The following is a 57,671-nucleotide window of genomic DNA, read 5'->3' on the forward strand; positions in this document are numbered from 1 at the left end:
AGCGCTGCTGCCGGCGGGGGCGCCGCTGACCGCCGCCCCCGCCGCGGCCGCGGCCCGAACGGCACACCGCACCACACCCGCCGCCCCGGCCACACCGGTCCTCGACGGCAGGCGCCTCCAGCAGGCGAAGCAGCGCCTAGACGCCGGCGACCCCGCACTGCGGCACGCCGTACGGCAGTTGCGGACCAAGGCCGACGGGTGGCTGGACCAGGGCCCGTGGACGGTGGTCGACAAACCCGGGCCGGCGCCGGGCGGTGACCCGCACGATTATCTGAGCCAGGCGCCGTACTGGTGGCCCTCGCAGCCCAGGACCCCCGAGAACCCGCGTGGTTGCCCGTACGTCCAACGGGACGGCGAGCGCAATCCCGAGGTGGACACCGGCACCGACCACGCCGACCGCGGCAAGGTCTTCGACTCGGTCAGTACGCTCAGCCTCGCCTGGTACTACACCGGCCGGGCGGCCTACGCCGAGCACGCCGCGAGGATTCTGCGCACCTGGTTCACCGACCCGGACACCCGGATGAACCCGAATCTGGACCATGCGCAGTTCATCCCCTGTAAGTACGACGGCCGGGCCATCGGCATCATCGACTTCTCGCAGCAGTTCACCGGGGTGCTGGACGCCACCGCGATCCTCGACACCGGTGCGCCCGGCTGGACCGGCGCCGACCGGACCGCGATGCGCGGCTGGTACCGGGACTTCCTGGGCTGGCTGGTGCACAGCGAATTCGGCAAGGAGGAGGCCGCGGCGGACAACAACCACGGTTCCTTCCACGACATGCAGGTCGCGGCGCTCGCGGTGGCCACCGGCGACCGGGCGCTGGCCCGTACGACGGCAGGCGCGGCGCGCACCGGGCGGATCGACGCACAGATCACCGCCGACGGACGGCAGCCCAATGAGCTCGCCCGCACCCGCAGCTGGCACTACTCGACCTTCAACCTGGTCGCCCTCACCCGGCTCGCCGACATCGGCAGGCACGTCGGCGTCGACCTCTGGGCCTACCGCGGCCCCAAGGGCGCGAGCCTGACCGGGGCGGTCGACCATCTGCTCCCGGCCGCGACCGGCGGCCGCTGGCCGTATCCGGAGCTGGACTTCCATGCGTACGCCGCGAGCGACCTCGTCCATGCGGCGGCGGACGCCGGGGACCGCAAGGCCCGCGCGGCGCTGGCCCACCTGGAGGCCCCGCCGGGCGGTGATCTGTGGGGGCTGCGCCCGGCGGCGGAACAGCTGGACTCGATCGCGGGGTGAGCGGGCGGGCGCGGCGGCGCCCGCCACCCGTTCGGCCGCGTGCTGTCGCCCCCGCCCCGGGGGCGCGCCTAGCGTGCCGACTGGGGACCGCGCTCTGCGGGGCGCGCGGCCACGGGAGGTGAGCGATGAGCCCGACAGACCCGCCAAAAACGTCGCCCGGGGAGCCGGCGGCCCCGCGCCGGCCCAGGTGGGGCGTACTGGCCCTGGTGGGACTCATCGGATTCGGCATGGTCCGCCAGGGCCTGTCCGGCGAGGCGGACGGACCGCCGCAGCCGGGGGCCGCCACCTCGGTCTTCCCCGGCGACCGCCCGCCCGACGGCCCCGCACCGCCGCCGCTGCCCCGCTCCGCCCCCGCCCGGGTGGCGATCCCGTCGATCGAGGTGTCCGCCCCGGTGATGCCGCTGGGCCTGGACAAGGACGGCTGGATCGAGGCCCCGCCGGCCGGGGACGCCGATCTGGCGGGCTGGTACGCGGACGCGCCGTCGCCCGGCGAGAGCGGCACCGCCGTCCTGGTCGGCCATGTCGACTCGGCCGGCGGGCCCGCGGTCTTCTACGGACTGGGCGCCCTGGAGAAGGGCAAGACGATCCGGGTGACCCGCCAGGACGGGCGGACCGCGGTCTTCGAGGTCTACGGGATCCATGTCTTCGACAAGCGGAAGTTCCCCGCCCGGAAGATCTACGGCAGCACCGGCCACCCCGAGCTGCGCGTCCTGACCTGCGGCGGCGACTACTCCGCGGGCTCCGGCTACGCGGGCAATGTGGTGGTCTTCGCCAGGATGACGGGCACAACCTAGGGACAGGCCCTCAGGAGATATCCCACCGGGTGAGCGGGTATCTCACGATTCGGAACGGCTCCCGCCGCACCGCCCGCCGCGTCTCCGTCCCACTCATCGGGCGGGATCGAAGCCCCGGATTCCGGTGTGATGTGCTGGCCCCATGAGCATCTCGGTCACCACCTGGTATCTGGAGCAGACCTCCCGCGACGAGCTGTCCCCCGTCCAGGAACCGCCGGCCGAGCAGGGTGTCCGGATCGTCCGGTCCGAGGTACCGTCGCCCGAGTTCAGTCGCTTCCTCTATACGGCGGTCGGCGGGGATGTCACCTGGACCGACCGGCTGACCTGGTCGTACGCGCAGTGGGCGGAGTACCTCGGGCGGCCGGGGGTGGAGACCTGGGTGGCGTACGAGCGCGGCACGCCCGCCGGGTTCATCGAGCTGGAGGCGGCTCCGGACGGATCCGTGGAGATCGTCTACTTCGGGCTCGTCCCGGGCTTCCGGGGGCGCCGGATCGGCGGGCATCTGCTCGCGTACGGGATCGAGCGCGCCTGGGACCTGGCCGAGCGCCGGCCGGGACAGGCGCAGACCAAGCGGGTGTGGCTGCACACCTGCACCAAGGACGGCCCGCATGCGATGGCCAACTACCAGCGGCGCGGCTTCCGGCTCTACGACACCACGGTGACCGAGGAGCCCGAGGTACCGGCTCCGGGACCCTGGCCCGGCGCGGGTCCGCTGACGCCCCACACACTCGCCGGAAAGTGACCCACGACACATCATCTCGTCATACGAGACGATGGTGTCCGAATCCTGGATAACGGTGGACTGGCCGGAGAACGGCGTGCCAGGCTTCCGCCATGTCTCGAGCTGGAATTGCCTTGGTGAGTCGGCGGCACGTCGACCTCGGCCGCATGTCCAGCGCCATTTGTCGGGCGGGCTGAGGCTGTATTGACCAGGGGCCTTCGGCCCCGGGCAGCGCCCAGCACCACCGAACTTCCCGCCGTCCCCATCGTCGTGGACGCGCTGAGACCCCACGACCCGCAGACCTCCTCCGACGCGTCGCCACGCGCCGTCTTTCGGTGTGTCCGCGCAGGTCATCGTGGGTGCCCGGCGCCCAGGTCCGCATCCCTTGAGCCCCGCCCAGAAGGACGTACACCCATGGCCGCCACCCCGGAAAGCCCCGCAGCCGCCACGACCCGCCGCAAGGCCGGACGCCACCGCGGCGAGGGCCAGTGGGCCGTTGGTCACTTCACGCCGCTCAACGGCAATGAGCAGTTCAAGAAGGACGACGACGGTCTCAATGTGCGGACACGCATTGAGACGATCTACTCCAAGGCCGGTTTCGACTCGATCGACCCCAACGACCTTCGCGGGCGGATGCGTTGGTGGGGCCTGTACACCCAGCGCAAGCCCGGGATCGACGGCGGCAAGACCGCGATCCTGGAGCCGGAGGAGCTGGACGACAAGTACTTCATGCTGCGGGTCCGCATCGACGGCGGGCGGCTGACCACCGAGCAGCTGCGCGTCATCGGCGAGATCTCACAGGAGTTCGCGCGCGGCACCGCGGACCTCACCGACCGGCAGAACGTCCAGTACCACTGGATCCGGATCGAGGACGTACCGGAGATCTGGCAGCGGCTGGAGGCCGTGGGCCTGTCCACCACCGAGGCGTGCGGTGACACCCCCCGTGTCATCCTCGGCTCGCCGGTCGCCGGGATCGCCGAGGACGAGATCATCGACGGCACCCCGGTCATCGAGGAGATCCAGCGCCGGATCATCGGCAACCCCGCGTTCTCCAACCTGCCGCGCAAGTTCAAGTCCGCGGTCTCCGGCTCGCCGCTGCTGGACGTCGCGCACGAGATCAACGACATCTCGTTCGTCGGCGTCGAGCACCCCGAGCACGGTCCGGGCTTCGATGTGTGGGTCGGCGGCGGACTGTCGACCAACCCCAAGCTCGGTGTCCGGCTGGGCGCATGGGTCTCGCGCGAGGAGGCCGCCGATGTCTACGAAGGCGTCATCTCGATCTTCCGCGACTACGGCTACCGCCGGCTGCGCACCCGCGCCCGGCTGAAGTTCCTGGTCGCCGACTGGGGCACGGAGAAGTTCCGCCAGGTGCTGGAGGACGAGTACCTCAAGCGGAAGCTGACCGACGGGCCCGCTCCGGCGCAGCCCGGGCAGCAGTGGCGCGACCACGTCGGTGTGCACAGGCAGAAGGACGGCCGCTACTACGTGGGCTTCGCCCCGCGCGTCGGCCGGGTGGACGGCACCACCCTCACCAAGATCGCCGAACTCGCCGCGCAGCACGGCTCGGGCCGGCTGCGGACCACCGCCGAGCAGAAGATGATCGTGCTGGACATCGACGAGTCGCAGGTCGACTCGCTGGTCTCCGGTCTGGAGTCGCTCGACCTGCGGGTCAAGCCGTCCCCGTTCCGGCGCGGCACGATGGCCTGCACCGGCATCGAGTTCTGCAAGCTGGCGATCGTCGAGACCAAGGGCCGTGGCGCCTCGCTGATCGACGAACTGGAGCGCCGGCTCCCCGAGTTCGACGAGCCGATCACCATCAACATCAACGGCTGCCCCAACGCCTGCGCCCGTATCCAGGTCGCGGACATCGGCCTCAAGGGCCAGCTGGTCCTGGACGACGACGGCAACCAGGTCGAGGGCTACCAGGTGCACCTGGGCGGTGCGCTCGGGCTGGAGGCCGGTTTCGGCCGCAAGGTCCGCGGCCTGAAGGTCACCGCCGACGAACTGCCCGACTACGTCGAGCGGGTGGTGCGCAACTTCCAGGAGCAGCGCACCGAGGGTGAGCGGTTCGCCCAGTGGGCGGCCCGTGCGGAAGAGGGTGCGCTGAAGTGAGCGAACGCGCCGCGCCCTTCTACTGCCCGTACTGCGGGGACGAGGACCTGCGCCCTTCGGAAGAAGAAGGCCACGGTGCTTGGGAATGCCGGTCGTGCAGCCGCGCGTTCCGGCTGAAGTTCCTGGGCCTGCTGGCCCCGGGACGGACCGGACATTCCCCCGCCGCTTCCCCCGGAGGTGAGTCGTGACCACCCCTACCACCGCTGCCGACCTTCAGCAGCTCGCCGAACAGGCGGGCCGTGACCTGGAGGACGCGCCGGCCCTGGAGATCCTCAAGTGGGCCGCCGAGACGTTCGGTCCGCGCTTCTGCGTCACCTCGTCCATGGAGGACGCGGTCGTCGCGCACCTGGCGTCGCGGGCGTTCCCCGGCGTGGACGTGGTCTTCCTGGACACCGGCTACCACTTCCCGGAAACGATCGGGACGCGGGACGCGGTGGCCGAGGTGATGGACGTCAATGTCATCACCCTGACTCCTCGTCAGACAGTGGCCGAGCAGGACGCCGAGTACGGACCGAAGCTGCACGACCGCAACCCCGACCTGTGCTGCGCACTGCGCAAGGTCAAGCCCCTCGAAGAGGGTCTGACCGGCTACGACGCATGGGCCACGGGCCTGCGCCGGGACGAGTCGCCCACCCGGGCGAACACCCCGGTCGTCGGCTGGGACCCCAAGCGCCAAAAGGTCAAGGTCTCGCCGATCGCCCGCTGGACGCAGGCCGACGTGGACGCGTATGTGACCGAGCACGGTGTGCTCACCAACCCGCTGCTGATGGACGGCTATGCCTCCGTCGGCTGCGCGCCCTGCACCCGCCGGGTGCTGGCGGGCGAGGACATACGGGCCGGCCGCTGGGCCGGCAGCAACAAGACCGAGTGCGGGCTGCACGGATGACCGAGCATCAGGAGAGAGCAATGACGGGCGCCACGATCTGGCTGACCGGTCTGCCGAGCGCGGGCAAGACGACCATCGCGCACGAGTTGGCCGGCCGGCTGCGCGGCGAGGGCCACGCCGTCGAGGTGCTCGACGGCGACGAGATCCGCGAGTTCCTCTCCGCGGGCCTCGGTTTCACCCGCGAGGACCGGCACACCAACGTCCAGCGCATCGGCTTCGTGGCCGAGCTGCTGGCGAGCAACGGCGTCAAGGCGCTGGTGCCGGTGATCGCGCCGTACGAGGACAGCCGCGAGGCGGTACGGGGGCGCCACCAGAGCGAGGGCACCGCGTACTTGGAGGTGCATGTGGCCACCCCGGTCGAGGTGTGCTCCGAGCGTGATGTGAAGGGCCTGTACGCCAAGCAGGCGGCCGGCGAGATCTCCGGTCTGACCGGCGTGGACGACCCCTACGAGCAGCCCGAATCGCCCGATCTGCGCATCGAGTCGCACACCCAGACCGTGCAGGAGTCCGCAGCCGCGCTGCACGCGCTGCTCGTCGAAAGGGGACTGGCGTGACCACCGCGACCGTTCTGACCGAGACCGGCGGCGAGCCGGGGGGCGACAGCCTCTATGCGCTGTCGCACCTGGACGCCCTGGAGTCCGAGGCGGTGCACATCTTCCGCGAGGTGGCGGGCGAGTTCGAGCGGCCGGTGATCCTGTTCTCCGGCGGCAAGGACTCCATCGTCATGCTCCACCTGGCGCTGAAGGCGTTCGCGCCGGCCGCGGTGCCGTTCTCGCTGCTGCACGTCGACACCGGGCACAACTTCCCCGAGGTCCTCGACTACCGCGACCGCACCGTCGAGCGGCACGGCCTGCGGCTGCACATCGCCTCCGTCCAGGAGTTCATCGACCGCGGTGAGCTGCGCGAGCGGCCCGACGGCACCCGTAATCCGCTGCAGACCGTGCCGCTGCTGGACGCCATCGAGAAGAGCCGCTTCGACGCGGTCTTCGGCGGCGGCCGGCGCGACGAGGAGAAGGCGCGCGCCAAGGAACGGGTCTTCTCGCTGCGCGACGAGTTCGGCGGCTGGGACCCGCGCCGCCAGCGCCCCGAGCTGTGGCAGCTCTACAACGGCAAGCACTCCCCCGGCGAACACGTCCGCGTCTTCCCGCTCTCCAACTGGACCGAGCTGGACGTATGGCAGTACATCGCCCGCGAGAAGATCGAACTGCCCGCCATCTACTACGCCCACGAGCGTGAGGTCTTCGCCCGTAACGGGATGTGGCTGGCGCCCGGTGAGTGGGGCGGCCCCAAGGACGGCGAGCGCCTGGAGACCCGGCAGGTGCGCTACCGCACGGTCGGCGACATGTCCTGCACCGGCGCGGTCGACTCCGACGCCGAGACCATCGAGGCCGTCATCACGGAGATCGCCGCGTCCCGGCTGACCGAACGGGGTGCCACCCGGGCCGACGACAAGATGTCCGAGGCCGCCATGGAGGACCGCAAGCGCGAGGGGTACTTCTAACCATGAGCACGATCAATACCGTTGACGCGGGTGCCACCTCACTGCTGCGTTTCGCCACCGCCGGGTCCGTGGACGACGGCAAGTCGACCCTGGTGGGCCGGCTGCTGCACGACTCCAAGTCGGTGCTCGCCGACCAGCTGGAGGCCGTCGAGCACGCCTCCCGCAACCGCGGGCAGGAAGCGCCCGACCTGGCGCTGCTGACCGACGGGCTGCGCGCCGAGCGCGAGCAGGGCATCACCATCGATGTCGCCTACCGCTACTTCGCCACGCCGCGGCGCCGCTTCATCCTGGCGGACACCCCCGGCCATGTGCAGTACACCCGCAACATGGTCACCGGCGCCTCCACCGCCGAGCTGGCCGTGGTGCTGGTCGACGCCCGCAACGGTGTCGTCGAGCAGACCCGCCGGCATGCCGCGGTCGCCGCGCTGCTGCGCGTCCCGCATGTCGTCCTGGCCGTCAACAAGATGGACCTGGTCGACTACGCCGAGCCCGTCTTCGCCGCCATCGCCGAGGAGTTCACGACGTACGCGGCCTCGCTCGGCGTACCGGAGATCACCGCCATCCCGATCTCGGCGCTGGCCGGCGACAACGTCGTGGAGCCCTCCGCCCATATGGACTGGTACGGCGGACCGACCGTGCTGGAGCACCTGGAGACCGTGCCCGTCGTCGCCGACCCGTCGGACGACCCCGGCCGTTTCCCGGTCCAGTACGTCATCCGGCCACAGACCGCCGAGCACCCCGACTACCGCGGCTACGCGGGCCAGATCGCCTCCGGCGTACTGCGCGTCGGCGACGCCGTCACCGTCCTGCCCTCCGGCCGTACGAGCACCATCGAGGCGATCGACGCACTCGGCCAGGCCGTGGACGTCGCCTGGGCGCCGCAGTCGGTGACCGTCCGGCTCACCGATGACCTGGACATCTCGCGCGGTGACCTGATCGCCCCGACCGCCACGGCGCCGTCGGTCTCCCAGGACATCGAGGCCACCATCTGCCATGTCGCCGACCGGCCGCTGACCGTCGGCCAGCGGGTGCTGCTCAAGCACACCACCCGCACGGTCAAGGCGATCGTCAAGGACATCCCGTCCCGGCTGACGCTGGACGACCTGTCCCAGCACCCGGCGCCCGGTGAGCTGGTCGCCAACGACATCGGACGGATCGTGGTCCGTACGGCCGAGCCGCTGGCCCTGGACGCCTACGCCGACTCCCGGCGCACCGGTTCGTTCCTACTGATCGACCCGGCGGACGGTACGACGCTGACCGCGGGAATGGCGGGCACCGCCTTCGCGGAGGCGGCGGCCGACGCCGCGCCGGCCGACGCGGCGGACGACGAGGGATGGGACTTCTGATCATGCTCAAGGACATGTTCTCGACCTTCGCGAAGGAGGGCGGCCGCATCGGCAGCGGCGCCCTGGGGAGCGGCCAGGGCGGAGTCGGCCGATGTGTGTGCTGACGATGCTCGACTCCGTACCCCCCACACCACCCTTCCGAAGATCCATAGCTCCGCCGGGCGCGCCTTAGCAGGGCGCGTACTGCCCGGCCCTCCGAGAGGAACTCCTCCCGTGTCTGCCGTTCGACACCGCCTGCTGGCGGCCGCCGCAACCGTCCCGCTCCTGATCGGCGCGCTGGGCGCCTGCGGCTACGGCTCCGAGGCCAAGAAGGACACTTCGTCCGGCGTCGCCCCCAAGGGCGCGAAGACCGACGGACTTGATCAAGTGAAGATCGGGTTCTTCGGCAACACCACCCACGCCACTCCCCTGATCGGCCTCCAGAAGGGCCTGTTCCAGAAGGAACTGGGCGGCACCGCGGTGAAGTCCTCCGTGTTCAACGCGGGCCCCGCGGAGATCGAGGCGCTCAACTCGGACGCCATCGACATCGGCTGGATCGGCCCCTCCCCCTCGATCAACGGCTACGCCAAGTCGCACGGCAAGAGCCTGAAGATCATCTCGGGCTCGGCCTCCGGCGGTGTCTCGCTCGTGGTCAACCCCAAGAAGATCAAGAGCCTGAACGATCTCAAGGGCAAGACGATCGCGACCCCGCAGCTGGGCAACACCCAGGACGTCGCGCTGCTGAACTACCTTGCCGAGAAGGGCTACAAGGTCGACGCCACCACCGGCAAGGGTGATGTCACCGTTCAGCGCACCGACAACAAGGTGACGCCGACCGCCTTCGAGCAGGGCTCCATCGACGGTGCGTGGGTGCCCGAGCCCACCGCTTCCAAGCTCGTCGCCCAGGGCGGCAAGACGATCCTGGACGAGAAGAAGCTGTGGAAGGACGGGAAGTTCGTCATCACGAACGTGATCGTCTCGCAGAAGTTCCTCAAGGAGCACCCGAAGGCCGTCGAGGCGGTGCTGCGTGCCTCGGTGAAGACCAACGCCTGGATCCGTACGCATCCGGCCGAGGCGAAGAAGGCGCTCAACGCCAAGCTCGCCGATCCGCAGATCGCCGGCAAGGCGCTGCCGGAGAACGTGATCGACCCGGCGTTCCGGAACATCGACGTCACCGATGACCCGCTGGCCGCCACCCTCCAGCAGGAGGCGGACCACGCCGTCAAGGCGGGCCTGCTGAAGGCTCCCGACCTCAAGGGCATCTACGACCTCACGCTGCTGAACAAGGTGCTCAAGTCCGAGGGCAAGCAGCCGGTCGACGACGCCGGACTCGGCAGCAAGTAGCCCTCGCAGCTCCGCACTCCCCCAGGAGGTGACACCGATGACGACCACCACGCTCACCAAGCAGCAGCCCGCCACGGCGGACACGGCCACCACCGTGCCGTACGCGGCTCGCATCGACCATGTCTCGAAGTCGTTCGGCCGCCCCGGCGCGCAGCAGCATGTGCTGGACGACATCAGCATCGATGTGGCACCCGGCGAATTCGTCTGCCTCCTGGGGGCCTCGGGCTGCGGAAAGTCCACCCTCCTCAACCTCGTGGCCGGCCTCGACGCGCCGTCCGCCGGCGCCATCGAGACGCCCGGCGGCCGGCCGGCCCTGATGTTCCAGGAGCACGCGCTGTTCCCGTGGCTGACCGCGGGCCGCAACATCGAACTGGCGCTGCGGCTGCGCGGGGTGCCGCGCGCGGAGCGCCGCGACGAGGCCGAGCGGCTGCTCGAACTCGTCCGTCTCAAGGGCGCGTACGGCAAGCGGGTGCACGAGCTGTCGGGCGGTATGCGCCAGCGCGTCGCGATGGCCCGTGCGCTCGCCCAGGACAGCCAACTGCTGCTGATGGACGAGCCGTTCGCCGCGCTCGACGCGATCACCCGTGACGTCCTGCACGACGAGCTGACCCGCATCTGGACTGCATCCAAAAGCGACTCCGCCGCGGGAACGAACCTCTCGGTCCTCTTCGTCACCCATAACGTCCGCGAGGCCGTGCGGCTGGCCGAGCGGGTGGTGCTGCTGTCCTCCCGGCCCGGCCGGATCGCCCGCGAGTGGCAGGTGGACATCCCGCAGCCGCGCCGTATCGAGGACGCCGCGGTCGCCGACCTTTCCATCGAGATCACCGAACAGCTCCGTGGGGAGATCCGCCGCCATGGCCAGCACTGAAACCGAGGCCCAGTCCACCGCCGCACCGGCCGGTGACGACACCGCGGCCGGCACCACCGTCACCAAGGCCGGTGTCGCCTCCGGTGACCTCGCCGGCCTGGAGGCCGGGCTCGATGCCCTTGAATCCACGGTCGTCGCCCGGCAGCCGTGGCTGCGTACCACCGCGTCGAAGGCGCTCCCTCCCGTCGTCGCCCTCGCGATCGTGCTCGGGCTGTGGCAGCTCGCGTACCACTTCGAGCTGAAGCCGCACTATCTGCTGCCGAGCCCGGTGGACGTCGGCCGCTCGCTCCAGCAGAAGTGGCTCGAAGGCACGCTGCTGAACTTTGTGTGGACCAGTGTCTCCCGCGGCGCCCTCGGCTTCCTGGCCTCGGTCGCCATCGGAACGGTGCTCGGGCTGATCGTTGCCCAGGTCAAGGCCGTACGGGCGGCGATCGGGCCGATCCTGAGCGGTCTGCAGTCCCTGCCCTCCGTGGCCTGGGTCCCGGCAGCGATCATCTGGTTCGGGCTGAGCGACGCCACGATCTACGCGGTGGTGCTGCTCGGCGCCGTCCCCTCCATCGCCAACGGCCTGGTGGCGGGCGTCGACCAGATCTCTCCGCTCTATCTGCGTGCCGGCCGCACCATCGGCGCGACGGGGCCGGCCGGGGTACGGCATGTGCTGCTGCCGGCTGCGCTGCCCGGCTATATCGCCGGCCTCAAGCAGGGCTGGGCGTTCTCCTGGCGTTCCCTGATGGCCGCCGAACTCATCGTCAACGCGCCCGATCTGGGCACCGGCCTGGGCCAGCTCCTGGAGCAGGGCCGCGAGCTGCAGGACATGTCCTGGGTGCTGGCCGCGATTCTGCTGATCCTGATCGTCGGCATCGGCATCGAGCTGCTGATCTTCGCCCCGATCGAGCGGCGGGTGCTGCGCAGCCGCGGCCTTCTCGTGAAGAGCTGAACCATGGACGCACGCCCCACCCTTCTCGTCATCGCCCACGGCAGCCGCGACCCGCGGCACGCGGCGACCGTCTCCGCGCTGTGCGCGCGGGTGCGGGCGCTGCGGCCGGGGCTGCGGGTCGAGGTCGGTTATCTCGACTTCAACGCGCCCCGGGTGCCTCGGGTGCTGGAGCGCCTTTCCAGCGAGGGCATACGGGATGTGGTGGCGCTGCCTCTTCTGCTCACTCGTGCCTTCCACGCGAAGTCCGACATCCCGGCGGTACTACGAGAGGCCGCCGCGCGGCTCCCACTGCTGACGGTCCGTCAGGCCGAGGTGCTCGGCCCTTCCACCCTCCTGACCGCCGCCCTGGAGCGGCGGCTGGAGGAAGCCGGGCTGCGGCCCGGCGACCGCCGCTCGACCGGGGTCGTACTGGCCTCGGCGGGCTCCTCAGACCCGGAGGCGATCGCAGTGATCGCTGAAATCGCGCGGGAGTGGCGGCGCACCGCTGGTTGGTGTGCCGTGCGACCTGCGTTCGCCTCCGCATCCCTTCCCCGCACGGCCGATGCCGTGCGGGCCCTGCGGGCCGAGGGCGCCCACCGGGTGGCCGTCGCCCCGTACGTCATCGCCCCCGGTTTCCTCCCCGACCGCATCGCCGCCGGCGCCCGCGAGGCCCGCGCCGACATCCTCGCCCCCGTCCTCGGCCCCGCCCCCGAGCTGGCCCGGCTGCTGCTCCGGCGCTACGACCGGTCGGTGGTGGCCGGCGCCCGCGGTCAAGCGGCGGCGCTGACCGCCTGAGGACGATTGCCCGGCGGGCGCCGCGGTTCAGCTCCCCGTGGTGCGTATCAAGGCCGTGGTCCACGGCGGCAGCCGGTCGCCGGTGACCGGTGCGGAGGACAGCAACACCTCGCCGTCCGGCAGCGAACGGGCTCGGCCGACGCCACGCCCCCCTGCGCCTCGACGGACAGCTCGCCCCAGCCCGGCGGCTGCGGCGGGAGTTGCGCACCCATGCCTCGGCGACGGCGATGCGCGGCGGGTCGCACTCGTCGAAGACCGTGCGCCAGTTCATCAAGCATGGCCAACAGGACGACGACGAGCGGGAGTTGACGGCGGCGGGGGGCGTAGAGGTCGCACGGTCGCTCAGCCGCGCGGACGGACGTGGAGATCCAGTCCGCCCGTCCCCGGCGCCTCCACGCCCGGCAGCAGCCGCATCTCCCGGTCGTAGTCGCCGCCGACGAGCGACCGGAACGGGACCGGCTCGTCCGTGAAGAGCCCGTCGAGCCGTCGCCCGTACTCCCGCTTCGCCGCCGCGAACCGCTCCTCGGGCAGGTCGTTCGAGCCGTACACCGCGAAGGGTTCGAGCGGGGTCATGCCGGTGAACCAGAACAGTCCGTGCTGGACCGGGTGGAGGACGTCCGCCAGGCGGCCGTGGATGCCCCGGTCGGAGAAGGACGACTCGCGGGCGCCGGCCGTCACCGAGACCAGCGCGCGCCGCCCCGCCAGGGCGCCTTCGCTGTACGGGGGCGGGACCTCGGGTCCGTAACCGAACCCGGCGGTGAACACCCGGTCGATCCAGCCCTTCAGGATCGCGGGCGCCGAGAACCACCACAGCGGGAACTGCAACACCACCGCGTCCGACCAACGCACCTTCTCCTGCTCGGCCGCGACGTCCGCCGAAAGCTTCCCCGCCAGCGTGGCCCGCTCCGAGGCGTCCATCACGTGCAGGCGACGGTCGGGGGCGTCGTCCGGGAAGTCGTCGGCGTCGACCGAGGCCTTCCACTTCATCGCGTACAGGTCGGACACGCGCACCTCGTGGCCCGCCGCCCGCAGGTGGTCGACCGCGAAGCCGGTCAACGCGGCGTTGAGGGAACGGGGTTCGGGGTGGGCGCTGACGACAAGGATCTTCTTCATGCCGCCACCGTCTCCCGGGCGGCGACCGGTAGCCAGATCCCTGTGCGACCGGCGGACCCGTAATCCTGGTACCGCGAGGGCCACCCATACTTGAGCCCATGGACGGCGTGGACCACATCGAGCGCACAGACGGCGTAGACAAGCGCATCGGGAACGGCATCGAGAACAGCGGCGGAATCGACCGCATCGACGGGGTCGGCGACACCCGGCGGGCGCTCGGCGGCTTTCTGCGCGCCCGCCGGGGGCGCGTCGCGCCGGAGCACGTCGGGCTCGTCGGCGGCCGTCGCCGGCGGGTGCGCGGGCTGCGCCGCGAGGAGCTGGCCCAGCTCGCCGGGATCAGTGTGGACTACTACGTACGCCTCGAACAGGGCCGGGCCACCCAGCCGTCCCCCGAAGTGCTCGACGCGCTCGCCAAGGCACTCGGGCTCGACACGGCGGAGCGCAGTCACCTCGCCACCCTGGCCGGCGCCAGGCGCGACCCCGCGCCCACGGCCCGGGTCAGCCCCCTGCTGCAACGGGTCCTGGACGCCATGGCCCTTTCCCGAGCTCTCGACTCCGCTCGCACCGGGGACACCCCGATGCCGGCCTTCGCGACGAACCACCGCCTCGACGTGGTGGCCTGGAACAGCCTGGGTGCCGAACTCATCGGCGGTCTGGCCGACCCGGTCCGCCGCGATCGGAACAACGCCAGATACCTCTTCCTCGACCCCGCCTCCCGGGTCGTCCACCCCGAGTGGGAGGACAGGGCGAGCGAGGCCGTGGGCCAACTGCGGGTCGCCGCAGGGCGCTACCCCGATGACGCGGAACTGGCCGCGCTCATCACCGAACTGTCCGCGCACAGCGCCGAGTTCCGGCGGATCTGGGCCACCGGCGAGGTCGTGATGTGCGCGGCGGGCCGCAAACGGCTGCGGCACCCGGTGGCCGGGCTGCTCACCCTGGACTTCGAGACGCTGCACGTGCCGGCCGCGCCCGGCGAGACGGGCCTGGTGGTGCACGTGTTCAGCGCCGAGGAGGGCAGCCAGGAGGCCGTCGCCCTCGCCCGGCTGGCCACGGCACCACCGACTGTTGAGCCCGGCCACAACCGAGCTCAACTCGGATGAATCGAATGAAGGGGCCATCACTCCTTCGTCTCGGCCTCGGTCTCGGTCTCGGTCTGTTGCCTCGGCGTCGGGTGGTCGGACGCCGAAGAACTACGCACCTGGGCCCCCTGGGGAAGAGCCAACGCTGAGCCGGTGTGCAGCGTGATGCGTACCGGCATGAGGCTGGTGGCCTCGACCGACGGTTCCCCGGTGCCGGGATTACGGGCGTAGCGCGGATGGGCGCCTCCGCTTACCTGGAGGCGAATACGGTGCCCGGCGGCGAAGCGGTGGGCGGTGGAGCTCATCGGTACGGTGACCTCCGAGGGGGCCTGCCCGGCGGTCTGCAGCCGAGCCAGACCGTCGCAGACATTGGTGGATCGGCTCTGCGCGTCCACGTCGCACAGGCGGGCGAAGACATCGGCGTATCCGGTGTCCGTGGAGATCCGCAGTCGCGCGGAGACCGGGCCCAGGACGTCGACGGGCTCGGTCAGCGGCGGGGTGGTGAACGTCAGAACGTCCTCCCGCGCTTCCAGGGCGCTGTTGTCGCGGGGGCCGGCACCGCGGGAGAGCAGGGGCCCGCCCAGGGAAGGGGTGGGGTCGGCCGGGTCGTAGCGGAAGGACGTCAGCGGTGTGGATCCCGTAGGGGTCTGCTGGGTGAGAGTCCCGTTCACGGCGGGGAACCAGGCAGTCGTGACGGGGACCGGCGGCCAGTCGTCGAGGTCCCGCCACGCGCTTTCGCCGCCGACGTGCACGCGTACGGGCTGGGCACGCAGGCCGGCGGGGTCGTCGCACAGGTGCGCCCGCAGCCAGGCGAGGCTCTCGGAGAACACCTCTGGCCAGCCCTGTTGAAGTGCGGAGGTGTGTGTCCAGGGGCCGACGAGCAGGGCGGTCTCGCAGCCGGCCCGGCGCAGCCGGCCGTACTGCTCGAAGGTCTGGTCGGCCAGCGCGTCGTGCCACCCGGTGATCAAACTGGTGGGCACGCTCAGCCGCTCAGCCGCCTCCCCCAGGGACGTGCCGAGCCAGTACGGGTCGTCGGCGTCGGGGTGGGTCATCACGTCGTCCAGCCAGGGCACTTCTCCAAAGGCGGACTCGTACGCCCGGCGCAGCGGCCGCGCGGTGGTGATCTCGCGCAGACGGCGATGCAGGCGCAGCGTCGCCTTCAGCATGGGTGCCAGCCCCTGATGCTGGAAGGTGATGCCGGCGCCGGAGACGAGGGCGTTCTCCAGGTTGAGCGCACCGCCCGCATGGAAGAAGGAGTGGGGATCGTGCATGCCGACCTGCACCACCATCGCCTTCAGCTCCGGTGGCGGGTCCAGGGCGAGCGCCCACTGCACATAGCCCAGGTAGCTGGGGCCGATCGTGCCCAGTGTTCCGGTGAACCAGGGCTGCTCTCGCAGCCAGGACACGGCGGCCCGGCCGTCGGCGGGCTCGTTGCGCCACAGGTCGAACCGGCCCCCTGAGCCGCTGGTGCCGCGGCAACTCTGCAGCACCACGTGGAAGCCTTGTTCGGCGAAGAGCAAGCCGTACAGCGGTGACCACGGCAGGCCCCTGCCGTAAGGCGAGCGCACGAGAAGGGTCGGGAAGTCGCCCTTGGTGCGGGGGAAGTAGTGGTCGGTGAGCAAGGGGCTGCCGTCCGCGGCCGGTACCACGAGCCCTCGTTCCCAGCCGACTTCGTGCTGTTTGGCCGGGAGGCCGCGCCATGTCGCCCTCATCATCCGCGAGGACAACGGCGGCTTCCCGGGCGGCGCGGTCCAGTTGGGCCTTGGCACGACGTCGTGCGTGTGCAGTGTCATCGTTCCCCCTCCACTCATTTACGTACAGTGTACGAGAATAGTGGGTGCTTGGATGGCCTTGGCAAGTCCCAACGACCAGGAGAGGAACAGAAAGATCGTGACCCGTGGTGACGGGGCCGGCGCCACAGGCGTCGACCCCCAGCAGCTCTGGCTGAGTCCCGGTCGGCCCGCCAGAGGGCGCAAGCCCTCCTTCAGCCGCGAGGCGATCACGGCCGCGGCCGTCGCCCTGGCGGACGCCGAGGGGCTGGAAGCGGTCACCATGCGGCGAGTCGCCTCCCAGGTCGGGGCCGGCGTCATGTCGCTCTACAGCTACGCCCCCGACAAGGACACACTGCTGGAGCTGATGGTCGACCACGTCAGTGGCGAACTCCCCACGACAGAACCCCTTACGGGCGACTGGCGTACCGATCTGAAGGCCATCGGCCACCTCCAGCGCGCCCTCATGCTCCGTCACCCCTGGCTCCCCGCGGCGCTGTCCGCCCGCCGGACACTCGGCCCACACGCGCTGGCATTCCTGGAGCGCGCACTCGCCGCCCTGCGGCCGACCCGGCTGGACGGCGCCGCGAAGCTGGAGGTCTTCAGCATGCTCACCGGCTTCGTCGCCGGACACGTCGGCTACGAGATCTCACAGGCCGCAGCCGCGGACTCGCCCGACCGGGCCGCCACCGAAGCCCGCTACCTCGCCACCGTCGCCGCCGACGGCCACCACCCCGAGCTCGCCGAAGCCCTCGCCGCACCCGGCCGCCCCCTGACCCCCGACGCCACGTTCACCCGCTTCCTCGACCGCCTGATCGACGGGCTTGACACGGACTGATGCCGCCTCCGCCACGCACGCACATCGAGCGCGCAGGTTCGACTTCCGCCACCCCTGCACCTGGTGACCGAGCTGTTCACCATGGCTCGTGGTTCAGGTGGACGAGTCCCTCGATGGAGCCCAGGCGGGCTTGCAGAGCGGCGTCCGGGGTCGGGGTGGTGGTCAGCAAGAGCACTCGGATCGCGGGGTGTTCGGGGGCGTACAGGTCGTCTTCGCCGTCGTCGCCGGGTAGGGCGTTGGGCTGGACCTCGATGCGACTGTCGGCGCCGCCGGCGCGGTAGTAGACGCCCCGGTAGTCGCTCTCGCGCTCGGTCAAGAGCAGCCCGAGGCGGTCGGTGATGAGCCGAGCCAGCGCCTTCGCAGAATGCGTGCTGGTGCCGTAGGTGTGGTGGTCGGTCATGGTGCACGGACCTTATGCGGCGAGGGGCTCGGGACGTTGATCAATTCGACCGCGCTCGAAGCGAGCACCGGCTCGGACGAGGGCGACGAGATGAGGTGCGTTCACCACCCGCCAGCGGGCCTGCGCGGAGAGCAACCGGCTGCGCCCGGCCCAGGCCCGCGTGTTCGTCCATGGCCGAGTGAAGAACCTTGCACGATGACGGAGCGTGCTGCACACGCGCTGCCCGGCCCGGTCCTCGCCGCCGGCGCGGGCATTGTCCCCACCGTGGCGGTCGGCCCTTAAGGCCCGTACGGGGAGTTGTACTTGGCGACGAGGCCGAACTGGCTCTGTTCGCTGCTGGAGGACGGGACCTCCGACATGAAGGACACGGTGCCGATCACTCGCTCCGACGCTTCCTGCGCGGCGGTGTCCAGGCGCTCCAACTCCGCGGCCGACACAAGGGCGATGAGCGGCTTGCCGTGGCGGGTCACGACCACCCGCTCCCCGCCGTAGACGACACGGTTGATCAGTTCTGCGAGTTCGGCCCGGGCTTGCGTCACCGGAATCTCATAAGCCATGCTGACCATCTTAGATTCTGTACGTCCTGTACAGTTGGTGCGAACGCTCGCGCCGGGGGGAGAGCCGCGTCATGGTCCCCGTCGGCCGACCGTGAACATGATCGACAAGGAGCGGTGCGAAGTGGGCGGTAGCCTGGTCTGCTTGAAGGCGTCCGGTGGGCGGCACGCCGTGGTTTTCATCCATCCCGCAAGCGGGTCAGCCGCCTCGTTCCGCGCCCTGCAGCCGCACTTGAGGTCGGACTGTTCCGTCTACGCCTTCCAGTCGCCGGGCATCAGCCCTGACCGTCCCCGGTCCATCGAAGGCATTGCAGAGGCCTACCTGACGGAGTTTTTGAGCGCCGACTCCCGCTCAACGCCCATTTTCGTCGGCTGGTCCTTCAGCGGGCCGGTGGCCGTGGAGATGGCGCGCCTCTGTGAGGAACGAGGGGTCAAGCCTGCGGGTGTCATCCTGCTGGACAGCGCGACCCATGAGGTTCTGGGAAGCCGGACGACCGATCTCGCCACGGAGGTGGGCGGGCTCTTCGGGATCGACATGCCCCAGTCCCAGGCCTCCTCGGTTGACGGACTTCTGGACCACGCGGCGGCCGTGATCGCCGTGTCGAGCAATACGCCGGGGCTGACGGGCCAAGATCTGCGTCCCTTCTGGGACATATACAGCTGGCATCAGGGGATATTCGACGAAAGCTGGCACGCCAAGCCTTGTGCGGCGCCGCTTTTGGTGATCCGGGCTCGCGACGAAACCGGCTGGAATGCGGCGCCGGACTGTCTCGGCTGGTCCGAGGTGGTCAACCGTCCCGCGTCCATCGCCTGGGCCGGGGGTACGCACTACACGATGATGGACGACAGCAGGCTGGGAGATGTCGCGCGCATCATCGAGCAAGCCGTCGATAGCTGGGTGGGTGATCCGGGTACCCCGGGCGATCCGGCGCCCGGCGATGAAGTCGCTTCTGTTGCGAAGACGTGAGCTCCGCCCCTCCAACTGACCGCCGGTTCGGGCGACATGCTGGGGCCGAATCGCCCCTGCTTCCGGTTCTTTATTTGACTGCCAGACAGAACAGACAGTTCAGACAGCTCAAACAGCTCAAACAGCCCAGATAGATCAGACAGATCGCTCTCTTTGACAGGACGGTATTGTGAATCCCAGCAATTTTTCCGACTCTTACGCGCGACTGCCCCAGGCTGAGGCGCGCTACGTGATTCCGCGCTTCGTGGAGCGCACCTCGCAGGGCGTCCGTGAGTACGACCCTTATGCGAAGCTCTTCGAGGAGCGCATCATCTTCCTCGGCGTGCAGATCGATGACGCTTCGGCCAACGACATCATGGCCCAGTTGATTTGCCTGGAGTCGATGGACCCGGACAGGGACATCTCCCTCTACATCAACAGCCCGGGCGGCTCCTTCACCGCGTTGACCGCGATTTACGACACCATGCAGTACGTCAAGCCCGACATCCAGACGGTCTGTCTGGGACAGGCGGCCTCCGGCGCCGCCGCTCTGCTGGCGGCAGGTGCGCCCGGCAAGCGGATGGCGCTGCCCAACGCCCGGGTGCTGATCCATCAGCCGTACACCGAGACCGGCCGGGGCCAGGTCTCCGACCTGGAGATCCAGGCGAACGAGATCCTGCGCATGCGCGCCCAGATGGAAGAGATGTTTGCCAAGCACTCCAGCACGCCGATCGAGAAGATCCGTGAGGACATCGAGCGCGACAAGATCCTCACGGCTGACATGGCACTGGAGTACGGGATTGTCGACCAGGTTGTCGTGCCGCGCAACAGCCAAATGCGCTGATTCGCGCACTGGTTAATCGCACACTGGTTAATCGGCCAGCCTGACGGCGTCGGTGGCAGTCCGGCGCCGGAGGGGTGGCAAAGCGGCATTGTCAGAAGACGAGTGCAGGCAGGCAGGCGGTCGCGTCCCGTGATGTACCCCGAGGGTCCCAAGATTCCGGCTCTCACCGAAGCCGAGAGCAAGGTCGTGGATGCTTATCTGGCGGTTCTGAAACGCCTGAGCGGCGTCAACCCCACGCAGACGACGGGGACATACACGGCGCTCAGAGCCGCGCAGGCACTCGTGGCCGAGACACGAGAACTTCGGGACGCCCTGTCCTTGATGTTCGAGCGGCAAGAAAAAGAGATTCACGTGCGCACCATGGAGCATGCCTTGCGGTCTCTCGACGGTGACCGCTTTCTTCCGCGGCTGGGACCGCCCGAGGGAGGGGCGCCATCTGACGGGTCGTGACCTGGGCGGCGGGAGGTCCACGACCACTTCCGCTTGAGCATGCCCTTGTACGGGCGACGCACGACCCACCATGCGACATGACATGTCCGTGCCTGCCGGCGCTGATGGCCTCCGACGCCATTGGCGTCGGCCTCGCCCTGCGGCTCAGCCCTGCCCTGCGGCTCAGCTCAGCCCTGCCCTGACGTCGGCGGCCGCGACTGCGACTGCCGGGCGTGGTCCACGCATGGGTGGATGCGGAATTCACTGTTCCGTTAGTGGATGGGATTCATGGATTTCCGTGCACTGTATGGACCGTCCGGAGTGGGCCGGATGAACTATGGGGAGTTCGGTTCCCGCCAGGGTTGACTATTTTTCACTCCTCGGGTTAGAACTAAGTTGATCTTCGTTGGCGGCACTCGGGGAGTGCGCCGGCGTGCAGGGTGACCTGTTTTCGGTGCGGGGTTTTTCCGTGCCCGCACGGAAGCTTTGAGATAGGGCGACCGGATTTATCTCGGGTCGCATTCGGCGATGGCTGGTACCTGTCGCCACGAAACGGGGGATGCGGAAGTGAAGACCGCCGGCGGCATTGCGGACTGTCTGAAGCACAAAAACGGGGAAGACCTTGGGACGGCTGGCCGTGATGTCGACATCGACACGCGGTTCCGGGACCTGGGTGGAGAGATTTTCCTCCGCACCATGGCGACAGCCTTGCGGTCCCTCGATGAGGACCGCTTTCTCCCTCGGCCGGGACCGCCCAGGAGAGGGACCCCGCCCGACGGGTCGTGACCCAGGCGGGGCGAGGTCCACGACCACTCCCGCCTGAGCACGCCCGTGCCGGGCGCACCAACCGATGACGGCATCGAGGGCCGGGCCCGCCATGTCGTCATGTCATCACGGTGGTTGAACGCTGAGCGCTCCTACCGCTCTCCACCGCCCCCTGCCCAGCACACCGGGCAGCTTCAGGGCGCACATGTCGCTCTCGTTCGGCGCGGTGGAGGCTTCTCGGGCTGCTCGACCCCGTCTCTCCATCGGCAGCGGACTTGCCATCGGCCGTGCAGAAACCTTTCCGTCGACGGCGGCGACTGCCGGGGGCGTGTAGTCCGCTGCATGTGGACGCCAATTTTTGCTGCTCCCATAACCGACGGGATTCGTGGGATTCCGCGCGCCGTATGGACCGCCGTAGCGATCCACCAAGGCGTACCGGAATTTTTGCAAGGTAACTTTCTCGCCAGGGTTGACTAGTTTTCACTCCTCGGGTTAGAACTAAGTTGATCTTCGTTGGCAGCCTCGAAAAGTGCGCCGGCGTGCAGGTGATCCGTTTTCGGTGCGGGGGTTTTGTCGTGCCCGCACGAGTGCTTTGAGATAGGGCGACCGGTTTCATCCCGGGGCGCAATCATCGATAGCTGCTTTCTATTGTCATGAAATTGGGGATGCGGAAATGAAGACCGCCGACGACATTGCGGGCTGGCTGAGGCAAAAAATCGGGGAAGACCTTGGGATGGCGGTCGGCGATGTCGACATGGATACCCAGTTCCGGGACCTGGGTGTTGATTCCGCCGGGATGACCGCCCTTACCGCGCAGCTGGCAACGCAGCTCGGGGCGCCCCTCTCCCCCACTGTCGCCTGGCACTTTCCGACCATCTCGACCCTGGCCGAAGCCCTCGCCGGCGGTACGGGCTCTCCGGCGCCTTCCGCGGCGTCGGCGGGTGCGGGCAGCGCGGTGCGGTCCGACGAGCCCATCGCCGTCGTGGGGTTGGCGTGCCGGTTCCCGGGCGCGTCGAACGCCGAGGCGTACTGGAACCTGCTGCGGTCCGGAATCGATGCGGTCACCGACATTCCCGCGGAGCGTTGGGACACCGAGGCGCTGTACGACCCGGATCCGTCCATGCCGGGGAAAATGAGCACCCGCCGTGGTGGCTTCCTGTCCGATGTGGACACATTCGACCCGCAGTTCTTCGGCATCTCGCCGCGAGAAGCCGCCCAGATGGACCCCCAGCAGCGACTCGCCCTCGAACTCGCCTGGACTTCCCTTCAGGACGCCGGGATACCGCCCGCGTCACTGCGCGCCGGCAGTACGGGTGTTTTCCTGGGGACCTTGTGGAGCGATTACGCACGGCTTGCCGGGCGTGACCTGGACGAGATCCAGCAGCACACCGCCACGGGCCAGGAGCCGAGCATCGTGCCGGCCCGTGTGTCGTACACCCTGGGCCTCCAGGGGCCCAGCATCGGTATCAACACCGCCTGTTCGTCGTCGCTCGTCGCCGTACACCTGGCATGCCAGAGCCTGCGTTCCGGTGAGAGCACCCTGGCTCTCGCCGGCGGCGTGAACCTGGTGCTCGCCCCGGAGAGCAGCGCCGCGATGTCGAAGCTCGGGGCCATGAGCCCGGCCGGGCGGTCCGCCGCGTTCGCCGCTTCCGCCGACGGATACGTCCGGGGCGAGGGCGGCGGAATCGTGGTGCTGAAGCCGCTGTCGGCGGCGCTGGCCGACGGGGACCGGATCCACTGTCTGATCCGTGGCAGCGCGGTCAACAATGACGGCGCAAGCAACGGCCTCACCGCGCCGAACCCCTCGGCGCAGGAAGCCATGCTCCGTGCGGCCTACTCGCGGGCCGGTGTCGACGTTCACGACATTCAGTACGTGGAGGCGCACGGGACCGGAACGCGGCTGGGCGACCCGATAGAGGCCCATGCGCTCGGCAAGGTGCTGGGCGCGGGGCGGACGACCGAGTCGCCGCTGCTGGTCGGGTCGGTGAAGGCCAACATCGGTCACCTGGAGGCAGCGGCCGGAATCGCCGGGCTCATCAAGGTGACCCTGGCGATGCGCCACCGGGTCATTCCCCCGACGCTCCACCACGACAAGCCCAACCCCGACATTCCCTTCGACGAGCTGCGTCTCGCCGTCCCGACCGCTCTCACCGACTGGCCCGCCGACGGCGACAAGGCCCTGGCGGGGATCAGCTCCTTCGGGTTCGGCGGCACCAACTGCCATGTGGTCGTGGAGGGTCCGCCCGCCGACCCCGCACAGCTGCTGCCGCTGTCCGCCCCCACCCCCGAGGAACTGCGGGAGGCCGCGGACGCGATGCTGGACGCGGTGGCGAAGGCACCGTCGGGCTCCGTCCCCGACTGGTGCGGCACCGCCGCCATGCGCCTGAGCACACACCCGTACCGGGCGGCGGTGACCGTCCGGAACAGGGACGAACTGCGCAGCGCGCTGAAGGGCATTGCCTCCGGCGACGCCCCCTTTGCCGTCAAAACCCCGCCTCGCCTCGCTTTCGTCTTCTCCGGCCAGGGCTCTCAGTGGTGCGGCATGGGACTCGATCTGCTGCACACCGAGCCGGTCTTCCGCGAGGCGCTGCTGGAGTGCGACCGCCTGATACACGCCCACTCCGGGATCTCTGTCGTCGAGGAACTGGGCCGGGACACCGGCGATTCCCGGCTGGACACCACGACCGTGATGCAGCCGGCCGTCTTCGCCGTCCAGGTCGCTCTCGCGGCGCTGTGGCGCTCGTGGGGCATCGAGCCGGACGGCGTGGTGGGGCACAGCCTCGGTGAGGTGGCGGCGGCCCATGTGGCGGGCGCGCTTCGCCTGGAGGACGCGGTACGGGTCGTCTGTGAGCGCAGCCGCCTGATGGACCGGATCGACGGTATGGGGGCCGTGGCGGTGGTGGACCTCCCCTTCGCCGAGGTCCGGAGCCTGCTCGCCGACTACCCCGGCCTCTTCCCCGCCGGTGCGAACAGCACGAACAGCTCTGTCCTTTCGGGAGACGCCGCGGCACTCGACCGGTGCCTGGCGGATCTGAGCACGCGCGGTGTCCGGTGCCGACGGGTGAACATGGGCGTCGCCTCGCACAGCGGACAGTGCGACCCGCTGCTGCCCGAACTGCGCGCGGCCCTGTCCGACATACAAGCGTCGCAGGCCGGGGTTCCGGTCATGTCCTCGGTGACCGCGGACTTCGTCGACGGCAGCGCACTCGACGCCTCGTACTGGGTGCGCAATCTGCGGGAACCGGTTCTGTTCGCTCCGGCGGTCGAGCGGCTCCTCGATGCGGGGTACGACCACTTCCTGGAGGTCAGCCCGCACGCCGTGCTCACCGGCTCGGTGGCGGAGATCGCCGGGGACCGCGGTGCGCCGGCCCGTTCCCTGCCGTCCCAGCGTCGTGGACCGGACGCGCGCGCGGTCATGCTGAACACCCTCGGCGAGCTGTACCGCTCGGGGCGGGACATCGCATGGCGCCCCGTCTACCCGGCGGATCTGCGTCTCGTCGCGCTTCCTCCGGCGGTGGACCGGCTCGCCGTCCCCGTGGCGGAGGACCGGCGCGTCCGCACCCTCCCTCTGAGCGCCCACTCCCTTCCGGCGCTGCGTCAACTCGCCCGCGAGACGGAGACCCTGCTCGCCGGGCCGGCGCACATCGGCCTGGACGACCTGAGCCACACCGCGGCATTCGGTCGCGACCACCACGAACACCGCGCGGCGGCGGTGTTCACCTCGTCCGAGGAACTCGGCGCGCAGCTGCGGGAATTCGCCGCCGGCCGCTCGGCGGACGGCCTTGTGGCGGGCAAGGCCCTGCGCAGGACGACGGGCCCGGTGTTCCTCTTCTCGGGTCAGGGCGCCCACGCCGCCCGTATGGGCTGTGAGCTGTTCGCCCACGAGCCCGTCTTCCGCACCGTCCTCGAACGGTGTGACCAGTGGCTGGCCGAGAAGGCGGGCTGGTCGCTGATCGCCGAGCTCCAGGCGCCGGAGGCGTCGTCCCGGATCGACGAGACGGAGATCACTCAGCCTGCCCTGTTCGCTCTCCAGGCCGGGCTGGCCGAACTGCTGCGGTCCTGGGGCATCCGGCCCGCCGCGGTCATCGGACACAGCGCCGGTGAGATCGCGGCCGCCTACTGCGCGGGGGTTCTCACGTTCGAGGACGCGCTCCTCGTCGCACTCCACCGGGGCCGCATACTGCAGCGGGCCACCGGCAGGGGCCGCATGGCCGCGGTGGGCCTGGGGGCACAGGAGGTGGCACGCCTGCTGGACGGCCGTGCGGGCGCGGTGTCCATCGCTGCCGTCAACGGCCCTCGTACGACGCTGTTGAGCGGTGAGACCGAGGCCCTGCAGGAGCTGCTCGACGGCCTCGACCCGGCCGTCTTCCGGCGGATGCTCCGCGTCGGCTACCCCTCGCACAGTCCCCAGATGCGCGTGTACCAGGAGGAGTTGGGCAGCCTGCTGGCGGACATCCGGCCGCAGGCGGGCGACGTTCCGGTGTTCTCCACCATCGACGCGGGCTTCCGCCCGGGAGAGCACTTCGACTCCGCCTACTGGATCCGGACGATCGCCGAACCCGTACGGTTCTCGGCGGCCGTCGAGGCGCTCGGCGCCGAAGGTCACCGGTCGTTCGTGGAGCTCGGGCCGCACCCTGTGCTCGTGGCCCCGGCGTCCCAGTGCCTGGAGCAGGCCGGCCACGAGGGCCTCGTCATACCGACCATGCGCCGGGAAGCCGGGGAGCAGCAGGCCCTGCGCGAGACGGCCGGCACCCTCTGGGCCCACGGGCATGCCGTCGACTGGAAGGCCGTACGGTCCCGTCCCGGCCGGCTGGTGACCACACCGGACTACCCGTGGCAGCGTGAGCGGTACTGGCTCAACCCGGCGCCGCTGACCAGGCGGGAACCCGTCACCGGAACGATGCTGGAACTGCTGGCCCGCGGTGACGTGGCCCGGGTCACCGACGAGATCGCCCGCCAGGGCGGCCTGTCGGACGAGGAAATCGGTCTGCTGCCGAAGATCCTCCAGCGCCTTGCGCCGGTGGGGGCCGAGCAGGCGCACGAGTGGCTGCACCGCGTCGTCTGGCGTGCGAAGCCGCTCGGGGCCCCGGCGAAGACCGCCGGCTCCGGCAGCTGGATCGTTGTGGCCGACGACCCGGAGGGTCCGCTCGCCCGCTCGGTGTCGCAGGCCCTTCGCTCGGCCGGGGAGGAATGCACCCTCGTCCGGATCCCGGGAGGGCCGAAGGAGGAGCTGTCGGCCGCACTGCGGCAGGCCGCCCGGGAGCTCCGCACTCCGTGTCGCGGCGTGCTGCAACTCGCCGGCGAGGTCCCGGAGGCGGGGCCCGAGGAGTCCTTGGAGCGCATCCTTCGTCCGGCCCTGGCCACGGTGCAGGCTCTCGCCTCCTGGGAGGAGCGGTCCGCGCCGCGACTGTGGCTCGTCACCTCGGGCGCGCAGCCCGTGGGTGAGCAGCCCGCCACGGGCAACGTGGCCCACGCCGCCCTGTGGGGGTTCGGCCGGGTCGTCGCCCTCGAACACCCCGAGGTGTGGGGCGGCCTCGCGGACCTCGACCCGGCACCGGCCGACCCGGCACGGGCGGCGGGCGCGCTGGTGAAGGAACTCCTCGCCGGAGACGGTGAGGACCAGGTGGCCTTCCGTGCCGGCAGCCGCCATGTGGCACGGGTGGCCCTCGACGAGCAGGACCCCGGGTCCGCGCGGCAGACCTCGGTCCGCCCGGACGGCGGCTACCTGATCACCGGAGGACTCGGCGGACTGGGTCTTGTGGTCGCCCGCCGGCTGATCGCCGCGGGAGCCCGGCACCTGGTGCTGCTGGGCCGTCGCGCGCCGGACGCGGACGCCCTCGCCACGCTCGCCGAACTGACCTCGTCCGGCGCCACCGTGGACGTCCTCCAGGCCGACGTCACCCGCGCCGAGGACGTACGGGACGTCGTGAGCGCCTTCGGGCGGCAACGTCCCCCGCTGCGTGGCGTCTTCCACGCCGCCGGCGTCCTCGACGACGGAACCCTGCTCCAGCAGGACTGGGACCGGTACCGGGCCGTCCTGGCTCCCAAGGTGATCGGCGCGCACCACCTGGACCTCTGCACCCGGGACCTGCCGCTCGACTTCTTCGTGCTGTTCTCCTCGTTCGTCGCCGTCCTCGGGTCTCCGGGGCAGGGCAACTACGCGGCGGCGAACGCCGCGCTGGACAGCCTGGCTCACCACCGCAGTGCGCTGGGGCTCCCCGCCACGAGCGTGAACTGGGGACCGTGGGAGAACGTCGGCATGACGGACTCGGCGGCCGGTGCGCGGTACCGCTGGAGCGAACGCGGGGCCCGGACGATCGGCCGTGACGAGGGTGCCCGTCTGTTCGACCGGATCCTGGAACGTCCCGCACCCCAAGTGGGCGTGTTCTCGGTCGACTGGGGGGTCTACCGCGACTGGCTGCACCCCACGGCCAACCGTGAACTGCTCGCTCTGGTGCACGCCTCGGCCGGAGCGGAGAGCGCCGAGGACGACACGGACACCGCGTCCTCCCTGGCCGACCAGCTGGCCGCGCTCGATCCCGGGGACCGGATGGAGCACCTGGTCGCGCACCTGGCTGCCAAGGTGGCCGACATCGTGGGCTTCGCCGCGGACCACGTCGTGGACCCCGACATCGGCTTCTTCCAGCTCGGCATGGACTCGCTCATGAAGCTGAAGCTGGTGACCCGCCTGCGGGAGGACCTGGGCGACCGGCTGACCGTGTCCGGGACGCTGCCCTTCGACCATCCGACCTGCGCGTTGCTCGCCGCCCATCTGCTCGACGAGCTGGCGCTCGCCCCGGGCGACGCGGCAGAGCCCGACGAGGACGGCGTGGAGGAGCTGATGGCCGAGGTGGAACGGCTCTCCGCCGACGAAGCAGCGCTGTATTTGGACCAACTCACCATGGAAAACCAGTCCGGAGGGGACCAGACGCATGAGTAGCATCGCCGACCGGATCGCGGCGCTCCCCGCGTCCCAGCGGGCCCTGCTGGAAGAACGACTGCGGAAGCAACAGCGCGCCGCCGCCCCGGCTCCTGAACCGATCGCCGTGGTGGGCATGGGATGCCGCTTCCCCGGTGGGGTCAGCGATCCCGAGACCTTCTGGAAGCTGCTGAAGTCCCGGACGGACGCGACCTCCACCGTGCCCGCCGGCCGTTGGGACGCCGAGCTCCTGCACGACCCGGAGACGGCGCGGCCCGGCACCGTGCGCTCCAAGCGCGGCGGTTTTCTCGACAGCATCGACACGTTCGACGCCGAGTTCTTCGGTATTCCCCCGCGGGAGGCGGAAACCCTCGATCCTCAGCACAGGCTGCTGCTGGAGGTCGCCTGGGAAGCCCTGGAACACATGGGGCAGGCGCCCACGGCGTTGCAGGGGACCCAGACGGGTGTCTTCGTCGGCATCGGGATCGACGACTACAAGCTCCTGCAGACCAGCGACCTGTCACGGATCGACGGGCACATGGGTACCGGCAACCTCTTCTGCGCGGCTGCCGGGCGCCTGTCCTACCTCCTGGGCGTGCGCGGCCCTTCCCTGGCTGTCGACACCGGTTGCTCCTCGTCCCTGGTGACGGTCCACCTGGCGATGCAGAGCCTGCGCTCGGGCGAGTGCGATCTCGCGCTCGCCGGGGGCGTCCACCTCATGATCGCCCCGGAGATGAACGTCTATCTCTCCCAGGCCGGTGTGCTGTCGCCGGAGGGGCGCAGCCGCGCCTTCGACGCGTCGGCCGACGGATACTCCCGTGGCGAGGGGGCCGGAATCATCGTCCTCAAGCGCCTTGCGGACGCCCAGGCCGCCGGTGACACGGTGCTGGCGGTGCTGCGGGGCTCCGCCGTCAACCACGGGGGCCGCGGCAGCGGCCTCACCGTCCCCAACGGCAGCGCCCAGAAGGACCTGATCAGCAGTGCCCTGAAGGCCGGGAGGGCGGAGCCGGCGGACATCGACTACGTCGAAACGCATGGCACCGGCACCCCGATCGGGGATCCCATCGAGGCGAACGCGCTCGGTGCCGTCTACAAGCAGGGCCGGACCTCCGACCGTCCGCTGCTCATGGGCACGGTGAAGACGAACGTCGGGCACCTGGAGGCGGCGGCGGGTATCGCCGGGCTCATGAAGGTGGTGCTGTCCCTGCGCCACGAGGAGATACCGGCCCATCTCCATCTGCGGGACCGCAATCCGCAGATCGCCTGGGACGAGCTCCTGCTCGACGTCCCCACCGAAGCCAGGCCGTGGCCCCGGAGCAGCCGGGCCCGTATGGCCGGAGTCAGTTCGTTCGGGATCGGCGGCACCAATGCGCATGTGATCGTCGAGGAAGCACCGTCCAGTGCCCCGGCGCCGGCCGGTGTCCCGGAGCGGTCACATCACCCCGTCGCCCTCTCCGCCCGGGACGAACCGGCCCTGCGCCACCTGGTCGAGCGCTACCGGCGCCACCTCGAACGGCACCCGGACGTGGCCTGCGCGGATCTGACGTACTCGGCGAACACGGGGCGCGCCCACTTCGCGCACCGCGCCTTCTTCGTCGCGTCGGACACCGAAGACCTGACGGCACAACTGGCCTCCTGGGAGGCACCGAAGACACCGGCCACCCCTCGTGGCCCCGGCCGCGATTTCCGCACCGCGTTCCTCTTCACCGGACAGGCGTCGCAGTACTTCGGTATGGGCGCCGGGCTGTACGCCAACCAGCAGGTCTTCCGGCAGGCGATCGACACCTGCTCCGAGCTGCTGCGGGAGCGGTACGGATGGTCCCTGACCGACGTCCTCTACGCAAAGGACGGCGACCGGTCGCTGATCGACCGCACGGAGTACGCGCAGCCGGCTCTCTTCTCGGTGGCCTACGCACTGGTGTCGATGTGGAAGGCGTGGGGCATCACGCCGTCCGTCATCCTCGGTCACAGCGTCGGCGAGCTCGCGGGAGCCTGCACCGCCGGGATCCTGCGGCTGGAGGACGCGCTGACGCTGGTCGCCGAACGCGGCCGGCTGATGTCGCAGCTGCCGGGTGACGGCGGGATGGCCGTCGTCCTCGCGGACGAGCCGACCGTGTCCGCGATGCTCGAACCCTATGCGGGGCGGCTGAGCGTCGCGGCGGTGAACGGCCCGCTCCAGACGGTGGTGTCGGGTCTTGTCGACGTCCTGGACGAACTGCTCGGATCGCTGCGGGACAAGGAGGTCGGCGCCCGCCGGCTCAACACCTCGCACGCCTTCCACTCCGCGCTCATGGACCCGATGCTGGAGCCGCTCGGCGCCCTGGCCGCCGGTGTGGCGCACCGGCAGGGGAACGTGCCGGTCATCTCCACGGTCACGGGCCGGCAGATCCGCGGCGAGGACATGCTCCGGGAGGACTACTGGAGGCACAACGCCCGCGAGACGGTCCGTTTCCTGCCGGCCGTCCACACACTGCTGGAGCGGCGGTTCGACGCGGTGCTGGAGATCGGCCCGGAGCCGGTCCTGACCCGCCTGGTCGGCAAGCAGGGCCTGGATCCCCGCGAGGACCGCCGCTGGCTGCCCTCGCTGTCCCGCCACGCCGACGACTGGCAGCAGGTCCTTGGGACCCTGGGGAGCCTGTATGCGGCTGGCGCCGACATCAACTGGCACGCCGTGGACGCCGGGTTCGCCCGGAACAGGGTTGTGCTGCCCACCTATCCGTTCCAGCGCAAGCGCTACTGGAGGGACACCCGGGCCACTCGTGGCACCCGCCCGGTGGGCACCCCCGTCTTCCCGGGCACCCGGCTGAGCTCACCCGCGCTGCGCGACACGGTGTACCAAAGCCGGTTCACGGCCGACTCCCCGGCCTTCCTGGCCGATCACGTGCTCTTCGGCACGGTGGTGGTCCCCGCGGCGTCCCATCTGGCCATGACCGTCTCCGCCGCCGTGCAGGGGCGCGAGGGCGCGGGCGCTCTGCTGGAAGGCGTCTCCTTCCCCCAGGCGTTGACCGTGGACCACGCCGAGCGAGAGATTCAGCTGATCATCGAGGGCGACGACGATGCGGAGCCCCGGGCCTTCCGCGTGGTCAGCGCGCCTGCGGGGACGACGGACCAGCAGGCCTGGACAACCCACGCCACGGGCACGGTGCGCGGATCGTCGGCAGCGGGGACGGCACGTCGGGTGCCCGCGGTGGACGAGCTGCTGGGCCGACAGGGCCGGCGCCTCGACGGTGCCGACTTCTACGCCGCGATGCGGGAGAGCGGCGCCGACCTCGGCCCCGGCTTCCGCTACCTCAGCCAGATGACGCGCCATCCCGGCGAGGTCCTGATCCGGATGCTCCCGCCGGAGCAGGACGACAGGGACGGCGGTTTCCTCCTGCCTCCGGGACTGGTCGACTCGTGTGTACAGGCCGTGGTGGCCCTGGTCTGGGCCGGCCGGCCGGGTGAGGAGCTGGGCGTACGGGTGCCCATCCGCCTGGACGGTATGCGGTTCCACCAGGCACCGCCGGCCGCGCCCCTGTGGTGCCACGTTCAGGAGCGCCCGGACCAGAGCCCGGACGACGACACCGTCGTGGCGGACCTGCTGCTGTTCGACGACGACGGCAACACCGTTCTGGAGATGGACGGCCTGTGGCTGCGCCGGGTGTCGGGGGATGCCCTGCTGCGCCGGGACGCCGCCGTCGTCCGGCAGCCCGTCTGGGAGGCCACGGACGTTAAGCCGGTACCCGCCGGCGGCACGCTGCCCGCCGCGGAATGGCTGGTCCTGGCCGACCGCCGGGGTGTCGGCGCCGCGCTGGCCGCACGGCTGCGGGCGAACGAGCACCGGGTCACGGTGGTCGAGGCCGGTGCCCACGAAGAGGCGGGCCTCAAGGCGCTGGTGCGGGAACGGACCGCTGAGGGCGGCTCGTTGAACGTGGCCTTCCTGTGGGGGCTCGACGAGCCCGAGGACGAGCCCACCGCGGACGCGCTCGACCAGGCTCAGGGAACGGTGTCCGCGGCCCTGTTGGCCCTCCTCCAGGAGCTGGGCAGCGCGGGGCGTGACGCACGGGTGCTGGTGGCGACCCGTGGCGCGCAGTCGCTCTCCCGGCACCCGGTCGGGGTCGTGCACGCTCCGCTGTGGGGCCTGGCGGCCATCGCGAACGCCGAGAACCCGGACGTACGCTGCGTCCTGGTCGATCTCGACCCGGACGAGCGGGCGGCGGAGAGTGCGGCCGAAGCGCTGTGCGCGGAGGCGCTCGGGGCCCTCGGCGACGACCGGATCGCCTTCCGCGGCGGCCGGCGTCATATCGCCGGGACGGCGGTGCCGGCGCTGGCGCACGACACTGCCGCGGCCGAGGAGTTGGTGCGGCCGGACGGCACCTATCTGGTGACCGGCGGGCTCGGTGCGCTGGGCCTGCACACGGCCGAGTGGCTGGTGAGCGGCGGTGCCCGGCATCTCGTTCTGGTCGGGCGCCGGGCTCCCTCGGAGGACGCCGGCCGCAGCATCCGCGAGTGGGAGCGGGCAGGCGTCCAGGTGGTCGTCCGTCAGGCCGATGTCGCGGACTTCCACGCCGTGCAGCGGGTCCTCGCGGAGCTGGAGACCTCCATGCCGCCGCTGCGCGGAGTGGTCCACGCGGCCGGTGTGCTGGACGACGGCAGTATCCAGCGGCAGAACGCCGATCGTCTGCGCTCGGTGATGGCTCCGAAGACGCGCGGCGCATGGAACCTTCATCTGCTGACCCGGGACGCGAAGCTGGACTTCTTCGTCCTCTACTCCTCCGTGGCCGCCCTCATGGGCTCCCGTGGCCAGAGTGGCTACGCCGCCGGCAACTCCTTCGTCGACGCTCTGGCTCACCACCGGGAGTTCCTCGGGCTGACCGGCACCAGCGTGGCCTGGGGACCGTGGAGCGGCGACGGGATGGTCGCGACCCTTGACGCGCACGCCGGCCGCCGGGTGCGGGAGAGCGGCTTCGGCATGCTGGAGCCCGAGCCCGCGTTCCGCGCGCTGGAGGACGTGCTGCGGGCCGGCATCCCGCATGCGTACGTCTATGCCGGTGAGCCGGCCGGCGTACGACCGGCCGGGGCGGGCCTGCCGGGAGGAGCGCGTCGGGAAACCCCGTCCGCGGCCCAGCAGTCCGTGTACGACCGGCCCGCCGCCCTCGGGGCCGCGCTCGCGCCGAGGAATGAGACGGAGACGAAGCTCGTCGCCATCTGGGAGTCGCTGCTCGGCATCCATCCCATCGGGGTGGAGGACGACTACTTCCAGCTGGGCGGCGACTCCATCACCAGCCTGCGGATCATCAGCCGGGCCAAGCAGGCGGGCATCCGGCTCACCGAGGCCGACCTCTTCTCCCACCCGACCGTGGCGGAGCTGGCGGCCGCGGCGAGCACGGTTCCCACGCCGCAGGACAGCGGGCCGGAGAAGAACGGCCCGGCGGCGGACGCACCTCAAGGCGTCGGTGTCCACAGCACTCATCTGGCCGAGGGCGACCTGCAGCGGCTGCTGTCCCGTATCGGGTCCGCCGCGACCGAGGCGCCTGATGTCACGGCGCGAAGCGGCGATGCGGCCAACGACAGCACCACAGAAAGGCGGAGCCGATGACCACGAGCATTGAGGGTGTACATCCCCTCTCTCCCTTGCAGCAGGGCCTCCTGTACCACACCATCCTCGACCCCGGAACGTCCTTCTACGTCGACCAGGTGATCCAGAAGCTCGACGGCGACCTGGACCCCGACGCGCTGGAGCAGGCGTGGCAGCGGGCGGTCGACCGGCACACGATCTTGCGGTCCTCGTACCACTGGGAAGAGATCGACGAGCCCGCGCAGGTCGTGTACGCCGCCGGCACCGCGCGGATCGAGCGGCACGACTGGCGGGACACCGGAACCGGTGACGACGTCGAGGCCGGTGAAGACGTCGAGGCGCGGCTGGAGAACTTCCTGCGCACCGACCGGCGCCGGGGCTTCCAGCTGGACCGCCCGCCGTTGTTCCGGCTGCACCTCATCCGTGTCGCCGAGCGAAGGCACCTCTTCGTCTTCCGCTACCACCACATCCTGCTCGACGCCTGGTCGGCTCTGATGCTGCTGGAGGAGGCGCTGTCCTCCTACGACCATCTGGTGCAGGGCCGGCAGCTGCCCTCCCGGGCCGTCCGGCCGTACCACGACTACGTGGCATGGATACGCCGCCAGGACATGAGCCGGGCCGAGGAGTTCTGGCGCGCCGAACTGGCCGGCTTCCGGCCCGCGCCGCTCGCCGTGGCCGGCACGGAGGGCACCGACGGCGCACCGGCGGAGACCGGCGCGGACACCGGCCGGGAGAACCCGGAGGTGTCGCGGGTGCTCACCCGGGAGACCGGGGACGCCCTGCGCCGGCTCGCCCGTGAGCACCGGCTCACGCTCGGCACCGTGCTGCAGACCGCGTGGGGCCTGCTGTTGAGCAGGTACACCGATCAGCAGGACGTCGTGTTCGGGATGACCATGACGCACCGGCCGGCCGAGCTGGACGGGATCGAGGACACCCTCGGGCTGTTCATCAACACGCTGCCGTTGCGGATACGGACGGCCCCGCACCGTCCGTTCGCCGAGTCGTGCGCCCGGGTGCAGGCCGCGCAGACGAGAATGCGGGGCTTCCTGGCCAGTCCCCTGGCGGAAGTCCAGCAGTGGAGCGATGCCGCACCGGGTGAGTCCCTGTTCGACAGCATCATGACGATCCTCAACGTGCCGCGGATCACGAACCTGGGACGCCGGACCGGCGAACTCGATGTCCGGGGTGGCGAATACCGCTACCACACCAACTATCCGCTGGCCGTTCTCGTCATCCCCGACGAGGAGATCAGCCTGCGCATCGGCTACGACCGGAGCCGCTTCGACACGGCCGTCGTCGAGCGCATGCTGGGGCACTTCGCCACGATCCTGGAAGCGGTGGCCGCCGACTTCACGCTGCCGGCCGGCCGGATCTCCCTGCTGACCGGCGGGGAGCGGCAGCAGATCGACGAGTGGAGCGCCGGCGAGACCGTTACGTCACCCGGCCTGTGCGCGCAGCGCCTGTTCGAGGAGCATGCGGAGCTGTCACCGGACGCACCGGCCGTGACCTTCGGATCCCAGGTTCTGACGTATCGTCAACTCGACGAGCGCGCCAACCAGATGGCGCACCTGCTGCAAGAAAACGGCATCGGGCCGGAGTCCCGTGTCGGGCTCTGCCTGGACCGCTCGATCGAGCTCATCGTCGCGATGCTGGGCGTGCTCAAGGCCGGTGGAGCGTTCGTACCGCTCGACCCCGCGTACCCCGCGGACCGTCTTGACTTCATGAGCCGGGACGCCGAACTGTCCCTGCTGCTGACGAGCACCACGGCGCAGGCGCACCTCCCCGCGCTCGATGTCCGCAGCCTGCTGCTGGACGAGCAGACCGAGGCGCTCGACCGGCACAGCACCGCACCCGTCGCCGACGGTCCGCAGCCGAGCGATCTCGCGTACGTCATCTACACCTCGGGGTCGACCGGGCGTCCCAAGGGAGCGCTCATCCCCCACGACGGGCTGGTGAACAGCTGCCTCGCACAAAAGGACGCGTTCGGCATCGGCCCCGAGGACCGAGTGTTGCAGTGGGCGTCCCCGAGCTTCGATGCATCGGTGTTCGAAGTCTTCCTGGCTCTGGGTGCGGGGGCGGTCCTGTGCCTCGCCTCCCAGGAGGACGTCATCCCCGGCCCGGGGCTCGTCGACCTGCTGGACCGCGAGCGCATCACCGCTCTGGTCATGGCTCCTTCCGCGCTCGCCGCCCTCCCGTTGGAGGCACCGGCGCGGCTGCCCGGGCTGCGCAGCATCGTGCTCGGGGGCGAATCGATCTCCACGGCGCTGCTCGACCGCTGGTGCCCCGGCCGACGGATCTTCAATGTGTACGGGCACACGGAGACCAGCATCTGGGCCACGGTGGAGGAGTGCGTGGCGGACGGGCGTCCCCCGTCGGTCGGACGCCCGATCCGCGGCATCCAGCTCCATCTGCTCGACAGCAATGGACAGCCGGTCCCGGTCGGCATCCCGGGTGAGCTCTGTCTCGGTGGTGTCGGAGTCGGCCGTGGCTACCTGAACCGGGCCCGCCTCACCGCCGAACGCTTTGCGCCGGACCCCTTCTCCGGCGTCCCCGGCGCCCGTCTCTACCGGAGCGGAGACCTGCTGTGCAGGCGCCCCGACGGACGGCTCGACTTCGTCGGCAGGGTGGACGGACAGGCCAAGATCCGGGGCCTGCGCATCGAGACGGGCGAGGTGGAGAGCGCCTTGCGCGAGCATCCGGAGGTGAAGGACGCCGCCGTCCAGGTGCGCGACGGCATCGGGGGCAACGATGCCGACCAGAGGCTGGTGGCCTACCTGTTGCTGCGGCCGGGTGACGAGCGGCCGGACGAGGACTGGCGTCTCTTCCTGCGCAAGACGCTGCCGGACTACATGGTGCCCAACTCCTTCGTCACGCTGGACGCCCTCCCCCTGACGTCCAACGGCAAGCTGGACTACGCGGCCCTGCCGGAGCCCGAGCGGAGCGTTGCGGCCGACGGACAGTCGGCGCGGCTCACCCCGTTGGAGAGCCAGGTGGCCGAGCTGTGGGCCCAGACGCTGGGACTGGACAGCGTGGGCGCGCACGAGGACTTCTTCGCGCTGGGCGGTAACTCCATCAAGGCCACGCGTATCGCGTCCCGCATACGTCAGGAATGGCAGGTGGAATTCTCCGTGCGAGCGGTGATGGAAGGCGGAACCGTCGTCGGCTGCGCAGCCGCGCTCACGCAGGCGCTGGCGACCGGAATGAACGAACCGTCGGCGAACTGAGCCCCGGACGCCTTGTTCCCACCGGCCATGACCGGCCGCTTTCCCCGGCGAGCGCGGAAAGAGCGCCGTTTACTTTCGAAAGGACCACATGAACGCCACGGCTGACGATCCGGGTGTGTTGTTTCCCTTTGGTACCCCTGACCTTGCAGCGCCCGTCCGGGTTTTCTGCCTGCCGTACGCGGGCGGCGGCGCCGGCCTTTACCGTGCATGGAGCCAGCGCACTGTTCCCGGTGTGGCGATCGTGCCGGTACAGCTGCCGGGGCGTGAGAACAGGCTCCATGAGCCGCCGGAGCACGATTTCGACGCCCTCGCCGCACGGCTGGCGGAGGCGATCGCTCCGTGGACGGGCGAACGCTACGCCCTCTTCGGACACAGCATGGGCGGTCTGCTCTCGTACGAACTCGCCCACCGGCTGCAGGAGCTGACGGGACGGCCGGCCGAGCTGCTCGCCGTGTCCGCCTGCGCGGCGCCCGACGTGGAACGCCCTTCTTGGCGCATTCACGATCTGCCCAGGGAGGAATTCGTCGCGGAGGTGCGACGGCTCAACGGCACCCCGCAGGAGGTGTTCGAGGACGAGGACCTCCTCGACCTGTGCCTGCCGCGCATCCGCGCCGACTTCTCCGTGCTGGCGAGCTACCGGTACCAGCAGCGGGCTCCGCTGGCCGTGCCGGTCACGGCGCTGTGCGGAACCCGCGATCCTCAGGTCCCCACCTGGTCGGTGGAGAACTGGCGCAGCCACACGGCCCGCGAATTCAGGCTGCATCTCGTGGACGACGACCACTTCTTCATTCACCGTCACGAGCAGGCCGTCTTCGAGCACCTCACCGATGGGCTTCGCGAAGTACTCGTGTGAGGCGAGGAACCGACCGGCCGGCGGAAAACCGGCCGGCAGTCGCCACGGATCAACACCTCGCCTTGCCGACACAAGAAAACGGAAACCGGATATGAGCAATCCCCTGGACGAGCCGGACAGCTCGTTCGTGGTGCTGACGAATCACGAGGCGCAGTACTCGCTGTGGCCGGTGTTCGCGGAACTTCCCGACGGGTGGACGGTCGCGCATCCAGAAAGCGACCGGCAGACCTGCCTGGATTACATCGAAAAGGAATGGACGGATATGCGTCCGAAGAGCTTGGTGAACATGATGAGGGGTGTCGCATGAGCAAGACGGTTACGACGATAGCCGAGGTCTACAACCACGCCCTGGCAGCTTCGGCGATCAGTGCGGCGTGGGAGGTCGGCATCTTCGACGCGCTCCGGGAGGCAGGACCCCTGGATGCCGAGGCTTTCGCGGCCGAGCAGGGGCTGGACGCAGGCTCGGTGCAGGAGCTGTTCCGCGCGCTGGCCGCGGCGGACGTGGTCAGCCGCGAGGGCGTCAAGGTCCGCCCCGGCCCGAACTTCGAGGAAGCTGACCGGTCCAAGTCGCTGTTCCACTGGATGACAAAGGGCTGCGGCGAGCTGTTCAGCACCCTCCCGGACCTGATCCGCGAAGAGAACCGGGTGGGCTCCTTCTACCGGCGTGACGCGGCGGCGATCAGCGTCGCGTGCCGTGAAATCAACGCCGAGTGGTGGGACCCGGTCTTCCGGCCGGTGGTGAGCGGGCTGGACTTCAGTTACGTCGCCGACCTGGGATGCGGCAGCGGCGAGCGGCTGATCCGGCTGGCTCAGTCCCGGCCGGGCGTACGGGGCCTCGGCATCGACGCCGCCGACGGAGCCATCGAGGTCTCCACCAAGGCGGTGGCCGATGCGGGCCTGTCGGACCGCATCACCATCACCCAGGGCGATGCCACACAGCTCGAAGCGCGCGCCGAGTACGCGGGGGTCGACCTGCTGACCTCCTTCATGATGGGACACGACTTCTGGCCCCGCGCCGAAGCGGTCGCGTCGCTGCGGCGCATCCGGGAGGTCTTCCCCGATCTGAAGCACTTCCTGCTCGCGGACGCGACGCGGACGACGACGTACCCGGACACCGAAATGCCGGTCTTCAGCATGGCGTTCGAGTTCGCTCACGCGGTGATGGGCGACTACCTGCCCACGCTGGAGGAGTGGGGCCCGGTCTTCGAAGAGGCAGGCTGGCGTCTCGTGGAAGCGCACCCCATCTCCGTCCCGGCGGACAGCGTGATGTTCCACCTGGTCCCCGCCAACTGACCCACTGCCGCCCCGGTGCCTCGGACCGACGCACCGGGGCGGCAGTGCGTCGGCGAGCGGCGGCCTCAGCACTCGCCGACGTCACCCGCGAGGCCACCGGCGCCGGCACCCGACCGCCGGCGCCTCACCCCGCCCCGGCAAGCGCTGTCCGCCCCGCCGGAGTGTCGGCTCGCCCTTTCTCGTAGACGGTGAGCCCCCGTGCCAGATGGAGAGGCACGAGCAGCAGCTCCACGACGAGTGCCTTCCATGCGTAGACGAGGTTCACGGCCTTGGTCGCGTAGACACACGGAATGTTCAACAGCACGCCGGCAAGCGGGAGTTTGCGGCGGCGGGCTGCGTAGATGAGGGGTGGTGTCGTCAGCAGGAGTTCGGCTCCGGCCCACCAGGCGAAGGCGAGGGCGGGTGGCTGGTCCGTGGTCGCGGCGATCACGAACGGTGTCGCCCACCAGAGCGGTGCGGTGAGGATTTCCAGGAGGGCGAGCAGCACCCAGACCGCCAGCAGGGGTTTGTGGAGGATCAGCCGGCCCAGGTGGAGCCGGACGTTCTGGCAGAAGCCGGCCATCCAGCGCCAGACCTGTTTGCGGAGATAGGTGAGGTCTTCGGGGTCGGCGGCCAGCGCGACGGCGTCGGGGACATAGACCGCGCGGCGGCCCGCGATCTGCTGGGACCAGGTGAAGTCCATGTCCTCGAATTTCCTAATTAGGAATTCACGAGAATTACGACACTCTCCTCACCTCTGAAGAAGAGTATCAACTGCCCCCACGCTGAGCCCTGTGGGACCATCGACGATCTCACCAACATCCCGAATCGGGACAATGCGGAAATAGCTCGCGCCGACAAGCCAGCAAACTGTCAGCATCGTCCCCGCGATCTTGGCAGACAGGCGCTTCCGCTCAGCCCACCGCACCGGTAGCAGCGCCCAGCTGCGCCGTCCGTGTGGCCGGTCCAAAGGCCAGCCGACGAGCTGTACACCTGACCGACCGGCATCAGGCCAAACCTCCATGTTGCAAGAAGACGGCGGACGGTAGGGTAAGCGGTCGGTCGGTAGCGGATCCCACGGCGCCGGCCACATCACCAAGCAGGGCAGGTAGGGAGGGCTGACGTGGCTCGAGAGCCAAGCGAGCTTGGAAGTCAGTTCACCAACCTGGCCCTCGCCTCAGCCAATTTCGGGTTTCTCCTCCCCTACGAACCGCTCCTAGTGCTCTACGGCGCTTCATCCGAGGCCCGTATGTCCACTGCCCCTACCGACTCGCTGGTGGCGGCGCGCCAATTCGGTGAGGTTCTTGCAGCCAAGCTCGGCCACGTGGCCGGTGTGCGGTCGCCGACGGCAGACCAGGCGTCTCGTCTGCGGGTACTGACTCGTGCCGGGCTACTCCCTGCACGAGTCCTCGCCGCGTTCGAGGACCTTCACGGCTCCCCTGACGGTGCCCCTGACCCGGCAGAGGTGGTGGCCCCGCACCTGGTGCAGCGCTGTTTCGAGCTGGCTGTCTGGTTCTTCCGGCTCCAGACGTCCGACCAGGAGCCGATGTCCTTCGTCCACACCGGCCCGTCCGACCTACGTGTTCTGGCGGAGCGAGTGTCTCCGCTGGATGCGGTCCTGCCCCGGTTGCGCCGGGAGTTCGATCTCCGAGTGGGGCCGACATCGCTGCCGGCTTCAGAGCGAGAGCACCTGATCGTCGGTGCCCGCGACGCAGCCTATGAGCCGCTGACAGAAGCGGCGATCGTGGCGGAGGTGCAGCGCAGGCTCACCAAGGCAGGGTGGGATGTTCTGGGCCCGGATGCGGATGATGACCGGAGCCGCTCACTCGGTTGCGTGTTGGTGGAGCCTGCTCTGTCCGGCGGCAGCCGTGCCGACTTGCTGCTGTTGGTCGGCGGGCAGGTGGTGGGCATCATCGAGTGCAAGAGGGACGGCGCCGATCTCACCACGGCCATGGAGCAGGCGAGGATGCTGGCTGCAGCAGTGACAGACGCCTCGCCGTGGCCGGTCTGGCGCTCTCCGCTGCCGTATCGGTACGTGAGTGACGGACGACGTCTGCTTTTCTGCGACGCCAATGATCCAGAACCGCGGGCCCGGCTCGTCAGTGGCTTCCACCGGCCGGCCACTTTGGCGCGTTGGCAGCGTGAGGCAGAGGCGGACAGTGAGGCACCGACCTATCGAGCCAGGCTGACGGCCCACCTGCCCCGTCTGGACGAGGGATCGCCGGCGGCCGGACAGCTTCGTCCGCCGCAGATCAGGGCAGTACGGGCCGTCGAGCAAGCGCTCGCTGCCGGACAACGCCGTGCCCTGGTGCAGATGGCTACCGGCACGGGACGGGTCAACGCCGAGGTCTTCGCGGCCTACCGTCAGCTCAGGTATGCCAGGGCTGCCCGCATTCTCTTCGTGGTTGATCGCGTAATGATGGCGCATCAGTTGACTGCCCGTTTCCGGCAGTTCAGTACCCCGGATGCGGGGCGGAGTCTTGCGGATGTGTACCAAGTCGAAGAGCTGACCTCGGCAGGCCCGACTCCGTCGGCGTCAGCCGTCGTGGCCACGGTGCAGAGGCTGGAAAGCATGCTGGCAGGCACGCCAGAGCCGGACAGTGGATCCGCACGGGTATCGGCATACGAGACCGCCGAGCAGGTCTCGCATTCCGACAGCGCTCCGCTCGAAGTCACCTACTCCGAAGCTCTGCCGCCTGATTCCTTCGATCTCATCGTCGTCGACGACTGCCACCACTCGGTCTATGGACGAGGGCGTGCCCTCCTTGAGTACTTCGACGCTCCCGTGGTCGGATTCACCGCGACACCGGTCGCCCCGATCTTCGGTTTCTTCAACGCCAACCTGGTCAGCGAATACCTCTTTGAACAGGCCATCGCCGATGGTCTCGTCGTGGACTACTCCGTCTACCAGACACGGTTCGAGCCGTCCGGGCGCGCGGTGCTCGTGCCGTTGCACGAGCACATCGCCGCCGAAGCCAAGCGTCCGCGCCGCACCCAGTACGAGCAGTTGGACGAAGACCTGGCTTACGCCGGCCCGGACAGCGACCCGCGGATCGTCGGGTCCGAACGACTGGCTGCAGTTGTGACGGCGTTCCGTGATGCACTGCCCACCCTGTTCCCGGAGAGGGCGGCCCCGGGTGGGCTGGGCGTCCCCAAGACCGTGGTCTTCGCGCTCAACGACCTGCACGCGGAAAACATCGTGCATCACATCCGCGAGGTGTTCGGCTTCGGCGGTGCCTTCTGCCAGAAGATCACCATGTGCAGAGACGACCCGGCCCAGCTTCTGAGGGACTTCAGGACGACTTCGCAATTCCGGATTGCCGTGGTGGTGGACATCATGTCCGGCCCCACCGACATGCGGGCGGTCGAGTGCGTGCTGTTCCTGCGCGATGTCCGGTCCGCTGCCTATTACGAGCGGCTGCTGGCGCAGGGGGCTCAGCGCATTGCGCCGGCGGAGCTCCGCGCCGTCACCCCAGGAGCATTTGCTAAGACCCAGTTTGTGGTGATCGACGCGGTGGGTACCTCGCGCCACCACCACCGACGGCTCGTCAATGTGACCGACGCGTCCGGCCGGGCAGGCCGGCGTGCGCTGGAGCGCCTGCTGAACCGTACGGTGGACGCCGGCATGACCGCTGACGAGACGGCTGAACTCGGGGTGCGGCTTGCCCGGCTCGTTCCCGTGCTGAGCGAAGCTGATGGCGCCGCGGTCCGGAAGCTGGCCGACTTTTCCTTGGAAGGGTTGGTGGCCCGGCTTCTCGGCACCGTCGATGCGGACCACATGGCGCAGGTCCGCGCAGCCTGGGGTGACGAGGCCCTCGACGAGGAAGTCCGCGATGCCGGCGCCCTGCTCGGCAATAGGCCTGCGCTGCGGCAGATGTTGCTCGGCCTCTACGACCGACCGGCCGCATCGGATGCGGGGGAGCCCGCCGGGCAGAGTGCGGCTGCCGAGGACGTGCGCCGGCGTCTGGCCGCGTTTACGCAGCAGGCCGGACCCTTCACTCCGGCCCAGCTGTGGTGGATCGAGAACATTGCGGAGGCGACTGCCGCTGCCGATGACCGATTCAATCCCCGGGACCTCGACAGCGTCCCGTTCTCGGGTCGGGGCGGCACGGACGGGTTCCTTGGCGCGTTCGGGGCCGACGTCGCGATCGACCTCTTGTACGAACTGGGTGAGGCGCTCGCTTGAACAACGACCTTCCCACCGGTTGGACCACCGTCCGGCTGGCCGACGTACTGCGCGAACCGTTGGTCAACGGCCGGTCCCTGCGCACCCGCCAGGACGGCTTCCCCGTGCTGCGGGCGACGGCCCTTCGCCCGGTGAGGGTGGACTTCACCCAGACCAAGGGCGGCGACTGGACAGCCCACGACAGCGCGCCTGCTCTGGCCGAACCCGATGACCTGCTGGTCAGCCGGGCCAGCGGCTCGCTGGCCCTGGTCGGCGAGGGCGCCTTGGTGGATGCCCCTCCCAGTCCCACGACCTTCCCTGACACCATGATCCGCGTGCGCGTGCTGCCCTCCCTCGTCGATCCGCGTTACCTCGCGCACCTGTGGAACTCACCGGTCGTGCGCCGCCAGATCGAGGCCTGCGCACGCCAGGGCGGCGCAGCGATCTACCGGATCAATCACGGCGACCTGGCGCAGATCCTGCTTCCACTCCCGGCACCCGGCGAACAGGCCCGGATTGCCGCCCTGGTGGAGAACCACCTCGCCCGGATCAACGCCACCACAACCCGAACCCGCAGGGCCCTCGAGCAGGCTGACGAACTGAACCAAACGATGAGCGCCCGGGCCAGTGTGGGGCGGCTCTCCGGCGCGGACCGCGCACCGGGAGACCTGACCCCCGCCGGCACACACGACGGCGCTCTGCCGTTCTTGCCTGCCGACTGGCGCTGGACGCGCTTGGAGAACGTCGCCGACGTGACACTCGGGGTTACCAAGAACAGCAGGCGGCAGTGGGATCCCGCGGACGTGGAGGTTCCCTGCCTCCGGGTCGCGAACGTGCAGCGAGGCCGACTGGCCCTGGAGGACGTCCACTCAATCCGGCTGCCCTTGCAGCGAGCACAGGCCGCCCGCCTCCGCACCGGTGACGTGATCCTGACCGGCGGCGGAGACCGCGGCCAGCTGGGCCGCGGCTGGATTTGGGAGGAGCAGTTGCCTGACTGCGTCCACCAAAACCACGTGTTCCGAGCCCGCATCACCGGCCAGCAGCTGCACCCGAAGCTGCTGGCCTGGCACGCCAACGGATTCGGCCGCCAGTGGTGCGAGCGCAACGCCACGCAGGTCACTGGGCTGGCTTCCATCGGTCTGGGGAAGATCCGCATGATGCCGGTGCCCGTCGCTCCGGCTGAGGAGCAGCAACGGCTGGTCGCTCTGGTCGACGCGCACCTCACGGCCCTTCAGACCGCGTCCGCTGCGGCCGAACGAGCGGTTGCCGTGGCCGACCGGCTGCGGAGCAACCTCCTGCAGCAGGCGTTCACCGGCCAGCTGCCGGACGCCTTCCACCCGCTCGGGCAACAGGAGTCCTCGCCGTGAACCCACCTGTCTCCTCCCACCCCGGGCCCGACCAGGACCTGGCCAAGGTCCTGTGGTCCTTTGCCGACGTGCTGCGAGAAAACGGAATCTCAGGCACCGAGTACGTCGAACAGCTCGCCTGCCTGATCCTCCTCAAGCTCGCCCACGAGCAGAGCCACCGCCCCCTCAACCCCGTGGACGTGATCGGCTACGACGCATGGGGACAGATCCGCTGGACCGACAGGCAGAACCAGCTGCCGGTCTACGAGCACACCCTGGACTCCCTTGCGCGCCGTCCGGGCAACCTCGGTCTGCTCTTTCGAAGGGCACAAAACCGGGTCTCGGACCCTGCCAAGCTCAGTCGACTGATCGACCTGGTCGACCTCTACCACTGGTCAGGGGACGACAGCACCAGCCGCGGCGCGGTCTTCGAAGACCTGCTGGCCCGATTGACCGCCGACCACAAGACCGGCGCCGGGCAGTTTTACACCCCTCGGCCGCTGGTCGAGGCGATCGTGCAGTGTGTCCAGCCGGGCGTCGACGACACGATCATCGATCCGGCCTGCGGCACGGGCGGCTTCTTGATCAAGTCATTCGAGTACCTGGTCAACCACTTTCCCCCCGGCGTCACCCCAGCCCAGCGCGCGCGACTGGACCAGGGCGCGTTCTTCGGCACCGAACTCGTCGATGCCACGGCGCGGCTGGCCACGATGAACCTCGTCCTGCACGGAATGACGCGGGCCGACGCCGCCGACTCCCTGATCACCGTCGGTGACGCGCTCGCCCGGCCTCCGACGCAGCACGCGACGCTGGTCCTCACCACGCCTCCGTTCGGGAGGCGCTCCATGACCACCGGCGACACGTACGCGTACTACCGACCCGACTTCTGGACGGAGACCGGCAACAGGCAGCTCAACTTCCTCCAGCACGTCTACAGCCTGCTGGAGACCAACGGCCGGGCAGCCGTCGTGGTTCCCGACAACGTCCTGTTCGAAGGCGGAGCCGGCGAGCGGGTCCGACGACTACTCCTTGACGCCTGCGACGTACACACCCTGCTCCGGCTTCCGGCAGGTGTCTTCTACGCAACCGGTGTCAAGACCAACGTCCTGTTCTTCGACAAGCCCGCGCCCCGGCCGGACGGCAGCCCATCCACCAAGCAGCTGTGGGTGTACGACCTGCGCTCCCACAGCCCCGCGCCGACCAAGACCACGACGCTGGTCGGCTCCGACTACGAGGACTTCGTGTCCGCCTACCGGCCCGGGCGGCCTCGCAACGAGCGGGTCGAGTCACCCCTGTTCAGGTCCTTCAGCGTGGAGGACCTGCTCGCCAGGGACCGCATCAGCCTCGATCTTCAGGTCGCAGACCCACCGGACGAGCCCTTTGCACCCGTCGAGCCCGAGGCCGACCTGCACCACATGGCACAGGAGATTGCCGGCGAACTCCGCTCGGCATTGGAGGAATTGACCGCCCTCACCGAAGCGCTGCGGCCCTACGGCGCACACGGCGACCGCCCGGATCGGGACTCGGCGAAGTGACCGCGACCACATCAGCTGCGAATGGAGGGACCGCATGCGGATGCTGCGCCTGAGCCTTCCCTCCTACCGGGGGTTGCGCAACTTCCAACTGGACCTCACCGACGCGGTGGACGGCGGCCATGCCATCGCCACGTTGATCGGCCCAAACGGCGGCGGCAAATCGCGGGCCCTGCACGCGCTCGCCGAGATCTTCGGTGCCCTTCACCGGCCCAAGCACCGCGCGGCATTCGCCTTCGACGTCCACTACGAGCTGCGCGGCACGATGGTCCGGGCCGTCCAGACCTCCCGCGAAGCCGCCCCCGAGCTGACCGTGGCACGGGCGGGCCGCGAGCCGATCAGAGTGCCCCGGGCGCACTGGCCGCGCCATCTTCCCGATCACGTCTTCGGCTACCAGGCCCACCCCCATGCTCCCTGGACCGTGGAGTTCGACCAGCATCGACGCTTCGCCGCGCGCCGCCTTAGCGATTGGCGCCGGCAATGGCGAGAGAACCTTGACGACTGGCGTGCCAGCCGGTCGCCCGATGAGGCGTGGCCGGAACAGCTCACCCTCCCCGTCAACTGCCCCCTGTACACCCCCGTCTTCCTGTGCACCCCCGCCCACCTGCCGCTGTTGCTCCTGGCGCAGACCACCCACTGGGCCGACTCGTTCGGCACCTACCTGCGTGAGCACTCCTACATCCAGCACGTCGCCTCGGCCGTCCTGCGCATCAAGGCGCCCCGCGCCGCGCGAGGGCCGGACTTGGCCGCGCTGCCGTACTGGGGTCTGGGCGGCCCGGCCCGCACGCTGTTCGCCGCGGTGGCCGACTCCGGCCGGTTCGGATTGATTCCCGACGCCGACCCGGTAGATGGAGCCGGGAGCCCCGCGGACGGATTTCGGATCGTGCTGGGCACCACCGAGGACGTCAGAGCCTTCCGCAACCTCTTCGACGGCGACCTGTCGATGTTCGGGCTGCTCACCACCCTGCTCGACGCCGGCTACCTCACCGTCGAGGTCCGACTGCAAAAGGCTGGTGCGGTGACGCTCGCACTGGACGACCTGAGCTCGGGAGAGCAGCAGCTCCTGACGATTCTGGGCCTGCTGCGGCTCCAGCGTGCGCAGGAGTCGCTCTTCCTTCTCGATGAACCGGACTCGCACTTCCATCCCGAGTGGAGCCGGCGCTGGTACAGCTCCGTGCGCACCGTGCTGGGGAGGCATCAGGACTCGCAGCTCATTACGGCCACCCACGAACCCCTGCTGGTGGCCAACATGACCCGCCAGCAGATCCGGGTCGTCGCCACAGACACGGAGGGCCAGGCCACGGCGGTGACCCCCAGAGCCACTCCGCGAGGACAAGGCGCCGGCGGTCTGCTGACCACAGACCTCTTCAAACTGCCTACCCAGCTCGACGAACACACTCAAGAGCTGATCGATCAGCAGTACGCGTTGCTACCAGCCGCGGCGCATAACCCGGTCGCGCAGGCAGAACTCAAGCAGGTCACCGGCAAGCTCGACGCACTGGGCTTTTCCACCGCGAACCGCGATCCGCTCGTGTCGGCCTTCCTCGCTGAACTCCACAGCAGGCGCCGCGCCCTCGTCGAGGCTGCCAGAGGTACCAACCCTCCGCCCCCGGAAGTGCTGGAGGCCTTGGTTGCCGAGCTTTTCAACGAGCACTTCTCGTCGGTGCTCTGACGCCGATGAGACATGTGGACATGAAGGGGCTCACGACCCCGACGGTGTGGGCCGACAAGACCCGGCGCACCTTGAACGCCGTGCGGGCCGCGATGGCTGCGAACCAGAAGCGCATCTTCACGGAGCACTGGACCGATGACGAAGTACGCGACCCCCTGCTCGAGCTCATCGGACGGAAGTGTTGGTACTGCGAGACCATAATCCAGCGCGCGGATGTCAACGTCGACCACTTCCGGCCCAAATCCGAAGTCCTCGGTGAACCCAGCCATCGCGGTTACTGGTGGCTCGCGTACAAAATTGAGAACTACCGCATCGCGTGCAAGCACTGCAATAGCGGCGGGGCCAGATTCGACGGCGTGCCGGAAGGCCGTGCCAAGGGCACCCGCTTCCCGCTCCTGGCCGGGCCGCGCGCCTGGCATCCCAAGGATGACCTGGACCTCGAGCAGCCCCTGCTCCTGGACCCGGCCCAGCGAGGCGACCCCGGCCTGCTCGGGTTCGACACCTACGGCTACGCCCGGCGCAGCGACACCCCGTACTCGCAAGACGAGGCGCAGAGCGGCGTGTGCCGCGCCGACGAGACCATACGAATCCTGGCGCTAAACGCCACCCAGATCACCGACCAACGGCGCGAGCTCATGACGGAGATCGCGGAGCTCGCCCAGATACCGGGCCGGCTGCCCAAGATCCAGGCACGGATTGAAAAGAAAGTGGACCCCACGGCGCCGTGGAGCGCAGCGGCCATGGCTGCCCTGGCCCTGCAGCGCGCCTGTGCCCTGCCGATGGACGCGACCGCCCAGCCCGCGGCGGCGCATCCCGCCACACTGGCTATCGCCCCTGGTCGCTCGAAGGTCGACCTGCGGAACCTGCTCGAACACCTGGACCCGGCCGAACTGGCAGCCGGCATTGCACTGACCGGCCCTCACAACAAGCTCGTGCACCGGGCCGTCTTGCAACATGACGGTCGGATCAGCGTCCTGGGCCGCACCTGGGGCACCCCGACGTCCGCGGCCCGCGCAGCCACCGGCAGCGACGATGTCGACGGATGGGATTTCTGGCGACTGACCATAGCTGGCGTTGAGCAGTCGCTCGCCGAGTTCCGTGCCAGACACACCCCGCCTGGCGCACCCACTTGAGCGGGACACCACTGCACGGGCTGCACCCCCTTGACCTTGGACAGGTCCAGGAACGCATCTCGGGCAGGAGTCGTGCGAACTGCATCGTGGGACCGGCCTCCCGGACTGGCTCTGGCTCCCAGCGGGCAGGCTTCGGCGCTGTCACATAACGCGTAAGGAGATCGTTTGCCGTGAGGCACCGCTTCCTTCTCCACCCACAACGGATCCCGCCGCAACACGGGGGTCTCCGCGGGGACACGCGGACATGCAGGCCGGCGAAATCGAGACCTCGATCCTTCTGCACGCCGCTCCCGAGCTCGTCCGCGAGGGCTACGACGAAGCGGACCACGCCAGCGGGCACCGACCTTTCCTCCTGGTTCAGGGAATGACCGAGTACACCGAGTCGGGAGTGATCGGCTTTCCCTCGCTCGCCACCGCCGAGAAGGGGAAGATCGTCCTGGAAAGCCTGCGATCGCGCTTCTCAACACACTTGGATTTGCTCTGCCGACTCAGCTGACCTGGGAGGAGCAGGGCACAGTCCTGCAACGAGGTCGCGAGCACGGGGAGCGGGGACCTGCCCGTCCGGTCGTGGAGACGCTCGGGCAGCAGAATGCGGGAACATCACCATTCTGCTTGTAGGCGCTCGGCGGGACCGGTACGACGGTCACCATGTACCGATGGTCGCCGCTCAACGATCGACAGCTGGCCTTGCTCACCCGCATCGGAGAGGGAACGGATCCTGTTACCTCTGAGAGCCCGGAACTCGCCACCACCGCCCGTGCCCTCAAGAGCCGTGGCCTCATCACCATGCCCAAGCCTGCTGGGAAGTGGCAGGCGGAGATCACCGATGACGGTTGCTTCTACCTGGAACACGGTCACCACCCGGACCGGCCCGAGCCAGCCCCGCGCAAGCAACGACCGGTAGCCGCCGAGCCGAAACCGGAGGTTGCGGCACCTGCCCGTCGGCGGGCGGCACCCCCACATGAGCCGAAGCCGGCACCAACGCCTGCCGCGAAGCCGCCACGGCAGTCGCCAGCGGAGGTCGGCGCGGCCTTAATCGCGGAGGTGCAGAAGGCCGGTCGGTTCCTTCGGATCCCGGACCCGAGCGCCAAGGAGCGGGCCCGCTATCGCCGGGCGTTCGACGCAGCGCGGCAGTGTGCGCCGGAGGGCTACCACCTGAAGTACAGCGGGCGGGCGAAGGGAGACTTCTTCCTCGGCCTCCTCCGGGTGACGGGCGAGGACGACACCGAGTGGAACCGGATCCGCCTGGCACGGAGCCGAGTGATCACCGACGTCGAGGACGTGATCGCGGCGGTCACCGCGGACCACAGCGCCTTCGAGATCTCGGATGAGGTACTCCCACGGGTGCTCTCCCTCCTTCGGCTCCTCGCCGAGCAGGCCCTCGCCCGGCATGGCGAGATCGCGGTGTCGAAGAAGCGCAGGCAGCCGAGGCCGCTGCTCACGGTCCATGGCAGGACGTACGAGATCAGTTTCAGTGAGCGACAGAAACAGGTCCGGTACGTGCCCAAGCAGCCGGGAAAACGAACGTACGACTGGCAGCGGGTCACCCCGGCGCACCGGTTCGAACCGTCCGGCGAACTGGAACTGGTCGTGAGCCAGGGCTCGGGCTACAGCAGCGGCTACAGCTACGGCTGGAAGAAGGAGTGGGTCGACACAGCCAAGAAGCCGTTGGAGAACCAGATCGGTTCGATCTTCCGGGCACTGAAGGCCCGCGCGGAGGAAGAGGAGCAGGCTCGGCTGGCGCGGGAGACGGAGCAGCAGCGTCTGCGTGAGGAGCGGGAGCGGCAGGAGGAGGAACGCCGCCTGCGAGAGGCCAAGGAGCAAGAAGAGCGCCGTCGGCTGGAGGCTGAGGCGGAGGAACGTANCAAGGAGCAAGAAGAGCGCCGTCGGCTGGAGGCTGAGGCGGAGGAACGTACACGGCGGGAGTGGGAAGCGGCCGTCAGCATCGCGACGATCAAGGCAGTGGACGCCGTGCGGGTCGACCGGTTCGGCACCGCCCTGGCTCAGTGGCGGGCCGCAGGGGAGATGCGGGCCTTCTGCGCCGCGCTCGATGAGGCCGCTTCCGTCTCGGACGACGCCCACGAAGCCGGGCGACTACGCGAGTGGTCAGCGTGGGGAAGGGCGGAGGCCGACCGGCTCGACCCGACCGTGGCCGGCAGGGCCCTGACCGCCCACAGCCTCCACGCGGAGCCCACGGGCGACCAGCTACGGCCCTTCCTCGATGGATGGCATCCCCAGCGGCCGGAGAAAGAGAAGCCTCCGAAGAAGGAGGATCCCAAGGCGGAAGCCGAGCCACCCAAGCCGGAGCCGGAGCGGTGGCGCAGCTTCACCGACGAACGTCTGGATCAAGGCTGGAGATATGGATCCCGAGGTCGCGCTCAATGGTGGAGGCGATGACACCGTGCCCGCGGTCGCGTAGGGCCTTCACCGACTTCTCCACGAGCTTCCCGAGCCGGACGACCTCGTCGCGCAGGGCGACCAGCTCGTCGTAGCGATCCGCCTTGTCCTGGCCGCACCACTCCCGAACGGTCCGCAGGACGGCCGCTTCCGCGTCCAACTTGCGGTCGTCCCGGCGACTGTAGGAGTACCAGGAGGAATCAGTGCGCTCCTGATCGACAGCCTGCTGCCTGCGGTCCACCTCGGGGAGGAGGTCGTCGGCGAGACGGCCGGCCACGTGACGTGCGATCCGCTCAGTGACCGGCCACCCAGCCAGGCACTGCCCCTCGCGATTCTCGTGGACCATCGGATCGCCCCGAAGCTCTGCGGGTTCCATCCCGACAAGCCTGGCGCCTTCGTCGAGGCGGCTCATCTCCAAGATCCCGGCGTCAGCAGCGCCGCGCCGCAGGCGCAGCTTGCTCTTCGGGCGGACGAATCCAAGTACGAACCGCGCCGCCTCAAAGTCGGCGCTGCCTCGGACACCCTGCGACGCTTCGGCCAGCACGAGCTCGCGCACGTCGTCCGCGCGAAACGCCTCGACGTCCTCCCAGCGCGCCACGAGAGAATTCGGGTTGACCCACTCCTGCAGTCCCGCGTCATCACCTTCGAGAAACCGCACGTGGAGCCATCCAGACCTGCCGCTCCCACCCACCCGAACGTTCTCAACGCGGCGAACCGCGGCGCCCAGCTCCTTCGGCCTGGCGCGGTAGGCCCAGTTCTCACCAATCTCCATGCGCCTATTCAGCCAGGTCTGTTCATCCCATCGCCCAGCCATTGCCAAAAGAACAGGCGATGGAGAGCAGCGCCCCCTGGTGTTCCCCAGCCAGGGCCGCCTCTCCGTCCCAGTTGGCCGGATGGTGCTCACGGTGGCAACCGTCCAAGCAGTCCAATGGCCAAGCCAGAATGGTCGCACCGGCTGCGACGTCGTGAGACGTGCATCCGGGCGTATCCCCCAGGTAGTCACCCCGTTCACGGAAGGATTCCGTTTTGACGCCCGCGACACAGAGCTTCCCGATCGGATCGATCGTCCTGTACATGGGGAACCGCGCCAACATCACCGGCTACGCAGCCGACGGCGACGTCGAGATACGCATGCTCAACACGGGAAGCGAGCTCTCCGTCCCTCCAGACAAGCTGTCACCCCTGACGCTCTCCGCCCCGCCGAGGCCCTCCCGGACCGGACTGATCTTCGGCACCGGACTAGCCAGTGTGTTAGTCGTGGCAATGATCTATGGGCTCTTCGATACCGACACCAGCGAGCCCAAATCGGCGGCCGCGCAGACATCACCGTCGATGGAGGCGTCCGTTCCCTCTTTGGAGGCAGCGCCAACAACAGCAGCAGACCCTCGCTCTGGTAACGCCACCCCGTCCGTGGCCCCCAGCTATGGGGCCGGAGTGCCCGCGTGGGCCAAGCGCCTCAAGGGCGTGAAGGCCGCGTACATCCAGCCTGGCAACCCCGCAGAAGCGAACCCAGCCGACCGTCGCGACACGATTCAGATCGAGTTCACCGGCGGCGACGCCGGCCAACACTGCACCGCCGCGAAGACACTGGCTGGGGCCCAGTACGGCATCATCGTCACCACCCCCACCGGCATAGCGGTGGACTCAAACGACTGCCTCAGCGTGAACCTCGATACGCCCTGAGAGCCATGCTCCCGGTCTCGATTCTGGTCTCATTCGCGTCTGTCCGGCCCCGTTCGAACGGGGCCACCCCCGATGCTCCGCAGCAGGTCAGGACACCCATGGCCCCTGCCGGACTCCCGTACGAACATTTGGAAAGCGTGTTGGGGCTTCGCAACGCAGTCACACGCCGTGCTGTACAACAGCCCCCGCGACTGACCACGACCGACGGCAACTCCAGAGACACGGAAGGAGAGCCCATGGCAGAGAAGGAAACGGCGATCCGTGCCATAGCGCAGCTCGCTGACTACGTGCATTGGCTACGGGAGTGGCCCGACAAGCCAACCTGGCGCGACCGGCTCCGCCGATGGGCGTACCCCGAGTTCTACCGATTCGACCGGACCGCCACCCCGCCGAGACCCTGGGTCGACCGGCCGGCCGGGGCCTATGAGCGGACAGGTTGGCGCATCCGAGCGGCATATCTCGGATCCGACCTGGCTTTCGAGGTCGAGTACGTGGTCTGCGATCTGTGCGAGATCGGCTGGGTGGAATCGCCTCACTCCTATGAGGGCTACACGCGCTGCGGCCTCGCATCAGCCGCTCTCCGGTCTCTGCGCCGTGGCTATCCCGGGGTCAGGTGGCATACGGGGGGGGGGCGGGCACTTCCGCGAGTCCGAGCCCTTCTGGGATTCCGTTAGCGTGGGCGTTCCCGGGGGCTACACCCAGCGGGAAAGGTGTCATCACGTGGAACCGTGGCGAGCGCAGTGACGCGAGCACGGCCTCGCGCCAGGGCGTAGAAGGGGCCTCTGATGAAGCATTTCTTCCACTCAGACCCGTGCCGTGATGGTCGACGATCATATGTCGCAGCCCACCACCCGGCTTGCAGGGGCGTGCACCTGATGCCGTCGGCAGGTCCAGTACAGCACCGAAGTAAAGCAACCAACCCGACCGCAACCAACCCTCAGTAGCCGCAGATGGTCGCTCGACCAGCCCACCAGGCTCTCAAATGCTCCCAACCAGTAGTTCGGCACGAAGATGTCGCCGGTTCAAGTCCGCCGCCCCTCTGTCCGGCCGTGGACGGGCGGGAGCCGTGCGGCAGGTCTAGTGGGGAGATGTCCGGAGCGGCCCATGAGGCGATCGCCCGAAGGGACGCTATCGGACTAGGTAACGAACCACGGCTGGAAGCATGCTATCGGGCGCTTCCGAGGCAAGGGGCTTCACGTGCCACAACAGCTGAACGAACGTCAACGGCAGGTCCTGCGTTGGGTCGGCCAAGGTTGCCCTGACGGCGTGTGGGAGGGGTCCACGCACAAACTCAGCTGCCAAGCACTGCAAAACCGGGGGCTGGTCACGGTATCCAGGCGGCAGGGGAAGTGGTCTGCCACCCTTACCAACGCTGGCCAGCATTACCTGGAACACGGAACCTACCCGCCTGATCAGCCTCGCAGCAAAGGCCGAGCATCTAGACAGAAGACCGGAGCTAAGCAATCCGCCCGCACCGAAAGTCACATCTCCAGGATGCAGGAAACCTCGCACGTAGTAGTTCCGCAGAGAGCCGACTCCCTTCCACGGAAAAGAGCCAAGACTGTTACGGAACAGCTCCTGGACGAGCTCGCCGAAGCTGGCGGGCGGATCGTCAAGCGCGAGGCCACCGGCCGAGAGACCGAGAAATGGCCGATCCGCGTAGCCGCAGCACGCAGATCAGGAAAGGTCCCCAAAGGCAAAGAACTCCACGCAGGCTGGTGCCGCGACGGCTACGAAATCCGGCTCGTCGACACTCCTGCATGGCGCTTGGCCGTTCTGCCACCCGTCCCAGTACCGACACGACTCACCAAACCCCACCCAGTCGTCAAGGCCCTGCAAAAGCACCCCCGACCCATGGGGTTGACCGCATCCGTACAGGGGCGAGCCCTCCGCCTCATCCACGCACTGCTTACCTCAACACAGAAACTGGGCCACACCAGCGCAGTCGGCACAGTACAAGGCGCACCCCCACCACACCGGCGACGAAACGGCCCACCGCACTTCACGATCACAGCCCAAGGCCAGCAGTGCGATTTCCTCGTCCTCCAAGAACAGGACCGAGCTGAGCACATCCCGACGAAGAAGGAACTCGCAGACGCTGAGAAGTACTCCTGGACCAGGATTCCGCGCTACGACTACTCCCCCGCCGACCGGCTGCGGATCCGCATCAACGGTGGGCAGCCGCACCGGGCCAGTGAGTGGGCCGACACCGCCACCCGCCCCCTTGAGGACCAACTCGCCGAGATCGTGCAGGAAGTAGGTCTCCGAGGAGAAGCTGCCGAACGCAAGCGACTGGCCGACCTGGAAGCCGCGCGGCAGAAGCGCCTGCGCTGGGAAGCCGCAAAGCGGCAGGCAGAGATCGACTACGCGGAGGCATACCGCGTCCAGCACCTCGAATCGCAAGAGGCAGCGTGGCGCCACGCGACCCGCCTCGCCGAGTATCTCAGCGCACTACGCAGACACGCAGAAACCCTGCCGGCAGGCGAGGAGAAGAGCGCAGTCGAAGTATGGATCACCTGGGCCGCCACCCACGTGCAACGTCTCAACCCACTCAGCGGAACACCCAGGCTGCCAGACATCCCCGACCCTCGCCCCGAGGATCTCAAGCCGTTCATGCGCGGCTGGAGCCCTTACGGTCCCACCTATTGAACGTGCTCCCGCACAGGCCAAGCTTCAGCAAAGCCAGTTTCCGAAACCAACTCGCCCGCCGTTGACCTGCGCGTCCAGCACAGTGACGCCCCCATCAGAACGTGCGTCACATGCGTCGAATATGCGTCAATATGTCGCCCGTAACGCAAACAGTGCCCATAACGCACACCACAGGAACCCACAGGTCAGCACCCCTTTGCGGCGGTCTCAAGGATCGCAACACACTCAACGTTATGGGTCATCACGAAACATGTGGAACAAAAACATGTGGCAGTTGTCGCAGGTCAGCGGCACGCATGAGGAAATCGGGTCGAATAACCCGTTGTGCGTTACGGGCGCTGTGGGCGCTACGTGCGCCAATCTGACGCACGCCGCTGGTGCGACCGCCCCTCGCCGGGGACAAATGAGAGGCGCTTGCGATGAGGCAGCAGCCAAGGGCGTAGCGGCAAGGGAGGCGACGGAGAGCACAGTGAACAAATGGGGTATTCCCTCAAGAAATTGAGGGAGAACTGCGCGGCTCTTGACCGTCGCTGCGGCGGCACAGCGCCAATGGTGGCCAAGGGTCCTGCGGGCGCGTGGCAGGAGGCTGCCTGCTGCACGGTGGTGGTCCCGCCTGGGGCGGGGCCACCACTACAGACGGCGTCAAAAGACCGGCCGAGGTCTGGGTTGGCCGACCGGGCAGGGTCCGGGCCGAGTCGACCGTTCAGAAGGGGTTTTCGGCCCCTGCAGATCGGGCGGGCCGGGGTCGGAGCGTCAAACGAGCGTCACGGGCCAGCAGACTTCTAGTCGGTCCCCGCATATGGCGTGAGCGTCGTACCGGGTGAAGTACCAAGCGTGGCAGATCGGTCGTGGCTCTCGGCAGACGGACCCTGCTGGCCGATGTCGCGCCTAGGAGCCGATGTCCACCGCTGCGAGCACAAGGACCGCATCGCCGTCGCCTGCGTCTGCCGCTCTTTGCAGGACGGCGCGAAAGGGAGGGCGGTCACCGCTGTTGGTGAGGACCGCGGCGAGCGGGATGGCAGCCCTGGATTCGCCGGCGTCGGCCGTCAATCGCCAATGTGTCGCCACCTCGTCGGGTCCCCCGTCTTGAGACGGCATTGGCCCACCGGCCCCCACCGTGGTGGAGGCCGACGGTAGCGACGCGGGCCCGACTCAGGTGGATACAACGTTGCGGGACAGTGCGGTGTGCAGGGCGAAAGCACCGAGCAGACCGCCTGCCGTGAATCGTTGGGCGGTCAGGATGCGGGGCCGGGTGGCCAGGAACTTCGACATGCGTGCTGCGCCCAGCATGATCAGGGCGTTCACGGAGATTCCCACGACAATCTGCACCGTCCCGAGCTGAAGCAGCTGTCCCCAGGCCGGGCCGGCCTGCGGGTCCAAGAATTGGGGCAGCAGTGCGGCATACATCAGGGCGATCTTGGGGTTCAGCAGGTTGGTCAACAGCCCCATGGAGAACAGGCGGGCGTCGGAGACTCGAGGCAGGTCTTGGGCCGGGGCGAAGGGCGAGCGGCCGCCGGGCTTGAGCATGTCCCAGGCGAGGTACGCCAGGTAGGCGGCCCCGGCGAGCTTGACCACCGTGAAGGTCACCGGCACGGCGGCGAACATCGCGGACAGGCCCGCAGCTGCGGCCAGTAGGTAGCACACGAATCCCACGGCGGTCCCACTGAGGCTGACCAGGCCCGCCCTGCGGCCTTGGGTGATCGCCCGGGAGGCGAGGTGAATCATGTTCGGTCCGGGAGTCAACGCCATGCCCAGTTCGACTAGGGCCACTCCTCCGACTGCGGTCAGAGTGATCACCGGTCAACCTCCCGTTGTTCGTCGGGAGCCCCGTACGGAGGGGGCGCCCGGTTGCAGAGGGCGGGGGTAGCGCACGAGCTGCGCCTGCCTCGCCCGGCTCAGCATATGGCTTCGCCGCTCGGTATCTTTATGCGCCCTGTTCCTGGCCCGACATCAGATGCTGGGCCCTCTCCTACAACAAGGCTGAGACGAATGGCTCGTCCGCGGGCAGCATCCGCAGTGAG

At 69.2% G+C, this 57,671-nt stretch carries 40 protein-coding genes; 33 read left to right on the forward strand and 7 right to left on the reverse strand.

What is annotated here, in order from left to right; genetic code table 11:
- Positions 1-4 precede the first annotated feature (4 nt).
- From DY245_RS14595 to DY245_RS14660, 14 genes are all read left to right on the forward strand, one after another.
- Positions 5-1,249: an alginate lyase family protein gene (locus DY245_RS14595; protein WP_244943047.1), complete on the forward strand. Its 1,245-nt coding sequence runs from the start codon at positions 5-7 to the stop codon at positions 1,247-1,249.
- Between the two features lie 125 nt (positions 1,250-1,374).
- Complete coding sequence (locus DY245_RS14600; RefSeq protein WP_128507387.1) at positions 1,375-2,043, forward strand: class F sortase; 669 nt, start codon at positions 1,375-1,377, stop codon at positions 2,041-2,043.
- Positions 2,044-2,185: 142 nt separating this feature from the next.
- Complete coding sequence (locus DY245_RS14605) at positions 2,186-2,785, forward strand: GNAT family N-acetyltransferase (RefSeq protein ID WP_128507389.1); 600 nt, start codon at positions 2,186-2,188, stop codon at positions 2,783-2,785.
- Between the two features lie 92 nt (positions 2,786-2,877).
- Positions 2,878-2,961 (forward strand): putative leader peptide, encoded by an 84-nt coding sequence (locus DY245_RS48240; RefSeq protein ID WP_350257049.1) that lies wholly within the window; start codon positions 2,878-2,880, stop codon positions 2,959-2,961.
- A 217-nt stretch (positions 2,962-3,178) separates the two neighbouring features.
- Positions 3,179-4,876, forward strand: a complete 1,698-nt coding sequence (locus DY245_RS14610; protein WP_128507392.1) for a nitrite/sulfite reductase — start codon at positions 3,179-3,181, stop codon at positions 4,874-4,876.
- Positions 4,873-5,064: a hypothetical protein gene (locus DY245_RS46280; protein WP_128507394.1), complete on the forward strand. Its 192-nt coding sequence runs from the start codon at positions 4,873-4,875 to the stop codon at positions 5,062-5,064. The genes DY245_RS14610 and DY245_RS46280 overlap by 4 nt, the downstream gene beginning before the upstream one ends.
- Entirely contained in the window at positions 5,061-5,762 is a 702-nt protein-coding gene (locus tag DY245_RS14620) for a phosphoadenylyl-sulfate reductase (RefSeq protein WP_128507396.1), read from the forward strand. Before DY245_RS46280 ends, DY245_RS14620 begins: the two co-directional genes overlap by 4 nt.
- Positions 5,763-5,782: 20 nt before the next feature.
- A complete protein-coding gene (cysC, locus tag DY245_RS14625; protein ID WP_128507398.1) occupies positions 5,783-6,316 on the forward strand; it encodes an adenylyl-sulfate kinase in 534 nt (177 codons plus the stop codon).
- Positions 6,313-7,263 (forward strand): sulfate adenylyltransferase subunit CysD, encoded by a 951-nt coding sequence (gene cysD, locus DY245_RS14630; RefSeq protein WP_128507401.1) that lies wholly within the window; start codon positions 6,313-6,315, stop codon positions 7,261-7,263. Before cysC ends, cysD begins: the two co-directional genes overlap by 4 nt.
- Before the next feature lie 2 nt (positions 7,264-7,265).
- Positions 7,266-8,609, forward strand: a complete 1,344-nt coding sequence (locus tag DY245_RS14635) for a sulfate adenylyltransferase subunit 1 (RefSeq protein WP_128507403.1) — start codon at positions 7,266-7,268, stop codon at positions 8,607-8,609.
- Positions 8,610-8,822: 213 nt separating this feature from the next.
- Positions 8,823-9,932: an aliphatic sulfonate ABC transporter substrate-binding protein gene (locus DY245_RS14645; protein WP_128507407.1), complete on the forward strand. Its 1,110-nt coding sequence runs from the start codon at positions 8,823-8,825 to the stop codon at positions 9,930-9,932.
- Between the two features lie 37 nt (positions 9,933-9,969).
- Positions 9,970-10,800: an ABC transporter ATP-binding protein gene (locus DY245_RS14650; RefSeq protein WP_128507410.1), complete on the forward strand. Its 831-nt coding sequence runs from the start codon at positions 9,970-9,972 to the stop codon at positions 10,798-10,800.
- Positions 10,787-11,737, forward strand: coding sequence for an ABC transporter permease (locus tag DY245_RS14655; protein ID WP_128507412.1), 951 nt, complete (start codon positions 10,787-10,789; stop codon positions 11,735-11,737). Before DY245_RS14650 ends, DY245_RS14655 begins: the two co-directional genes overlap by 14 nt.
- A gap of 3 nt (positions 11,738-11,740) precedes the next feature.
- Entirely contained in the window at positions 11,741-12,511 is a 771-nt protein-coding gene (locus tag DY245_RS14660) for a sirohydrochlorin chelatase (RefSeq protein WP_128507414.1), read from the forward strand.
- Between the two features lie 342 nt (positions 12,512-12,853).
- Here the strand turns inward: DY245_RS14660 and DY245_RS14665 are convergent, their stop codons facing one another.
- A complete protein-coding gene (locus tag DY245_RS14665) occupies positions 12,854-13,624 on the reverse strand; it encodes an NAD(P)H-dependent oxidoreductase (protein WP_128507416.1) in 771 nt (256 codons plus the stop codon).
- 98 nt (positions 13,625-13,722) lie between these two features.
- On the opposite strand from DY245_RS14665, the gene DY245_RS14670 reads away from it, so the two are divergent.
- Positions 13,723-14,724, forward strand: coding sequence for a helix-turn-helix domain-containing protein (locus DY245_RS14670; RefSeq protein WP_128507418.1), 1,002 nt, complete (start codon positions 13,723-13,725; stop codon positions 14,722-14,724).
- Between the two features lie 17 nt (positions 14,725-14,741).
- Here DY245_RS14670 and DY245_RS14675 read toward each other — a convergent pair whose 3' ends face one another.
- Positions 14,742-16,415 carry a CocE/NonD family hydrolase gene (locus tag DY245_RS14675; RefSeq protein ID WP_244943048.1) on the reverse strand — a complete coding sequence of 558 codons (1,674 nt, stop codon included), beginning with the start codon at positions 16,413-16,415 and terminating at the stop codon, positions 14,742-14,744.
- A 178-nt stretch (positions 16,416-16,593) separates the two neighbouring features.
- On the opposite strand from DY245_RS14675, the gene DY245_RS14680 reads away from it, so the two are divergent.
- Positions 16,594-17,310 carry a TetR/AcrR family transcriptional regulator C-terminal domain-containing protein gene (locus DY245_RS14680; RefSeq protein ID WP_244943041.1) on the forward strand — a complete coding sequence of 239 codons (717 nt, stop codon included), beginning with the start codon at positions 16,594-16,596 and terminating at the stop codon, positions 17,308-17,310.
- A gap of 76 nt (positions 17,311-17,386) precedes the next feature.
- On the opposite strand, the gene DY245_RS14685 is transcribed toward DY245_RS14680, so the two are convergent.
- Positions 17,387-17,710: a hypothetical protein gene (locus DY245_RS14685; protein ID WP_128507425.1), complete on the reverse strand. Its 324-nt coding sequence runs from the start codon at positions 17,708-17,710 to the stop codon at positions 17,387-17,389.
- Positions 17,711-17,988: 278 nt separating this feature from the next.
- Positions 17,989-18,267: a type II toxin-antitoxin system Phd/YefM family antitoxin gene (locus DY245_RS14695; RefSeq protein WP_128507429.1), complete on the reverse strand. Its 279-nt coding sequence runs from the start codon at positions 18,265-18,267 to the stop codon at positions 17,989-17,991.
- A gap of 97 nt (positions 18,268-18,364) precedes the next feature.
- On the opposite strand from DY245_RS14695, the gene DY245_RS14700 reads away from it, so the two are divergent.
- From DY245_RS14700 to DY245_RS14740, 9 genes are all read left to right on the forward strand, one after another.
- Positions 18,365-19,231 carry a thioesterase domain-containing protein gene (locus DY245_RS14700; protein WP_181923673.1) on the forward strand — a complete coding sequence of 289 codons (867 nt, stop codon included), beginning with the start codon at positions 18,365-18,367 and terminating at the stop codon, positions 19,229-19,231.
- 169 nt (positions 19,232-19,400) lie between these two features.
- On the forward strand, positions 19,401-20,054 hold the full coding sequence (locus DY245_RS14705; RefSeq protein ID WP_425329387.1) for an ATP-dependent Clp protease proteolytic subunit: 654 nt from the start codon (positions 19,401-19,403) through the stop codon (positions 20,052-20,054).
- A gap of 132 nt (positions 20,055-20,186) precedes the next feature.
- Positions 20,187-20,504, forward strand: coding sequence for a hypothetical protein (locus DY245_RS14710; protein ID WP_128507435.1), 318 nt, complete (start codon positions 20,187-20,189; stop codon positions 20,502-20,504).
- Positions 20,505-21,921: 1,417 nt separating this feature from the next.
- A complete protein-coding gene (locus DY245_RS14715) occupies positions 21,922-28,188 on the forward strand; it encodes a type I polyketide synthase (RefSeq protein ID WP_128507437.1) in 6,267 nt (2,088 codons plus the stop codon).
- Positions 28,181-33,745: a type I polyketide synthase gene (locus DY245_RS14720; protein ID WP_128507439.1), complete on the forward strand. Its 5,565-nt coding sequence runs from the start codon at positions 28,181-28,183 to the stop codon at positions 33,743-33,745. Before DY245_RS14715 ends, DY245_RS14720 begins: the two co-directional genes overlap by 8 nt.
- The gene (locus DY245_RS14725) at positions 33,742-36,948 is read left to right on the forward strand and encodes a non-ribosomal peptide synthetase (RefSeq protein WP_128507441.1); all 3,207 of its coding nucleotides are present in this window, start codon (positions 33,742-33,744) and stop codon (positions 36,946-36,948) included. The genes DY245_RS14720 and DY245_RS14725 overlap by 4 nt, the downstream gene beginning before the upstream one ends.
- A gap of 88 nt (positions 36,949-37,036) precedes the next feature.
- On the forward strand, positions 37,037-37,801 hold the full coding sequence (locus DY245_RS14730) for a thioesterase II family protein (RefSeq protein ID WP_128507443.1): 765 nt from the start codon (positions 37,037-37,039) through the stop codon (positions 37,799-37,801).
- Positions 37,802-37,892: 91 nt separating this feature from the next.
- The gene (locus DY245_RS14735) at positions 37,893-38,108 is read left to right on the forward strand and encodes an MbtH family protein (protein WP_128507445.1); all 216 of its coding nucleotides are present in this window, start codon (positions 37,893-37,895) and stop codon (positions 38,106-38,108) included.
- Positions 38,105-39,094 (forward strand): class I SAM-dependent methyltransferase, encoded by a 990-nt coding sequence (locus DY245_RS14740; protein ID WP_128507447.1) that lies wholly within the window; start codon positions 38,105-38,107, stop codon positions 39,092-39,094. The genes DY245_RS14735 and DY245_RS14740 overlap by 4 nt, the downstream gene beginning before the upstream one ends.
- A 124-nt stretch (positions 39,095-39,218) precedes the next feature.
- On the opposite strand, the gene DY245_RS14745 is transcribed toward DY245_RS14740, so the two are convergent.
- Positions 39,219-39,776 (reverse strand): glycosyltransferase family 2 protein, encoded by a 558-nt coding sequence (locus DY245_RS14745; protein ID WP_244943042.1) that lies wholly within the window; start codon positions 39,774-39,776, stop codon positions 39,219-39,221.
- A gap of 420 nt (positions 39,777-40,196) precedes the next feature.
- On the opposite strand from DY245_RS14745, the gene DY245_RS14750 reads away from it, so the two are divergent.
- From DY245_RS14750 to DY245_RS14775, 6 genes are all read left to right on the forward strand, one after another.
- Positions 40,197-43,259 carry a DEAD/DEAH box helicase family protein gene (locus tag DY245_RS14750; protein WP_128507449.1) on the forward strand — a complete coding sequence of 1,021 codons (3,063 nt, stop codon included), beginning with the start codon at positions 40,197-40,199 and terminating at the stop codon, positions 43,257-43,259.
- On the forward strand, positions 43,256-44,605 hold the full coding sequence (locus tag DY245_RS14755) for a restriction endonuclease subunit S (RefSeq protein WP_128507451.1): 1,350 nt from the start codon (positions 43,256-43,258) through the stop codon (positions 44,603-44,605). The genes DY245_RS14750 and DY245_RS14755 overlap by 4 nt, the downstream gene beginning before the upstream one ends.
- The gene (locus tag DY245_RS14760) at positions 44,602-46,119 is read left to right on the forward strand and encodes a class I SAM-dependent DNA methyltransferase (protein ID WP_220377886.1); all 1,518 of its coding nucleotides are present in this window, start codon (positions 44,602-44,604) and stop codon (positions 46,117-46,119) included. The genes DY245_RS14755 and DY245_RS14760 overlap by 4 nt, the downstream gene beginning before the upstream one ends.
- Before the next feature lie 34 nt (positions 46,120-46,153).
- On the forward strand, positions 46,154-47,788 hold the full coding sequence (locus DY245_RS14765) for an AAA family ATPase (protein ID WP_128507454.1): 1,635 nt from the start codon (positions 46,154-46,156) through the stop codon (positions 47,786-47,788).
- Between the two features lie 20 nt (positions 47,789-47,808).
- Complete coding sequence (locus DY245_RS14770) at positions 47,809-48,921, forward strand: HNH endonuclease (RefSeq protein ID WP_181923674.1); 1,113 nt, start codon at positions 47,809-47,811, stop codon at positions 48,919-48,921.
- A 160-nt stretch (positions 48,922-49,081) separates the two neighbouring features.
- Positions 49,082-49,417: a creatininase family protein gene (locus DY245_RS14775; RefSeq protein ID WP_342354192.1), complete on the forward strand. Its 336-nt coding sequence runs from the start codon at positions 49,082-49,084 to the stop codon at positions 49,415-49,417.
- 1,830 nt (positions 49,418-51,247) lie between these two features.
- Here the strand turns inward: DY245_RS14775 and DY245_RS14785 are convergent.
- Positions 51,248-52,090, reverse strand: a complete 843-nt coding sequence (locus tag DY245_RS14785) for a PE-PGRS family protein (protein WP_128507460.1) — start codon at positions 52,088-52,090, stop codon at positions 51,248-51,250.
- A 254-nt stretch (positions 52,091-52,344) separates the two neighbouring features.
- Here DY245_RS14785 and DY245_RS14790 point away from each other — a divergent pair, with 254 nt between their 5' ends.
- Together DY245_RS14790 and DY245_RS44345 are read left to right on the forward strand one after the other, a co-directional pair.
- On the forward strand, positions 52,345-53,001 hold the full coding sequence (locus tag DY245_RS14790) for a hypothetical protein (RefSeq protein ID WP_128507462.1): 657 nt from the start codon (positions 52,345-52,347) through the stop codon (positions 52,999-53,001).
- Positions 53,002-54,495: 1,494 nt separating this feature from the next.
- Positions 54,496-55,650 carry a hypothetical protein gene (locus DY245_RS44345; RefSeq protein ID WP_244943043.1) on the forward strand — a complete coding sequence of 385 codons (1,155 nt, stop codon included), beginning with the start codon at positions 54,496-54,498 and terminating at the stop codon, positions 55,648-55,650.
- A gap of 1,152 nt (positions 55,651-56,802) precedes the next feature.
- Here DY245_RS44345 and DY245_RS14805 read toward each other — a convergent pair.
- A complete protein-coding gene (locus DY245_RS14805; protein WP_128507464.1) occupies positions 56,803-57,447 on the reverse strand; it encodes a LysE family translocator in 645 nt (214 codons plus the stop codon).
- Between the last annotated feature and the right edge of the window lie 224 nt (positions 57,448-57,671).

It is taken from the genome of Streptomyces inhibens (genome assembly GCF_003389455.1).
GTDB classification, from domain to species: Bacteria; Actinomycetota; Actinomycetes; order Streptomycetales; family Streptomycetaceae; genus Streptomyces; species Streptomyces inhibens.

Excerpts from the sequence above, each read along its gene's own strand:
- DY245_RS14600 (WP_128507387.1), top strand. The coding sequence starts at position 1,375 with ATGAGCCCGACAGACCCGCCAAAAACGTCGCCCGGGGAGCCGGCGGCC.
- DY245_RS14605 (WP_128507389.1), top strand. The coding sequence starts at position 2,186 with ATGAGCATCTCGGTCACCACCTGGTATCTGGAGCAGACCTCCCGCGAC.
- DY245_RS48240 (WP_350257049.1), top strand. The coding sequence starts at position 2,878 with ATGTCTCGAGCTGGAATTGCCTTGGTGAGTCGGCGGCACGTCGACCTC.
- DY245_RS14610 (WP_128507392.1), top strand. The coding sequence starts at position 3,179 with ATGGCCGCCACCCCGGAAAGCCCCGCAGCCGCCACGACCCGCCGCAAG.
- cysC (WP_128507398.1), top strand. The coding sequence starts at position 5,783 with ATGACGGGCGCCACGATCTGGCTGACCGGTCTGCCGAGCGCGGGCAAG.
- DY245_RS14635 (WP_128507403.1), top strand. The coding sequence starts at position 7,266 with ATGAGCACGATCAATACCGTTGACGCGGGTGCCACCTCACTGCTGCGT.
- DY245_RS14650 (WP_128507410.1), top strand. The coding sequence starts at position 9,970 with ATGACGACCACCACGCTCACCAAGCAGCAGCCCGCCACGGCGGACACG.
- DY245_RS14655 (WP_128507412.1), top strand. The coding sequence starts at position 10,787 with ATGGCCAGCACTGAAACCGAGGCCCAGTCCACCGCCGCACCGGCCGGT.
- DY245_RS14660 (WP_128507414.1), top strand. The coding sequence starts at position 11,741 with ATGGACGCACGCCCCACCCTTCTCGTCATCGCCCACGGCAGCCGCGAC.
- DY245_RS14665 (WP_128507416.1), bottom strand. The coding sequence starts at position 13,624 with ATGAAGAAGATCCTTGTCGTCAGCGCCCACCCCGAACCCCGTTCCCTC.
- DY245_RS14670 (WP_128507418.1), top strand. The coding sequence starts at position 13,723 with ATGGACGGCGTGGACCACATCGAGCGCACAGACGGCGTAGACAAGCGC.
- DY245_RS14675 (WP_244943048.1), bottom strand. The coding sequence starts at position 16,415 with ATGAGGGCGACATGGCGCGGCCTCCCGGCCAAACAGCACGAAGTCGGC.
- DY245_RS14685 (WP_128507425.1), bottom strand. The coding sequence starts at position 17,710 with ATGACCGACCACCACACCTACGGCACCAGCACGCATTCTGCGAAGGCG.
- DY245_RS14695 (WP_128507429.1), bottom strand. The coding sequence starts at position 18,267 with ATGGCTTATGAGATTCCGGTGACGCAAGCCCGGGCCGAACTCGCAGAA.
- DY245_RS14700 (WP_181923673.1), top strand. The coding sequence starts at position 18,365 with ATGATCGACAAGGAGCGGTGCGAAGTGGGCGGTAGCCTGGTCTGCTTG.
- DY245_RS14710 (WP_128507435.1), top strand. The coding sequence starts at position 20,187 with ATGTACCCCGAGGGTCCCAAGATTCCGGCTCTCACCGAAGCCGAGAGC.
- DY245_RS14715 (WP_128507437.1), top strand. The coding sequence starts at position 21,922 with ATGAAGACCGCCGACGACATTGCGGGCTGGCTGAGGCAAAAAATCGGG.
- DY245_RS14720 (WP_128507439.1), top strand. The coding sequence starts at position 28,181 with ATGAGTAGCATCGCCGACCGGATCGCGGCGCTCCCCGCGTCCCAGCGG.
- DY245_RS14725 (WP_128507441.1), top strand. The coding sequence starts at position 33,742 with ATGACCACGAGCATTGAGGGTGTACATCCCCTCTCTCCCTTGCAGCAG.
- DY245_RS14730 (WP_128507443.1), top strand. The coding sequence starts at position 37,037 with ATGAACGCCACGGCTGACGATCCGGGTGTGTTGTTTCCCTTTGGTACC.
- DY245_RS14735 (WP_128507445.1), top strand. The coding sequence starts at position 37,893 with ATGAGCAATCCCCTGGACGAGCCGGACAGCTCGTTCGTGGTGCTGACG.
- DY245_RS14740 (WP_128507447.1), top strand. The coding sequence starts at position 38,105 with ATGAGCAAGACGGTTACGACGATAGCCGAGGTCTACAACCACGCCCTG.
- DY245_RS14745 (WP_244943042.1), bottom strand. The coding sequence starts at position 39,776 with ATGGACTTCACCTGGTCCCAGCAGATCGCGGGCCGCCGCGCGGTCTAT.
- DY245_RS14765 (WP_128507454.1), top strand. The coding sequence starts at position 46,154 with ATGCGGATGCTGCGCCTGAGCCTTCCCTCCTACCGGGGGTTGCGCAAC.
- DY245_RS14770 (WP_181923674.1), top strand. The coding sequence starts at position 47,809 with ATGAAGGGGCTCACGACCCCGACGGTGTGGGCCGACAAGACCCGGCGC.
- DY245_RS14785 (WP_128507460.1), bottom strand. The coding sequence starts at position 52,090 with ATGGAGATTGGTGAGAACTGGGCCTACCGCGCCAGGCCGAAGGAGCTG.
- DY245_RS44345 (WP_244943043.1), top strand. The coding sequence starts at position 54,496 with ATGCAGGAAACCTCGCACGTAGTAGTTCCGCAGAGAGCCGACTCCCTT.